Origin of the sequence: Arthrobacter sp. 1088, from assembly GCF_031455315.1 — a bacterium.
Taxonomy (GTDB): Bacteria; Actinomycetota; Actinomycetes; order Actinomycetales; family Micrococcaceae; genus Arthrobacter.
This window is the reverse complement of sequence record NZ_JAVDSM010000002.1, coordinates 1-57,671: the sequence shown is the minus strand read 5'-3', so window position 1 is coordinate 57,671 and position 57,671 is coordinate 1. Positions and strand designations below refer to the sequence as shown.

General features: G+C 61.2%; 48 protein-coding genes and 1 pseudogene (1 of these 49 running past the window's edge). 36 read left to right on the top strand and 13 right to left on the bottom strand.

What is annotated here, in order from left to right; genetic code table 11:
- The 10 genes from J2Y41_RS03215 to J2Y41_RS03170 form a co-directional block, all read left to right on the top strand.
- Positions 1-910 carry the 3' portion of an NAD-dependent epimerase/dehydratase family protein gene (locus J2Y41_RS03215; protein WP_224090340.1) on the top strand. Its footprint begins 110 nt before the window's first position, so 910 of the gene's 1,020 nt are visible here — the last part of the coding sequence; its start codon lies off the left edge, out of view; its stop codon occupies positions 908-910.
- Entirely contained in the window at positions 907-2,073 is a 1,167-nt protein-coding gene (locus J2Y41_RS03210) for a DegT/DnrJ/EryC1/StrS aminotransferase family protein (RefSeq protein ID WP_224090342.1), read from the top strand. The genes J2Y41_RS03215 and J2Y41_RS03210 overlap by 4 nt, the downstream gene beginning before the upstream one ends.
- The gene (locus J2Y41_RS03205; protein ID WP_224090344.1) at positions 2,070-2,732 is read left to right on the top strand and encodes an acetyltransferase; all 663 of its coding nucleotides are present in this window, start codon (positions 2,070-2,072) and stop codon (positions 2,730-2,732) included. Before J2Y41_RS03210 ends, J2Y41_RS03205 begins: the two co-directional genes overlap by 4 nt.
- Positions 2,729-4,192 (top strand): oligosaccharide flippase family protein, encoded by a 1,464-nt coding sequence (locus tag J2Y41_RS03200; RefSeq protein ID WP_224090353.1) that lies wholly within the window; start codon positions 2,729-2,731, stop codon positions 4,190-4,192. Before J2Y41_RS03205 ends, J2Y41_RS03200 begins: the two co-directional genes overlap by 4 nt.
- On the top strand, positions 4,189-5,454 hold the full coding sequence (locus J2Y41_RS03195; protein WP_309926076.1) for a glycosyltransferase family 4 protein: 1,266 nt from the start codon (positions 4,189-4,191) through the stop codon (positions 5,452-5,454). The genes J2Y41_RS03200 and J2Y41_RS03195 overlap by 4 nt, the downstream gene beginning before the upstream one ends.
- Positions 5,454-7,517 carry a glycosyltransferase gene (locus tag J2Y41_RS03190; protein WP_224090360.1) on the top strand — a complete coding sequence of 688 codons (2,064 nt, stop codon included), beginning with the start codon at positions 5,454-5,456 and terminating at the stop codon, positions 7,515-7,517. The genes J2Y41_RS03195 and J2Y41_RS03190 overlap by 1 nt, the downstream gene beginning before the upstream one ends.
- Positions 7,518-7,654: 137 nt before the next feature.
- Positions 7,655-8,245, top strand: coding sequence for a hypothetical protein (locus J2Y41_RS03185; protein ID WP_224090361.1), 591 nt, complete (start codon positions 7,655-7,657; stop codon positions 8,243-8,245).
- A gap of 2 nt (positions 8,246-8,247) precedes the next feature.
- Positions 8,248-8,913, top strand: coding sequence for a hypothetical protein (locus J2Y41_RS03180; protein WP_224090362.1), 666 nt, complete (start codon positions 8,248-8,250; stop codon positions 8,911-8,913).
- A 53-nt stretch (positions 8,914-8,966) separates the two neighbouring features.
- Positions 8,967-10,340, top strand: a complete 1,374-nt coding sequence (locus J2Y41_RS03175) for an O-antigen ligase (protein ID WP_309926072.1) — start codon at positions 8,967-8,969, stop codon at positions 10,338-10,340.
- Entirely contained in the window at positions 10,321-11,481 is a 1,161-nt protein-coding gene (locus tag J2Y41_RS03170) for a glycosyltransferase family 4 protein (protein ID WP_224090366.1), read from the top strand. The genes J2Y41_RS03175 and J2Y41_RS03170 overlap by 20 nt, the downstream gene beginning before the upstream one ends.
- 70 nt (positions 11,482-11,551) lie before the next feature.
- Here J2Y41_RS03170 and J2Y41_RS03165 read toward each other — a convergent pair whose 3' ends face one another.
- Entirely contained in the window at positions 11,552-14,014 is a 2,463-nt protein-coding gene (locus tag J2Y41_RS03165) for a WecB/TagA/CpsF family glycosyltransferase (protein ID WP_309926069.1), read from the bottom strand.
- 593 nt (positions 14,015-14,607) lie between these two features.
- Here J2Y41_RS03165 and J2Y41_RS03160 point away from each other — a divergent pair.
- Positions 14,608-15,468: a glycosyltransferase gene (locus J2Y41_RS03160; RefSeq protein WP_309926067.1), complete on the top strand. Its 861-nt coding sequence runs from the start codon at positions 14,608-14,610 to the stop codon at positions 15,466-15,468.
- On the opposite strand, the gene J2Y41_RS03155 is transcribed toward J2Y41_RS03160, so the two are convergent.
- Both J2Y41_RS03155 and rfbB read right to left on the bottom strand, forming a co-directional pair.
- Positions 15,460-16,869, bottom strand: coding sequence for a bifunctional dTDP-4-dehydrorhamnose 3,5-epimerase family protein/NAD(P)-dependent oxidoreductase (locus J2Y41_RS03155; protein ID WP_309926066.1), 1,410 nt, complete (start codon positions 16,867-16,869; stop codon positions 15,460-15,462). The genes J2Y41_RS03160 and J2Y41_RS03155 overlap by 9 nt on opposite strands.
- 2 nt (positions 16,870-16,871) lie before the next feature.
- Positions 16,872-17,870 carry a dTDP-glucose 4,6-dehydratase gene (gene rfbB / locus J2Y41_RS03150; protein WP_309926064.1) on the bottom strand — a complete coding sequence of 333 codons (999 nt, stop codon included), beginning with the start codon at positions 17,868-17,870 and terminating at the stop codon, positions 16,872-16,874.
- Positions 17,871-17,924: 54 nt separating this feature from the next.
- Between rfbB and rfbA the strand changes: the two genes are divergently transcribed.
- On the top strand, positions 17,925-18,791 hold the full coding sequence (gene rfbA, locus J2Y41_RS03145; RefSeq protein ID WP_224164413.1) for a glucose-1-phosphate thymidylyltransferase RfbA: 867 nt from the start codon (positions 17,925-17,927) through the stop codon (positions 18,789-18,791).
- A 12-nt stretch (positions 18,792-18,803) separates the two neighbouring features.
- Here rfbA and J2Y41_RS03140 read toward each other — a convergent pair whose 3' ends face one another.
- Positions 18,804-19,736 (bottom strand): aldo/keto reductase, encoded by a 933-nt coding sequence (locus J2Y41_RS03140; protein ID WP_309926061.1) that lies wholly within the window; start codon positions 19,734-19,736, stop codon positions 18,804-18,806.
- 51 nt (positions 19,737-19,787) lie between these two features.
- Here J2Y41_RS03140 and J2Y41_RS03135 point away from each other — a divergent pair, with 51 nt between their 5' ends.
- On the top strand, positions 19,788-20,621 hold the full coding sequence (locus tag J2Y41_RS03135) for an undecaprenyl-diphosphate phosphatase (protein ID WP_224090379.1): 834 nt from the start codon (positions 19,788-19,790) through the stop codon (positions 20,619-20,621).
- A 15-nt stretch (positions 20,622-20,636) separates the two neighbouring features.
- Complete coding sequence (mshC, locus tag J2Y41_RS03130; RefSeq protein ID WP_309926059.1) at positions 20,637-21,914, top strand: cysteine--1-D-myo-inosityl 2-amino-2-deoxy-alpha-D-glucopyranoside ligase; 1,278 nt, start codon at positions 20,637-20,639, stop codon at positions 21,912-21,914.
- A gap of 30 nt (positions 21,915-21,944) precedes the next feature.
- On the opposite strand, the gene J2Y41_RS03125 is transcribed toward mshC, so the two are convergent.
- Positions 21,945-22,850 carry a PAC2 family protein gene (locus tag J2Y41_RS03125; RefSeq protein ID WP_223932802.1) on the bottom strand — a complete coding sequence of 302 codons (906 nt, stop codon included), beginning with the start codon at positions 22,848-22,850 and terminating at the stop codon, positions 21,945-21,947.
- A 122-nt stretch (positions 22,851-22,972) separates the two neighbouring features.
- Here J2Y41_RS03125 and J2Y41_RS03120 point away from each other — a divergent pair, with 122 nt between their 5' ends.
- From J2Y41_RS03120 to J2Y41_RS03035, 18 genes are all read left to right on the top strand, one after another.
- Entirely contained in the window at positions 22,973-23,692 is a 720-nt protein-coding gene (locus J2Y41_RS03120) for an HAD family phosphatase (protein WP_224164415.1), read from the top strand.
- Positions 23,693-24,856 (top strand): site-2 protease family protein, encoded by a 1,164-nt coding sequence (locus tag J2Y41_RS03115; RefSeq protein WP_224164416.1) that lies wholly within the window; start codon positions 23,693-23,695, stop codon positions 24,854-24,856. It begins immediately after the preceding gene.
- Positions 24,857-24,975: 119 nt separating this feature from the next.
- Positions 24,976-26,064 (top strand): tRNA (adenine-N1)-methyltransferase, encoded by a 1,089-nt coding sequence (locus tag J2Y41_RS03110; protein ID WP_224164417.1) that lies wholly within the window; start codon positions 24,976-24,978, stop codon positions 26,062-26,064.
- A gap of 96 nt (positions 26,065-26,160) precedes the next feature.
- Entirely contained in the window at positions 26,161-27,972 is a 1,812-nt protein-coding gene (gene arc / locus J2Y41_RS03105) for a proteasome ATPase (protein WP_224164418.1), read from the top strand.
- A 50-nt stretch (positions 27,973-28,022) separates the two neighbouring features.
- Complete coding sequence (gene dop, locus J2Y41_RS03100) at positions 28,023-29,642, top strand: depupylase/deamidase Dop (RefSeq protein ID WP_224167530.1); 1,620 nt, start codon at positions 28,023-28,025, stop codon at positions 29,640-29,642.
- A gap of 117 nt (positions 29,643-29,759) precedes the next feature.
- The gene (locus J2Y41_RS03095) at positions 29,760-29,963 is read left to right on the top strand and encodes a ubiquitin-like protein Pup (RefSeq protein ID WP_216925702.1); all 204 of its coding nucleotides are present in this window, start codon (positions 29,760-29,762) and stop codon (positions 29,961-29,963) included.
- An 80-nt stretch (positions 29,964-30,043) separates the two neighbouring features.
- Positions 30,044-30,853 (top strand): proteasome subunit beta, encoded by an 810-nt coding sequence (gene prcB / locus J2Y41_RS03090; RefSeq protein ID WP_224090384.1) that lies wholly within the window; start codon positions 30,044-30,046, stop codon positions 30,851-30,853.
- 1 nt (position 30,854) lies between these two features.
- Positions 30,855-31,562 (top strand): proteasome subunit alpha, encoded by a 708-nt coding sequence (prcA, locus tag J2Y41_RS03085; RefSeq protein ID WP_224164419.1) that lies wholly within the window; start codon positions 30,855-30,857, stop codon positions 31,560-31,562.
- A 1-nt stretch (position 31,563) separates the two neighbouring features.
- The gene (pafA, locus tag J2Y41_RS03080; RefSeq protein WP_224164420.1) at positions 31,564-32,928 is read left to right on the top strand and encodes a Pup--protein ligase; all 1,365 of its coding nucleotides are present in this window, start codon (positions 31,564-31,566) and stop codon (positions 32,926-32,928) included.
- 129 nt (positions 32,929-33,057) lie between these two features.
- Positions 33,058-33,987 (top strand): FKBP-type peptidyl-prolyl cis-trans isomerase, encoded by a 930-nt coding sequence (locus J2Y41_RS03075; protein ID WP_309926052.1) that lies wholly within the window; start codon positions 33,058-33,060, stop codon positions 33,985-33,987.
- A gap of 70 nt (positions 33,988-34,057) precedes the next feature.
- Positions 34,058-34,453: an FKBP-type peptidyl-prolyl cis-trans isomerase gene (locus J2Y41_RS03070; RefSeq protein WP_216925697.1), complete on the top strand. Its 396-nt coding sequence runs from the start codon at positions 34,058-34,060 to the stop codon at positions 34,451-34,453.
- 97 nt (positions 34,454-34,550) lie between these two features.
- Entirely contained in the window at positions 34,551-36,590 is a 2,040-nt protein-coding gene (locus tag J2Y41_RS03065; RefSeq protein ID WP_309926049.1) for a WYL domain-containing protein, read from the top strand.
- Positions 36,591-36,599: 9 nt separating this feature from the next.
- On the top strand, positions 36,600-36,950 hold the full coding sequence (locus tag J2Y41_RS03060) for a hypothetical protein (RefSeq protein ID WP_224090391.1): 351 nt from the start codon (positions 36,600-36,602) through the stop codon (positions 36,948-36,950).
- A 36-nt stretch (positions 36,951-36,986) separates the two neighbouring features.
- Complete coding sequence (gene tatA, locus J2Y41_RS03055; protein ID WP_224090393.1) at positions 36,987-37,256, top strand: Sec-independent protein translocase subunit TatA; 270 nt, start codon at positions 36,987-36,989, stop codon at positions 37,254-37,256.
- 6 nt (positions 37,257-37,262) lie between these two features.
- Complete coding sequence (gene tatC, locus J2Y41_RS03050; protein ID WP_309926046.1) at positions 37,263-38,099, top strand: twin-arginine translocase subunit TatC; 837 nt, start codon at positions 37,263-37,265, stop codon at positions 38,097-38,099.
- Between the two features lie 24 nt (positions 38,100-38,123).
- Positions 38,124-41,093, top strand: coding sequence for a DEAD/DEAH box helicase (locus J2Y41_RS03045; protein ID WP_309926044.1), 2,970 nt, complete (start codon positions 38,124-38,126; stop codon positions 41,091-41,093).
- A 55-nt stretch (positions 41,094-41,148) separates the two neighbouring features.
- On the top strand, positions 41,149-42,810 hold the full coding sequence (locus J2Y41_RS03040) for an amidohydrolase family protein (protein ID WP_309926042.1): 1,662 nt from the start codon (positions 41,149-41,151) through the stop codon (positions 42,808-42,810).
- A 418-nt stretch (positions 42,811-43,228) separates the two neighbouring features.
- The gene (locus J2Y41_RS03035) at positions 43,229-43,978 is read left to right on the top strand and encodes a polyprenol monophosphomannose synthase (protein ID WP_224164425.1); all 750 of its coding nucleotides are present in this window, start codon (positions 43,229-43,231) and stop codon (positions 43,976-43,978) included.
- 69 nt (positions 43,979-44,047) lie between these two features.
- Here J2Y41_RS03035 and J2Y41_RS03030 read toward each other — a convergent pair whose 3' ends face one another.
- The 4 genes from J2Y41_RS03030 to J2Y41_RS03015 all read right to left on the bottom strand — a co-directional run bounded on the left by J2Y41_RS03030 (position 44,048) and on the right by J2Y41_RS03015 (position 47,139).
- Positions 44,048-44,395 carry an RNA polymerase-binding protein RbpA gene (locus J2Y41_RS03030; protein WP_021470504.1) on the bottom strand — a complete coding sequence of 116 codons (348 nt, stop codon included), beginning with the start codon at positions 44,393-44,395 and terminating at the stop codon, positions 44,048-44,050.
- 255 nt (positions 44,396-44,650) lie between these two features.
- A complete protein-coding gene (locus J2Y41_RS03025; protein ID WP_309926023.1) occupies positions 44,651-45,646 on the bottom strand; it encodes an SPFH domain-containing protein in 996 nt (331 codons plus the stop codon).
- A gap of 93 nt (positions 45,647-45,739) precedes the next feature.
- Positions 45,740-46,201, bottom strand: coding sequence for an NfeD family protein (locus J2Y41_RS03020; protein ID WP_216925837.1), 462 nt, complete (start codon positions 46,199-46,201; stop codon positions 45,740-45,742).
- A gap of 83 nt (positions 46,202-46,284) precedes the next feature.
- The gene (locus J2Y41_RS03015) at positions 46,285-47,139 is read right to left on the bottom strand and encodes a methyltransferase domain-containing protein (protein WP_309926021.1); all 855 of its coding nucleotides are present in this window, start codon (positions 47,137-47,139) and stop codon (positions 46,285-46,287) included.
- A gap of 69 nt (positions 47,140-47,208) precedes the next feature.
- Between J2Y41_RS03015 and J2Y41_RS03010 the strand changes: the two are divergent.
- Positions 47,209-49,139, top strand: a pseudogene (locus tag J2Y41_RS03010) (prolyl oligopeptidase family serine peptidase).
- A 17-nt stretch (positions 49,140-49,156) separates the two neighbouring features.
- On the opposite strand, the gene J2Y41_RS03005 reads toward J2Y41_RS03010, so the two are convergent.
- Positions 49,157-49,834, bottom strand: coding sequence for a peptide deformylase (locus J2Y41_RS03005; protein ID WP_224090404.1), 678 nt, complete (start codon positions 49,832-49,834; stop codon positions 49,157-49,159).
- Positions 49,835-49,934: 100 nt separating this feature from the next.
- On the opposite strand from J2Y41_RS03005, the gene J2Y41_RS03000 reads away from it, so the two are divergent.
- Complete coding sequence (locus J2Y41_RS03000) at positions 49,935-50,354, top strand: nuclear transport factor 2 family protein (RefSeq protein ID WP_309926017.1); 420 nt, start codon at positions 49,935-49,937, stop codon at positions 50,352-50,354.
- 15 nt (positions 50,355-50,369) lie between these two features.
- On the opposite strand, the gene J2Y41_RS02995 is transcribed toward J2Y41_RS03000, so the two are convergent.
- Genes J2Y41_RS02995 through J2Y41_RS02985 form a run of 3 tightly spaced genes read right to left on the bottom strand, consistent with a single transcriptional unit; the run spans position 50,370 to position 53,327 of the window.
- Positions 50,370-51,500 carry an NAD(P)/FAD-dependent oxidoreductase gene (locus J2Y41_RS02995; RefSeq protein ID WP_309926015.1) on the bottom strand — a complete coding sequence of 377 codons (1,131 nt, stop codon included), beginning with the start codon at positions 51,498-51,500 and terminating at the stop codon, positions 50,370-50,372.
- The gene (locus J2Y41_RS02990; protein WP_309926013.1) at positions 51,493-52,194 is read right to left on the bottom strand and encodes a class I SAM-dependent methyltransferase; all 702 of its coding nucleotides are present in this window, start codon (positions 52,192-52,194) and stop codon (positions 51,493-51,495) included. Before J2Y41_RS02990 ends, J2Y41_RS02995 begins: the two co-directional genes overlap by 8 nt.
- Positions 52,191-53,327 carry a type III polyketide synthase gene (locus tag J2Y41_RS02985; protein ID WP_309926011.1) on the bottom strand — a complete coding sequence of 379 codons (1,137 nt, stop codon included), beginning with the start codon at positions 53,325-53,327 and terminating at the stop codon, positions 52,191-52,193. The genes J2Y41_RS02990 and J2Y41_RS02985 overlap by 4 nt, the downstream gene beginning before the upstream one ends.
- 224 nt (positions 53,328-53,551) lie before the next feature.
- Here J2Y41_RS02985 and J2Y41_RS02980 point away from each other — a divergent pair, with 224 nt between their 5' ends.
- Positions 53,552-55,945 carry an excinuclease ABC subunit UvrA gene (locus J2Y41_RS02980; protein ID WP_309926009.1) on the top strand — a complete coding sequence of 798 codons (2,394 nt, stop codon included), beginning with the start codon at positions 53,552-53,554 and terminating at the stop codon, positions 55,943-55,945.
- Between the two features lie 173 nt (positions 55,946-56,118).
- Entirely contained in the window at positions 56,119-57,456 is a 1,338-nt protein-coding gene (locus J2Y41_RS02975; RefSeq protein ID WP_224164431.1) for an HAD family phosphatase, read from the top strand.
- Positions 57,457-57,671: the final 215 nt, after the last annotated feature.

Here is a 57,671-nt window from a genome sequence, read left to right as displayed (position 1 = left end):
GGACAACCTCGTCAGGGGGCGCCGGGCAAACCTCAACGATGCCTTGGCCACCGGACTCGTGCAGTTGGTGGAAGGTGACCTGAGGGACCGGGACCTGGTCCACGACCTCACCAGGGGCAAAGACCTGGTTTTCCATCAGGCTGCGATCCGTATCACCCAATGCGCCGAGGAGCCACGTTTGGCGCTTGAAGTCCTGGTGGATGGAACCTTCAACGTGTTCGAAGCCGCCGTTGGGCACAAGGTGGACAAGGTCATCGCGGCCTCGAGTGCCTCCGTCTACGGAATGGCAGAGGAATTCCCCACCACCGAGAGACACCACCACCACAACAACGACACCTTTTATGGGGCCGCGAAATCCTTCAACGAAGGAATGGCGAGGAGCTTCCGAGCCATGTCCGGCCTGGATTACGTCCTCCTGAGGTACTTCAATGTGTACGGACCCCGCATGGACGTGCACGGACTCTATACAGAGGTACTTGTCCGTTGGATGGAGCGGATAGTCGACGGCCTTCCGCCCCTGATCTTCGGCAACGGCCACCAGACAATGGACTTCATCCACACCGCCGACGTCGCAAGGGCCAACATCCTCGCAGCCGCCAGCCACGTCCGGGAGGGCGTCTACAACGTAGCCAGCGGCACGGAAACCAGCTTGGCAGAACTCGCACAAACACTGCTGCGGGTCATGCAGTCCCCACTGCACCTTGACCACGGACCCGAACGGGCAGTCAACGGAGTTGCCCGCCGGCTCGCAGACGTCACCGCCGCCAAGCGGGACCTCGGTTTTGAAGCCGCCATAGAACTTGAAGACGGACTCCGCTCACTCGTCACCTGGTGGCGTCCCCTCCGCGAAGAAATCGCAGCCTCCCGGCAGCTTGCCCATCCCGAAGCACCCTCAGTGGGTGCACGATGACAACCTCCGAAACCTCCCTGGCACGAATCGACGTCATGAAACCGTGGCTAGGGGAAGAAGAAGCCCAAGCAGTCGCCGAGGTCATCGCTTCCGGCTGGGTGGCCCAAGGCCCCAAAGTCAAGCAGTTCGAGGAAGCCTTCGCCCTGGAGCAACAAGCCGCTTTCGCAGTCGCGGTCTCCAGCTGCACCTCAGCCCTGCACCTGGCACTCGCCGTCGCCGGTATCGGCCCGGGAGACGACGTCGTAGTTCCCTCCTTCTCCTTCATCGCCACCGCAAACGCCCCCAGCTATGTAGGCGCCCGGGCGGTCTTCGCCGACGTCGACGTCCTAACGGGTTGTGTCACCGCCGAAACGATCGCCGCCGCCCTGACGCCGGCCACACGGGCCGTCATAGTCGTGGACCAAGGCGGAGTACCCGTGGATCTCGATCCCATCCGGGCCCTGTGCGACCCCCTCGGGATCACCGTGGTGGAAGACGCAGCCTGCGGCATCGGTTCACGCTACCGCGGCCGGCCGGTAGGAGCCGGCGCCGAACTGGTCGCATGGTCCTTCCACCCCCGCAAAATCCTCACCACCGGCGAAGGCGGGATGCTCTCCACGCCAAGGCGGGACTTCGCAGACCGGTCCCGCCGCCTCCGCGAACACGCAATGAGCGTCTCAGCGGCGGACCGTCATGCCAGCGTCCTGGCCCCCGCCGAGGAGTACCTCGAAGTCGGCTTCAACTACCGCATGACCGACCTCCAGGCCGCCGTCGGGATCGTCCAACTCGGCCGCCTGCACCAGGCAGTACAACGCAGGCGCGAACTGACCGCCAACTACGCACAGGCCTTCGCAGGTATCGAAGGCCTCCGCCTAGTAGACGACCCAGGCTACGGAACCGGAAACTTCCAGTCCTGCTGGCTGGAAGTAGGCACGGCGTTCCCCCTGGGAAGAGACGCCCTGATGAGCCGCCTGGCAGAGGACGGAATATCGGCACGACGCGGCATCATGGCCGCACACCGGCAACCTGCCTACGCCCGGGAAGCCAAGGCCGCGGTTTCACTGGCTGCCACTGAATGGCTGACGGACCACACGCTCATCCTGCCTCTCTACCACCAGCTCGCCCTGGCTGACCAGGTCCGGGTCATCGACTCAGTACTTCGCGCGGCAGGACAGGGACAATGACCGAGCTCCTCCTCATCGCCGCCAGCGGACTCGCCCGCGAAGTCCTGGCCATGGTCCGCAACACCGGACAATACGACGTCATCGGAATCCTGGACGACGACGAAGACAAACTCGGACGCGTGGTGGACGGCGCCCACGTGCTGGGCCCCATCCGCGATGCCCTGACCTTCCCACACGCCATGCTGCTTGTCTGTATTGGATCCGGCCGGGGACGCGAAAGCGTCGTCATGCGCTTACGCACCCTGGGCCTCGCAGAGGACCGCTATGCGACAGCGATCGACTCATCAGTACATCCACCAGAAGGATGCAGAATCGGCCTGGGCAGCATCCTCCTGGCCAACGTCACCATGACAGCCTCCGTCACAGTCGGAAGCCACGTAGTAGCCATGCCCGGCGTCACGCTCACACACGACGACGTCGTCAGCGACTTCGCCACCCTGGCCGCAGGCGTATCCCTCGGCGGGAACGTCCACATCGGCCGCGCAGCCTACATCGGCATGAACGCCAGCGTCCGCGAGCGCCGCACCGTCGGCGCCGGCGCAACCATCGGCATGGGAGCGGCAGTACTAACCGATGTTCCCGACGAAGAAACATGGGCCGGCGTGCCCGCACGCGTCATCCGCCGCGGCTATTCACCCGAACTGGAGGACGCCCTGTGACCCTCCGCAGCCGTGCTGCAAACCCGCGAACGCCCACTCCAACACGGGCGTTCGTCATCAGCGTCCTGAACGCAGTCGTGACACGCCTGGGAACAATCGCAATCGGCATAGCACTCGCGCGGTTACTGGGGCCCGAACAATTCGGAACATACGCAGTGGCCTTTGTGGCGCTGATGGCTGTACTGAGCTTCAACGAACTTGGGGTCAGCCTGGCGATCGTTCGATGGCCAGGGGATCCCAAGGAAATCGCCGCGACCGTGACTACGATCTCAACGGCATGCAGCATTGTTCTCTTCGCAGGCTCCTATGTGATGGCGCCATACTTCACAGCAGCCATGGGAAACGAAGCCGCCACCGACGTCGTCAGGGCGCTCGCCTTCTGCATCGTCCTCAATGGGCTCGTGGCTACGCCTGCGGCCGTTCTGCAGCGGAACTTCCGCCAGGGCCAACGCATGATCATTGACCAGGTCAACGTTTGGCTTGGGGCAGGCGTCTCCCTGGTTCTCGTCATCATGGGCATGGGTGCCATGAGTCTTGCCGTAGGACGTGTGCTGGCCAGCCTTGTTTCCGCTGTCCTTTTCCTGATCTACTCTCCGTTGCCCTATCGCTTTGGGTTCTCCAGGAAGCTGGCGAAACAGCTGCTGGGGTTCGGTTTGCCCTTGGCGGGTGCGAGCATGGTGGTCTTTGGTGTGGGTTACGTTGACCAACTGGTTGCTGGAAAGATGCTCGGTCCGGTGGTGTTGGGGTTTTATGTGATGGCCACGAATATGGCAGGTTGGCCAGCCAGCTTGTTGTCGCAGCCTCTGCGCAGCGTGGCACCTGCGACATTTGCCAGGCTGCAGGATGCTCCCGCGGAGATGCGTGCCGCCATGCTGTCAATTGTTGCCGTGGTTGCATCAGCCATGCTGCCGGTTTCGGCCGTCCTGACTGCCTGCGCTGTTCCGGTCGTGACGCTGTTGTATGGGGAGGCGTGGGCGCCGGCTGCCGTGGCCCTGGCCTGGCTGGCACCGGTTGCCGTCTTCAGGGTTTTCCACGAACTCGTTTATGACTACCTGGTGGTGATAAAGCAGTCGGTTCCCATTCTGAGGGTCCAGCTCTTGTCCCTCCTGGCCTTGATTCCGGCTCTTGTTTTGGGCGCACAACTGGGCGGCCTCCAAGGCTTGGCGGCAGTTCCGCTATTCATTGCAGTGGCGGTAACTTCGCCGCTCTATTTAGGCGCACTCTCCCGGGCAGGCGTTCCCTTAAGGAGCCTTGCGGTCAGCGTCAGCGCGTCCACCGGTATCTCGGTAGCTGCCGGAGTGGCCTGTTTCGTGCTGTCCTCTTCGATTCCTTCGCCCTTCGTGGCAGTGGGTGCGAGCCTGCTGGTTGGTCTGCTGGCCATTACGGTCTCGGTGTTCCTCCGACTGGGAGACATTCAGCAGTTGCGTCGAATGGGTTGGGAAAAAGAGGTTGTCCGGTGAAGATTCTTATCTATCCGCATGACCTTCGAATTGGTGGCAGCCAGGTCAACGCCATTGAGCTGGGAGCCGCTGTCCGGGACCTGGGCCATAGCGTGGTTATTTTTGGGCAGCCCGGAACCCTTACCCGCAAGGTGCGGGAGCTTGATCTGGAGTTCATTCAGGCACCGGCTCCCCGGAAGCGGCCGTCCCCATCAGTGTGCGCGGCGTTGGGCAAGCTCGCCCGGGGACGCATGCTTGACGTACTCCATGGTTATGAATGGCCACCGGCCCTTGAGTGCTTGATTGCTTCAAGATTGGTACCCGGCTGCAGCAGCATGGCGACTGTCATGTCGATGGCAGTCGCTCCGTTTATCCCCAGGACGATGCCCCTTCTTGTAGGAACTGAACAGATTCTTAAGGCCGAGTCGGATTTTGGTCGCGAGCGCGTGGGGCTTCTGGAGCCCCCCGTAGATGTCGTCGCGAACAGTCTGACGGCCGTTGCAGGGCAGGACAAGTTCCGGGAACGGTTTGGACTGATCGACCAGGCCCACGTAGTTGTTTGCGTTTCACGGCTTGCCCGGGAGTTGAAGCTTGAGGGCATCTTGTCCGCTATGGACGCCGTCGCTGAATTGGCACGGCTGAGAGACGTCCGACTGGTGATCGTTGGCGACGGTCCGGGCATGAGCGACGCGATGGCCAAGGCTTCCGTTATCAATGATGGGCTGGGACGACGCGTGGTCCTGCTAACGGGGGAACTTGAGGACCCCAGGCCAGCGTACGCGGCTGCCGATGTTGTCCTGGGAATGGGCGGCTCGGCCTTGCGGGGTCTTTCCTTTGGGAAGCCGCTGGTGGTTCAAGGGGAGCGGGGCTTCTGGGAATTGTTGACCCCCGAAACCCTTGACCGTTTCCTCTGGCAGGGATGGTACGGCGTAGGCCGCGGTACGGAGGCGGGGCGCGAAAACTTGATGTCCGTCCTTGGATTCCTGCTGGACAACGAGCAGGAACGAGCCCGGCTGGGCTCCTTTGGACGCGAAATTGTTCAGGAGAGGTTTTCGCTCACCAACGCAGCCCGGGTACAGGTGCAGTTCTACCGGCGTTCAATGGAACAAAGCACAGGAACTTTCTCTTCCTTGAGGGCCGAGGCGGCAGCTGGTGCCCAATATGCCGCCTACGTGGGGCGTCGGCGCTTTCAGCGCTATTTCGGACACAACGCAACTGATGACTTCAATGCCAAACCGGTAGCCTCGATGCCTTCGTTGGCCGTGCGCGGACGGGACATCTGATGGAAACGATCGTCTACATGTCCGGGACCCGCTGGGACAGCCTTTCGGGTACGGACAAGATGCTGGCCACCTCGTTGGCCAGGACACACCACATCCTGTGGGTTGATCACCCGGTTCCGCTGACCAGCTACCAGGATGTCCGACGCCACCTCATCCGGAGCCTTCGTGGTGTTGGCGAAGATGTGGGCACGAATATCAGCCGCCTCCGGATTCCGGCGTTGCCCGGCGTGAGCAAACCAATGGTGCGTCGCTCTACGGATGTTCTTGTTCGCCGATGTGTGAATGCAGCCCTGGATCGGGCTGCCGGGTGTGTTGCCGGCATCGTCAATTCATCACCGATCATGTTGTTTCCGTCCCGCCGGCCGGAAGGGACACGGCTCCTGCACGTGACCGATGACTGGTTGGCGGGGACGAACCTCATGGGCTTCACTTCGTCCCATTTGATCCGCGTGCTGGAAGAGAACATACGATGTGCCGACGCTCTTAGCGCCGTCTCTGAGGAACTGGCAGCCAAGATCTCCAGATTTTCCGGCCGGCCGGTCGAAGTCTTGCCCAATGGCTGCACTCCCGCGAGCACTCCACCAGGTGCGAGCCGCAGTCCCGTCGTGGCCCTGGTTGGTCAGCTCAACAACCGGTTGGATCTGGACGCCCTGGAAGCCGTGGCTGCAACGGAAGTCGCGCTGCTCATCATTGGGCCCCGGGCGGAGGGCGATCCAGTTGTCCGCTCCAGGTTGGATGCCCTGTTGTCCAGGCCAAACGTGGATTGGAGGGGACTGGTGGGCCAGGACGACGTTGCCCGGTTGCTGCAAACCGCGTCAGTCGGTATCACTCCTTATGCAGACACAGAGTTCAACCGATCAAGCTTTCCTTTGAAGACCCTTGAATACCTTGCTGCAGGGCTTCGGGTAGTAGCCACGGACCTGCCGTCCACCCGATGGATCGACTCGCCCGCCATTGCGGCAGCCAGGACACCGACCGAATTCTCGCAACTCGTTCTCAAGGCCCTGCGTGAGCCGATGACACAGGAACTCCGCAAAGATATGGACGCAACCGCCAGATCACATAGCTGGGACTCACGGGCCGCTAAAATCCGGGGACTCCTGGCCACGGGAAAGCAGGTCCGGAATGGCCATGCGGGGCAGCCACTACAACTGTCAGGTCCTGCCACGCAAGGGCTGCAGCATGACGGGCAGCCAACGGTAGACCACGCGCTCCTGACCAGGTTCAACCTTCCGTCGAAGGGCTTCGAGAGCCTTGTCAGGGCCAAAGACGGGTGGCTTCACAACCGCGTTGAACTCTTCGAGAGATATTGTCTTCCCTCGGTTCGTGCCCAAACACGCAAAGGTTTTCATTGGATTGTCTACTTCGATCCCGAGTCTCCTGAGTGGTTGTTGGAGAGGATTCAGGACCTGAGCGCCGACGGTCTGTTCACGCCGATTTTCCGGGCGGAAGTTTCTGCCGACGAGCTCCTCTCGGACATCCAGGAAGTCACGGGGCGGCGGACCCAAAATCTGCTGACCACCAACGTGGATAACGACGACGGTCTGGCAGCTGACTTTGTGGCCCAGGTACAGGACGTCCAGTGCTCGCAGCTGCCTTCGGCTATTTATCTCTCCGCCGGCCTGGTCAAAGGCGGTGCCTCGGTCTACTTGAGGCACGATGACCGGAACGCGTTTTGCTCGGTGCGGTCCACGTGGAGTGCTCCGGTGACATGCTGGTCGGCCTGGCATAACCAGCTGGGCGAAATCATGGCCACCGAGGAGGTCGGTGGGCCGCCGGCTTGGCTGCAGGTTGTGCACGGGGCAAATGTCAGTAACAGAATCCGCGGACGACTTGTGGCGGCTGATCCATTCGCAGACAGGTTCCCCGGGTTGCTCGACGACGTGGCGGCCGTCCAAACGCTGGCGTTGGTGCGCGACGCCTTGGTTGAGGGGCCAGTGCGCCTGCTCCGCGATGGCTTTCGCAGCGCCATCAAAACGGCAACGATCAGGCTCCTCGGCAGAAGTGGAATCGACAGGGTGAAAGTTTTTCTGGGACAGAACAGGCGGGAGATCGGATCATGAAAATTCGAACGATTCTAAGGAGCCTCGGACGAAGGTGGTACTTCCTCGTCCTCGGCCTGATCATGACGCTTGTGTTGTGCTTTCAGGTCCAACAGAACACTCCCGAGAAATTCAAAGCGCAAGCAAGCCTCGTGTTGATGCCATCCGCACACAGTGTTGGCGCAGACGGTAATCCGTACCTGAACCTGGGCGGGATGGGTGAGGCGCTGGACATCCTCACGCGCCGGCTCTCGGCTGAGGACATCCGCCACAAGATCGCGGAGGACTTTTCAAACGCAACATATACGGCTGAAACGGATCGAGGCACCAGCGGAGCCATCCTCCTCGTCACAGCCACGGCACCGAACCCGGAAGAATCCTTGGGCACCATGCGGGCCGTCATGGACCAAGCCCCGCTGTTGCTGGAAAACATGCAGGGCGCTTTGAACGTTCCGGAGGAGTCGCGGATCTCAACCATGACCCTTCTGGTCGACACCCGGGCCACACCGGAATCAAAGGCAAGGACCCAGATCCTCCTCGTGGCAGCAGCCGGGGGAGTAGGGCTGACCTTGGTGCTTACCGTCCTGTTGGACAGCCTGCTGAAATCACGCAAGGCCCGTCGCCACAGGGAAAAGGATTCCCGGATCCCGGAGGAGACCAAGCATAGTGTGCCGGCTACAGCGCCAGCACTCGAACCAGCGCACGACGACGTCCCGGTCACCTTGCCAGTCTCACACAGGCCCTCGTAGCCATGACGCCCAAGACACTGCTCCAGGTCCTGCGAAGGAGGTGGTACGCCGCCGTCGCTGTTCTACTGATTGGCTTCGCAGGGCTGGGGGCGATCCGGTCCCTGGATCCTGTCTATTGGACGCAGGCAGAGGTCTCGTTCGTTGCACCCACGGGCGAACCTGCCTACTGGGTTCCAGGAGGCGATGTGGCGGCGCTCGTGCCTTTTGCCGCTTTGGTGGAGAAACGCGTCAACGACGACTCCGGTTCAGTGAATTTGGTCCTGTCCCGGGGGACCCTCTACGGAGCAGGTGTGAAGCAAGGATATTCCGTAACGTTGCCCAATACCGGAGGCCAGTGGACCAAGAGCTTTTCCAGGCCGGTGCTGGCGGTTCAGGTGGTGGACTCGAGCGCGGAGCGGGTGAACGAAGTACTGTCCGTGGTCATTAAGAGGATCCAGGAGGAATCCACGTCGCTGCAGAAGGAAACCGACGTTCACGGCGCAGTGATAACCACGGTGACCACGCCGTCAAGTCCGGAGATCATCTTCGGCGGAGGTACGCCCACGGACCGCCTCAAGGGTGCCAGCGCCTGGCTCGCCCTCGCTTGCGCGGCCGCCATGGCCGCGGCCGCCACTGTTGAACGCCAGATTGCCCGGCGCCATGGGGTACGTCGAGGGGCAGGTCAGTAGATATGCGGAACACACCAGATAGTTGGGACCCGCGTGAAGTAAGCGTGGCCCGGATGGGGACGCAGCGCGAGCGCTCGGATGTCGCCACATTCGTCACCATATATCTGGTGGTCACGTGCGCCGTTCCTTCCAACCTGACGATATCGGCCTTGGGAACCGTAGGACGGTTGACTACCTTGTGGGCCCTTTTGGCACTCGTATGGTGGGTGCTCTACCAGGTGCACAGGACCAGGCCGGAGGCTGTGGGGCGCCGCCCCGTCCGTCTCGCCCTGGCCCTCTTTTTAGCTATTGCGGTAGCCAGTTACGCGGTGGCGATGCTCCACGGCCTGCCCGAAAAGGAATCCAGTCCTGCAGATGGTGGACTCATTCGTTTGCTTGCCTGGGCCGGGATTCTCCTCCTGATCCACGATGGCCTCAAGGATCGACGTGGACTGGTTACCATCATGCGAAGTGTCGTCATGATGGGAACATTCACCGCAGTCCTTGGACTTCTCCAGTTTGCTACCGGAGCGTCCCTCATCGACTGGATCACCATCCCGGGTATGTCATCGAGTCCGGACTTCTCCAACATTGACGTCAGGGGCGGATTTGTCCGGGCCGCCGCCATGGCGTCCCACCCGCTTGAGTACGGAGTTGTACTTTCGACCTCATTTCCCATCGCTTTGACCTTGGCACTGACACAGACCACCAGGAACTGGCTGCTGCGGTGGCTACCGGTCATCGCTATCGCCGTTGCTTCCGTGTTGTCCGTCTCCCGTTCCGCATTGATCGCGGTCGCCATCGCCTTCGTTATCCTCATCCCTGCATGGTCCAAGTCCATGCGGCGTCGGGCCTATCTGGCATCAATATGCCTCGTGGGGGCCATCTATGTCGTCACTCCTGGACTGCTTGGCACGCTTCGAGGACTGTTCACGGTCGGGGGCGACGACACAAGCATTACGTCCAGGACCAATGGGTACTCCACGGCCTTGGGCATGTTGGAAAACAATCCCCTTATTGGGCGGGCGTTCGGAACGTTCCTGCCCGAGTACATCATCGTCGACAACCAGTATTTGGGACTGCTTGTGGAACTGGGAGTTCTTGGACTGGCCATGTTCCTGGCCCTCATCGTCAGTGGGCTAACGTGCGCTTGGCGCGCGCGGCACCTGGCAGTGGACAACGACATGCGTCAACTGAGCCAGGCAGTCCTTGCGTCACTGGCAGCCGTAGCTGTCACTTTTGCTTTCTTCGACGGGCTCTCTTTTCCCATGGCTGCCGCGATGTTGTTCCTCATGCTTGGACTCGCAGGAGCCTTGTGGCGCATCGTGCAGGACGAACGGGGTGGCCTGCTTGCGGGAAGGCTGCATGCGCTGCCCGCCGGAAAGACTGCTGTATTTGGATTACTGCGCCTGCATCGAGACGGAGTTGATGATGGTTCGAACAGATGAGGTCTTCCACGGAGATGCGCCGAGAATCCTCCTCGTTAAGACCAGGGGACGCTCGACCGTGGAGCGGGCTGAACGGCAGCGTCTGGAGTCCTCCGGCGCAGAGCCGCGCAGTCTCCTGTTTGAAAAAACCCTGAACTGCGACGTCCTCGATGAAAACACCATTCAACACACAGCGGGCCTCCGGGCACACATCTACAAGCGCCTACCGGCCTTTGCCGCCCAAGCCTTCGAAGCCGCACGGCTCAGCAGCTCCTACGATGTCATTATTACGTGGTCTGAACGACATTCAGTTGCCATTGCGGCACTGTTCGCCATCCTCCGGATCAGGACTCCGCATTTAGCCATGATGTTCTGGCTTTCAAAACCCGCAGTTCGATGGCCTCTCAGGCTTTTCCGGACCGGTATAGACAGAATCGTGACATGGAGCTCCATCCAGCAGACCGTGGCGGTTGAAAAGATCGGGTTTAAGCCCGATGACGTAGTCCTCGTTCGCCATCCCGTGGACTTGGAATTCTTCAAACCAGTCGATTCCGAGCGTGGGATCATCTTCTCGGCGGGCTCCACCCAACGGGACTTTCCAACCTTCGCAGACGCAGTCCGGGGATTGGACGTGCCCGTTCATATAGCCGCATCCCTGGTGGTTGCCCTTGACGGATACAAAATCATCACCCGGGACGTTCGTGATGAACCGGGCTGGCCGGAGAACTGCCAGGTCCGGCCACTCACGTCCGTTGAACTGCGGGACGCGTATGCCGCCGCCAAGGTGGTGGTTGTTCCGCTGTTACCCACCGACATTGACGCAGGCGTGAACGTCATCCTGGAGGGCATGGCCATGGGAAGACCTGTCATTGTCTCTGAAACCCAAGGCCAGGTGGACGTTATCCGTGACGGCGACACCGGAGTATTCGTGCCAGCAAAAGATTCCCAGGCCCTCAGGAGCCGCATAGAGTCTTTCCTGGCCGACCCGGACGCTGCGGAGGAAATGGGGCGTCGTGGTCGCGCCTACGTGGAGCAAAATCACCGTTTGGAAGACTTCATAGATCATGTCAGAAGCAATGTGCTCGAGTTGTCGGCACGGCCAAGCAGAAGAAGCTTTTGGTCCCGGAGGAGCGGCGTACCGCTAGGGTCCGCCCAGCACTAGCTGGCTATAGCTTTGTCAACGCCCCGGATGCAAGACAATCCCACCCGCCTGGACCCCGCCCACAGGGGTTCTACTGCCTGCTGCTCTCATCGCGTTCCCAGGAGGCGCCAGCTCTCCCCGTAAAGAATGCTCCACACCGGCCAATAACAGCGAAAGCTGCATATACGAGTGCATCGAAGGCACTGACCGGCCCGCGTACTGAAACGGCCAGCTCCTGCAAAGTCCGCGCCGTCGAGGAGGCTGCGCCGGATGACATCGACAGAGGGCCCCGTGAGGGTGTTTGTTGGTGGTTACCGCGGTAGGTACGCCGAAGAATCGCAAGCAATGCCCTCGATGAGCGGGGCGTCCTCACGACAACCGGGTCTGTCGCCAGAACCGCCTTTTCGCCGGGCTGGAACAAGCAGTCCACGTAGTAGTCGTCGCCGGTCAGAGCTGGAAATTCTCCGAGCCGTTCATGTCCTTTCGCGTTCATTGCGTAGACTCCGGCCCCCCACAGTCCCTGCGCGTTTCCAGGAATCCGGTTCCGGGCCCTGTAATAAGCCCTGACCAATGCGGAGGCTCCGCTCGTGTCGTAGCGGAAGGCCGGCCGGGCAGCCAGAAGGGGGCCGGCCTCAAGGGCCTTGAAAACGGCGTGCAGGGCCTCGGAGTTGAGCTCCACATCGGCATCCAGGTACAGGCGCGGCCACAGTTCCGTAGCACCGTCCGCGGCGTTCAGTGCTGCTGTCTTGGACGCTTCGTTAACGTGCAGGACCTTAATGCCCCGATATTGCGAGGCAATGGATTCCGTCTCATCGGTGCAGCCATTGCACGCCACGATGACGTCTACAGTTCCGGCACTTATGACTTCCTTCAAAGAATCCAGTGTCCGGCCAATCACTTTCCCCTCATTGTGCGCCGGGATGATGACGGCGCCGGTTGGAAGGCCCTTCGAAAAATCAGGGAATCGGGTGGCATGAGGCAACGTCTGCCATAGCCGTTTCCTCAAAAGGGCCCGCGCTGCTTCCCGGTGGCCAGGTTTGTTTATGCGTGCCATCTCAGCGGCGCAAACAGCGGCCCGGAAGAGCGCCGCCCTGCTCCGCCCGAGATGTTTGGCTGCATAGCGAACACGATTCACGGACAGAAGCGCCGTCAGCTGTGGCGACGTACCCGAACCGCCGCCTTCATGAAACATCCTTGCTGTCGGCTCGAACCAGATCGATTTCCCTGCTTCACGGATTCGGTGGCAATAATCTGTCTCTTCCGAGTACAGGAAGAATTGCTCGTCCCATTCACCAACGGCCTGGGCTGCGTCATCGCTTATCAGCAGAGCCGCGCCTGTGGCCCATTCGATGCGGTGAGCGTATTGGTAGCCCTCCACGTCGAAGTCCATTTCCGAGAGCCAGGCCGGCCGACGGCGCAGATGGCTGCCCAGTGCGGCATCGCCCAGGGCCCGCATCACGCTCGGCTCCCGGCGCAACGAGGGGTAAACACTGCCATCGCTTTCCAGCAGGACCGGCACAACCGCCCCAGCGTGGGACTGCCTCATTCTTTTGCGCAATGCTGCTACTGCGCCCGGCTCCACCCGCAGATCCGGATTCAAGATGAGGTAGGCGTCGGCGGGGCCCGCCACGCGCATCGCCGCGTTGATGCCACCGGCGTAGCCGAGATTTCCGCCCGTCCGCAAAGAGATGACATCCGAATGCTTCGTCAGCTCTGTCATGGTGCGGTCATCAGGAGAATTGTCGGCCACCACTACTTTCATGGTTTGCTCGCCCGTCATGGCCCTCAGGCTCGACACCAGGGGCCCGACGTCGTCGGCGTTGTTATAGGTAACAACTATGGCGGCCACCTCCGCCCTCGCCTCAGCCGGGAGGAAGGGCTGCGGGGCTTGGACGCTGATCGGGGCAGGGGAGATTATCGGATCCTCCGGCTTCCGGCCCACGGGCAGTGCGGTGGGAGGGACGTCCACAGCGCTGACCTGACGCAATTTCAGGTAGGCCTCGGGTCCATCTATCAGGTACCGGCGGGCAAGCCTGCGCGGCTCCAGCATGAGTCGCCAAGCCCACTCAAACCCGTGGGAACTGATCCAGGATGGGGCGCGCCGGATTCGACCAGCCAGGAAATCGACAACAGCACCGAACGCCAGCAGAATCTTGGCTCCCGTGAGGCGACCATACTTGCTGACCCACAATTCCTGGCGAGGCTTGCCCATGCCCACCACCAGGATGTCCGGAGCCGTGTCCGCTATCTGCGCGGCGAGTTCCAACGAAGCCTGCTCATCGCTGATCACGGACCTGTCCGGGGCCCACCAGCCTGCGATCGCCAAATCCGGACGCTCCGCTGCGAACCTGCTGCGGATAAGCCCCTGGGCCTGCTCCGTGCCACCGAGGAATCCCACGCTCAGGCCGCGGCGTTCGGCTTCGTCCAGCAAGGGCTCCACAAGATCGCTTCCTGCCAGCCGCGGCCACGGCTGATCCGTGAGACGACGGGCTTCGGCAACCAGCGGGGCTCCATCCAACAGCGTCAACCACTCCACGGACGCGTGCTCAGCCATGGCGCCCATCCACCGGCTTCCGGCCCCAAAGTGCAGGATATGGTCCAGGTTCGCAGAACAAACGCCAAGAGGTGACGCGCCAACCGACGTTGCCCGGTCCATAATTTCACGCAGAGCGCCATCAAACTCCAAGAGCTTGACAGGAACTCCGCCCAGGCTCACCCACAGGCCCTGCCCGGCTGGGGAAACGGTTGGTGGTCGGGTACCGTGCCCTCTGGCTTCCCCCGGCCGGAGTCGCATGGAACTGTGGCGGGTGGCGACCCGGGAGGGCGCAGTCTCTTGGTGCAGCATTCTCGGCTCCAGGCTCGATGATCCAACTCACGGCACAAAAATGTGCCGGCGATCCAAGTCGCTGCACTTCCCGGATCGCCGATGCCGGACGGCGGGTGCCGCCCGAACTTACTTCCTTGAGTTGTCTCCCGGCCCTACTGTTTCGAGGCTGCCGTAGGGCTACTTTAGGACGATTTGCCTGCGTGCACCAGAGCGCGCATCTTGCGTTGTGCGGCATCAGGGTATTGCCTGCCGGCCTCTGTCGGGAGAGGATGCGTTGTGTCGACACCAAGGGACCAACCCTGACCACGTAGAGGACGGACATGGGCAGCGAGATCACAGACTGTTTGGGGGGCCTGGCAACGCATTTTGTTCTCACACGCTTCAATGTCCGCAGCTTTTATCACAAGGCAGAGCCCACGGACGCATGGCTTCGCGAGCGCCTTCAACTATTTGAAATGTACTGCATCCCGTGCTTCCGAAATCAAACGGAAACCCGGTTTACCTGGCTGGTTTTCCTTGACTCCCTGTCGCCATTATGGTTGCGGCAGGAGATTGACAAATTATCCCAAGGCGTCTTTCGGGCTGTTTACGTTGAGGGTGCTTTCTCGCAGGAATTCCTGAGCCGGACAATAGGCCAACTTAGTGCCACGCCCTACGTCATTACCACACGGGTAGACAACGACGACGCAGTAGCAAACGACTTTATTGAGACAATTCAAAGTTGTTTCAGGGAACAGGACAAAACGTTCGTAAATCTGGTGAATGGTGCGCAGTATGCCGGGCGGAAAGTTTACGTCCGCCCGTACACTATGAATCCATTTTCGAGCTTGATAGAGCGGGTTGCGAACCACCCTCCGGCCACGGTGTTCGTTGAACATCATTACCGGATCGATGCCTATGCCCCCGTCCTGAATGCGCGGACTGCACACCCGATGTGGTTGCAGGTGATCCACGGCGGCAACGTCCTCAACGAGGTTGTGGGCCTGCGGACGAGTGCCCGACGCATTGCCCCGCACTTTTCTGTTTCCCTCGATGTGGATGATCGCTTCGTCAGCCGCAGCGTGGACAGGATCCTGGGCGCTTGGAGAATTCTCCTGCGGCTGCTCCGAAAGCCATCGCGGCTTAGGGACCTGGCCAAGACCCTCGTAGCGCGGAAAGCGGGAGGCTTCGTCTCAAAGTAGCGTTCCGGACCGAAGATATGCTTCCAACCGGGAATGCGACATGGACGGACTGAAGCCCGTTCCCTTTATTTTGGAAAGGTCCAGGACGCTATTGCCTGGACGCGGCGCCATCCCGGGTTTTGCGTATTCGGACGTGCTGATGGTGGTAATTTTCCCAGGATCCACGCCGCAGAGGCGATAGACCTCCTGTGCAATTTGAGCCCAAGATTGCGGCTCGCCGTCGCTGGTGAGGTTGTACGTTCCGTAAGGTGCCTCTTGCGTGATCAGGTGCCTGATGCCTGCGGCAATATCAGAAGCAAACGTCAGCCGCCCCCATTGGTCACCCACCACTGCGGGTGCTACGCCTTTTGCGGCCAGCCCAGCCATGGTGCGGACGAAGTTGCGGCCCTCGCCCACTACCCAACTGCTCCGCACAATGTAGTGCCGCGGCACCGCAGCAACGGCAGCGTCTCCGGCCGCTTTACTTTGCCCATAGACACCCAGGGGAGTGGGTGCCTCGTCCTCCCGGTGCACAGCGGCGGTACCGTCGAACACATAGTCGCTGGATACATGGACGAGCGTCAGTGAATGTTCGACGGCGGTCCTGGCCAGGCGGGACACTGCGGTTGCGTTGATGCTCCAGGCGGCAGTGCGGCCTTCCGCTGTCTCCGCGGCATCGACTCCCGTGAAAGCTGCGGCGTTGATGATGGTGGAATACTTGCGCCAATCGGTGGCGAGATAGGAATTCTCTGCCGAGATATCGAACTCGGCCCGCCCTGCGAAGTCCACCGTCGGGTCGCCGTCGAACTCCTCTCTGAGCGCCTTCCCCAATTGGCCGTCCGCACCAAGTACCAACGTCCGCCTGGATTGCATGGGAGCTACGTCGCCCAATCGTGGATGGGTCCGGTCCTGGTCAGACACCACGGCCTCCTCCAGCGGGATGGGCCATGGTAAACCGACGTCTTCGTCGGCAAGGTTGAGGAACGTGTAGTCGGCCTGCGCTGCGGCACTCCAATGATCGTTGACCAGGTAGGTGTAGGCGGTGTTGTCCTCGAGTGTCTGGAAGGCGTTGCCCACGCCCCGGGGAACAAAAATGGCTTCCATGGGGGACATCTCTGCGTGGAAAACCCTGCCAAAAGTCGGGCCCTGACGCAGGTCCACCCACGCACCAAAGATCCGCCCTGAGGCGAGCGAGATGAACTTGTCCCACGGTTCGGCGTGGATACCCCGGGTAGTCCCGCGTTTGGCATTGAAGGAGATGTTGTTCTGCACCGGCCCAAAGTCGGGGAGGCCCAAAGCCATCATCTTGCGACGGTGCCAGTTCTCTTTGAACCATCCCCGGTGGTCCCCGTGGACCGGCAGCCCGAAAAGCACCAGCCCGGGGATCGGTGTACTACGGGATGTCAATTCAGCGGGTCCCATGGTTAGTGGCCTTGGCCTGCGTATTTGGTCTCGGTCGCAGCTTTTTGCGGCCGCCACCAAGCTTCGTTGTCCTGGTACCAGCGGACGGTGTCAGCCAGGCCGGCGTCGAAATCTGCAAACCGGGGGACCCAGCCAAGTTCCTTTCGAAGCTTGCTGGAATCGATCGCGTATCGAAGATCGTGACCGGGCCTGTCAGTCACCAGATCGTAGGCTTCTGAAGGCTGTCCCATTTGCCGAAGCAGCTTCTCCACGACGTCCCGGTTGGACTGCTCACCATCAGCGCCGATCAGGTACGTTTCTCCAATCCGCCCACGCTCCAGGATTGCCGCCACGGCCGCGGAGTGGTCCTCCACATGGATCCAGTCCCGTACATTGTGGCCGTTGCCGTAGAGGCGGGGACGGTTGCCATCCAGGATGTTGGTGATCTGTCGCGGAATGAATTTCTCCACGTGCTGATAGGGCCCATAGTTGTTGGAGCAGTTGCTGATGGTCGCCTTGAGGCCGAAGGAACGGACCCATGCCCTGACCAGCAGGTCTGAACCGGCTTTGGTTGCCGAGTAGGGGCTCGTGGGCCGATAGACCGAGGACTCGGTGAAACGCTCCGGATCTTCCAGGGCCAAATCCCCATACACCTCATCTGTGGATATGTGGTGGAAGCGGGTATTGTGCTTCCGCGCCGCTTCGATGAGCGTGAATGTACCTACGAGGTTCGTGTCCACGAACGGCCGGGGGTCCTGCAGTGAATTGTCGTTGTGTGATTCGGCAGCAAAATGGACCACGGCGTCAACGGCTGCCGTCATGCGGTCTACCAGCGGGGCATCGCAGATATCGCCCTGGACGAATTCGAAGCGTTCAGGAGGCAGCCCCGCGAGGGACTCGATGTTCCCCGCATAGGTGAGTTTGTCCAGGGCCGTGACATGGAGGCGTGAGTGCTCCATGATGTAGTGGATAAAGTTGCATCCAATGAATCCGGCCCCGCCGGTGACAAGGATTCTCTGCATGGCCATAGCGTAGCCGCCAATTGCGGCTATGTGCAGCGGGAAGGGACAGCTAATATGCGCGGCATCGTTCTTGCAGGCGGCACGGGCTCCCGGCTACACCCAATAACGCTTGGAATCAGCAAGCAATTAGTCCCCGTATTCGACAAACCCATGATTTATTATCCGCTGTGCACGCTGATGCTTGCCGGCATTCGGGACATTCTGGTGATTACTACGCCCACGGATGCGCCACAGTTCGAGAACTTACTGGGCGACGGTTCCCAATTCGGCATAAACCTCACATATGCACAACAACCCACCCCTGATGGATTGGCCCAGGCATTCATCCTGGGGGAGCGGCACATTGGCAGCGGCAAAGTAGCGCTCATCCTGGGGGACAACATCTTCAACGGTCCCGGGATGGGTAACCAATTCCGCAAGTACGCGGACGTTGAAGGAGGCGCGATTTTCGGTTACTGGGTCAAGGATCCGAGTGCTTACGGCGTGGTGGAATTCGACGACGACGGGCTGGCCGTTTCCATCGAAGAAAAGCCAACGTCCCCAAAGAGCAACTACGCGGTCCCGGGCCTGTACTTCTACGACAACGACGTCGTCGCCATGGCAAAGGACCTCAAACCCTCGCCTCGAGGGGAACTGGAGATCACGGATATCAACCGGCAATACATGGAGCTCGGCAGGCTCCACGTGCAAAAATTTCCGCGCGGGACTGCCTGGCTGGATACGGGAACCTTCAGCGACCTCAACGATGCGTCAAACTATGTCCGCACTACGGAGAACCGGCAGGGCCTGAAGATTGGAGCGCCGGAGGAGGTGGCCTGGCGGATGGGATACCTGAACGACGACGAACTCCGCCAGCAGGCTTCCAAGCTCGCCAAGAGCGGCTACGGCAGTTACCTGCTGGATATCCTCGACCGCCAATAACGACCTTGAGGGCTATACAGCCGAGACGTCTTCCAAAGCGCGCGAGATCTCGGCCGGGAGAACCGTCAACTGGGCATCCAGCAATTCCTTGAGCTGGACTGCGTTCCGGGCTCCGACGATAGCCGTGGCAACGCCGGGACGCGAAAGCAACCAACTCAGGGATACGTCCAGGGGTGATCGTCCCAAACCCCGCGCGGCCATGGCGACGGCCTCCACCACCCGTGATGCCTTCGGTTCAAGGTAGGTCTCAACGTACGCAGCAAGCCTGCTCTGCGCAGCCCGGGAATCAGCAGGAATCTGGCCCCGGTACTTTCCGCTCAAGACACCACGGCCCAAGGGAGCCCAGGCCATCAGGCCGAGCCCGGCATCCTCCACGGCAGGAATGAGCTCTTCCTCCGGCTTTCGCTGCACCAGGGAATATTCGGATTGGTTGGCTACCAGCGTGAAACCAGCGACTGCCGCCGCTTTGGCTGTCTGCCACCCGTTGTAGTTGGAAATTCCCACGTAGCGGGCACGTCCCGTCCTCTGCGCGAGCTCCAACGCTGACAGAGTCTCGTCCAAGGGAACATTTGGGTCCCACTCATGAACGAACCAGATATCGAGGTAATCGGTTCCAAGCCTTGCCAGGCTGGCGTCCAACGCCGACAACAGGGCACCCCGCGATGCATTGATGCTGCGCCTGGATTCCGACGACGAGACGCCGGCTTTGGTGGATATCACGACTTCGGAACGAGCCACGACATCGCCCAACATGGAGCCCAACATCGCCTCAGCCTGGCCTTGTGCATACGATGCAGCGGTGTCGATGACGGTGCCGCCTGCGTCCACGAAGGCGTGGAGCAACTCGGCAGCGTCCTGCTCATCCGTCTCCTGCGCCCAGGACATTGTTCCGAGGGACAAAGAGGAGACACGGAACCCGCTGTTCCCGACATAACGCTGCTGCATGCTGATAGCTTACGGGGAGTTCCCAGTCTTCATGACGTAGTGTCTATTCACGTGAACTGGATAGAAGCAGCCTTGCTGGGCCTGGTGCAGGGCCTCACCGAATTCCTCCCGATCTCCTCAAGCGCACACCTGCGGATCGTGGGCTCATTCCTTCCGAATGCGGCCGATCCCGGAGCCGCCTTCACGGCCATCACCCAACTGGGTACGGAGACGGCAGTCATCGTCTATTTCTGGCGCGACATCGTGCGGATCATTGGGGCCTGGTTCAGGTCCCTGAGCGGAAAAGTCCCACGGAATGATCCGGACGCCCGAATGGGATGGCTGGTGATCCTGGGCAGCCTTCCCATCATCGTGCTCGGGTTGTTGTTCCAGGACCAGATCGAGTCTGTCCTGCGGAGCATGTGGATAGTCGCCACCATGCTCATTGTCTTTGGCATGATCCTGGCGGTTGCCGACGCCGTCGGCCGCCAGGAACGGGATCTCACGGAGCTCAGCTACAAGCACGGCATCCTGTACGGTTTTGCCCAGGCAATGGCCCTTATTCCCGGCGTATCGCGGTCCGGCGGAACCATCACTGCCGGTTTGCTGATGGGGTACACGCGTGAAGCTGCGGCCCGCTACTCGTTCCTCCTCGCCATTCCAGCGGTTTTCGGCAGCGGCCTGTACCAGCTCTACAAAACAGTTTCCAAGGAGGGCCTGGCCGGTCCCTACGGCCTCCCGGAAACGGCGCTGGCCACAGTCATCGCTTTCGTAGTGGGCTACGTGATCATTGGTTGGTTCCTTAAGTTCGTCTCCACACGCAGTTACAGGCTCTTTGTCTGGTACCGCATTCTTTTGGGCCTGGCCTTGTATGTCCTGCTCGGTTTCAATGTGATCAGCGCCTAGCACTAAGGTTGAGTCGTGAAATCGTGGACTTCCCGCCCTGTTCCTGAGCTGCCCGGCAGTATGCCCCAACTACGCCTCTTCGACACCGCCCTCGGCCGCGTCGTGGAGATTGAGCCGCAGCCGGAACAATCGATGTACGTCTGCGGTATTACGCCCTACGACGCCACCCATATGGGACACGCCGCAAGCTACGTGGCCTTCGACCTCCTCAACCGGGCCTGGCGCGATGCCGGGATCCCGGTGGCCTACGTTCAGAACGTTACGGACATCGATGACCCGCTGCTTGAGCGCGCCACCGCCACCGGCGTGGACTGGCGTGAACTGGCGCAGAGCCAGATTGAACTGTTCCACACGGATATGGACGCCCTCAACGTCCTTGCTCCAAACCACTACATCGGCGCGGTCGAAGCCATTCCGGATATTGTGCCCGCCATCGAGCGGCTTATTGCCGACGGCGTCGCCTACCGCGTACAAGGCACAGACGGCGAACCCGACGGCGATGTCTACTACGACGTCGAAATGGCCGGCAAACGATCCGACGCCACGGATGCATGGACCCTGGGCGATGTTTCAGGCCTCGGCGAAGCGGAAATGCTTTCCCTCTTTGCAGAGCGTGGGGGCGATCCGGACAGGGCAGGCAAACGCCAGGCGCTCGATCCCTTGCTCTGGCGCGTAGCACGTGAAGGCGAACCCAGCTGGCCGGGGGCCACCCTGGGCGACGGCCGTCCCGGATGGCACATCGAGTGTACGGTTATCGCGCAGAAATACCTGCCCGCACCATTCACAGTGCAGGGTGGCGGCTCGGATCTCATCTTCCCCCACCACGAAATGGGAGCCGGACACGCGTACTCGCTGGCAGGCGTTCCGCTCGCCAAGCATTATGCCCACGCCGGCATGGTGGGCCTTGACGGGGAAAAGATGAGCAAGTCCAAGGGCAACCTGGTGCTTGTCTCCAAGCTCCGCGCCGCTGGAGAAGAACCAGCCGCAATCCGCCTTGCAATCCTCGCCCACCACTACCGCTCGGACTGGTCGTGGACTGAGGCGGACTTTGCGGCAGCAAAGGATCGGCTGGCCCGATGGCGCAATGCCCGTGACGTTGCCCCCGCCGGTTCGGCCGCAACACTCGTTGAGGCCATGCGCCTGGAATTGGCCAATGACCTCAACGCTCCCGGAGCCATTGCCGCCGTCGATCGCTGGGCTGACGAAGCATTGCGGCAGAACGCACCAATGTCCGGGATTGACGCCGCCCTTATGGGCGATGCCGTAGACGCCCTGCTCGGGGTGGAGCTTTAAGGCTGGTCCTGCGTTAGGGCCGGTCCTGCGCTAGGGCCGGTCCTTTCCGCGTCGCTTGAGGTAACGCTCGAATTCGCGTGCAATAGATTCGCCCGATGCTTCCGGGAGGTCCGCGGTGTCCTTGGCTTCCTCCAGCTGCCGCACGTAGGCGGCAATCTCAGGATCTTCAGTGGCGAGCTCATCGACGCCCCGTTCCCAAGCCTCTGACTCTTCTGCCAGTGCCTGGCTGTCCAAGGGAACCTGGAGCAGGTCTTCGATCTTGTGAAGGATGGCCAGCTGGGCTTTGGGCGATGGCGGCTGTGCGACGTAGTGGGGGACGGCTGCCCACAGGGAAACGGTTGGCAGCCCGGCCAGCATGGCGAACTCGGCCAGGACGCCAACAATTCCCACGGGTCCCTCGTATTGGGAGGCTTCCAGATTCAGCCGTTCCCGTAGCGAACTGTCTTCCGTGGTGGTGCTTACCGGAATTGGCCGGCTGTGGGGAACATCGGCCAGCAGCGCACCGACAAGAATGACCGAGTCCACCTTCAGTGCTTCCGCATGGACCAGGAGTTCTGTGGTGTATGCCCGCCAACGGTACGAAGGTTCGGTGCCAAGAACAAAAACCACGTCCACATTGCTGTCCGGAACCGACGCTTTGTAGATCCGCGTTGAGGGCCACTTGACCTTCCGCGCACCCGAGGACGTGCGGCGCACGGTGGGCCGGGTGAACTGGAAGTCGTAGTACTCCTCGGCGTCTACCGTGGCAACCTTCTTGCCGTCCCAGACTTTGTTCAAGTAGTGCAGCGCATCGCTGGCGGCCTCACCGGCGTCGTTCCAGCCTTCAAACGCGGCGATCATTACGGTGACGCGTTGGCCTTCCGCGGGTTCCTTAAGGAAACGCTCGGGCTCCGCGGTGATGTCCTGTCCTTCGGGGGTCCCGTCCACACTGTTCATCCACTCACCCTACGTCCAAGACCCTTGTGGATGCATGGCATTTCACGCCGGAGCGTGTCCTGTATTCGCCCACAGCGCAAGCCCGGCCGGAAGCGCCCCGCGTTCCACGTAGACTTGAAACCATGCCTTCGTCATCCGGTCAGCCCCTCCTCAAAGCCGTACTCTGGGATATGGATGGCACCCTTGTGGACACTGAGCCTTACTGGATCGCCGCCGAGCGCGCACTCGTGGAGGCGCACGGTGGGACATGGTCGCACCAGCAGGCCATGCAGTTGGTGGGTCAGTCCCTGCTTCACTCCGCCGCAGTGCTGCAAGCTGCTGGAGTCCGCCTTGAAGCCCGCGAAATCGTGGATACCCTCAGCGCACAGGTGATCATGCACGTCCGCAATGAAGTTCCCTGGCGCCCGGGAGCACGCGAACTGCTGGACGAATTGCACCAGGCAGGCGTCCGTTGCGCTTTGGTCACCATGTCCGAGGGCCCACTGGCCGGCGTTATCGTCGAAAGCCTTGCCAAGCCCTACTTCGAATTCCTGGTAACGGGAGACACCGTCACCAACGGCAAACCCCATCCGGAGGCCTACCTCACGGCTGTAGAACGGCTCCGCCTCGATGACCCGTCGCTGACCATCGATCACTGTGTTGCGTTGGAAGATTCCATTCCGGGCGCTACGGCTGCCCTGGCATCGGGCGTACTGACAGTGGGCATTCCCCACCAGGTTCCGTTGCCCGAGTATCCGGGCATGGTCATGTGGGAGACCCTGGTGGGCCGGACCGCAGCGGACGTCAGCCAGCTGATTGCCGACCGCGTCGCACAGGGAAACCTGTTTGAAGGGGCAAACTAGGTGAGCAGCTCCTCCACGCCCCATCATGCTGCCATCAAAAAGGACGGCATTCCATTGGGGAAAATCGCGGGAATCCGCGTATATCTCGCTTACTCGTGGTTCGTTATCGCCGGCTTCACGATCATCGTCTATGGGCCCGCCCTGCTGGTGCGCATGCCCAACCTGGGCATTTGGGCCTACTTTGTTGCCCTCGGTTATGCCTTGCTGCTCGCGCTCTCCGTCCTGGTCCACGAGCTTGCCCATGCGCTCAGTGCCAAAGCGTTCAACTGGCCAACGGAAAAGATTGTCCTGAACCTGTGGGGCGGGCACACCCAGTTCGAGAGCTTCACCGCATCCCCTGGACGCTCTGTCATCGTCGCCCTTGCCGGACCGGTGTCGAACTTTATCCTGGCCGGCGGCATGTGGGCTGTCCTAAGTTCAGGCGTCCTCGGTGGCGTCGCGGAAATCCTGGCAAACATCCTGATGTGGGCCAACCTGCTTATTGGCATCTTCAACGTTCTTCCCGGTTTGCCATTGGACGGCGGCCGGTTGGTGGAGTCGGCGGTATGGAAGGCCACGGGCAGCCAGGACAAGGGGACCATAGCCGCAGGATGGTCAGGCCGCGTCATCGTCGCCGCACTTGTCATCTGGTTCATCGGGGTGCCGCTCCTCAGCGGAGCACCCCTGGACATCAGCCTCATGCTTATAACCGTCCTCGTCTGTGGCTTCCTGTGGATGGGCGCATCGAGCTCAATCAACCACGCAAAGCTCCGCAGCCGCCTTTACCTCGTGAGCGCGGCCGGGCTCGCGGAGCCGGCAGTGGGCCTGCCGAACGCGGCCAGTGTGGCAGACGTCCTGGCGGTATCCCCGGCAGGGAGTCCCGCCGTCGTGATTTGCGGACCCGACGGAAAACCGCAGGGAGTGGTGGATCCGGGGGCAACTGCCGCGGTCCCTCCCGAGGCGGTAGCGACGACGCCGGTCACCGCCGTAGCGCACGCCCTCGCTGCCGGCGCCTACGTCCCGGAATGGTCCAAGGGCCAGGAGCTGATCCAGTATCTGGCGCGGCTGGAAGGCGGCGAATACGCTGTGGTGGACCACAACGGAACCGTGACCGGGCTGCTCCGCCAGCAGGCAGTAGTGACAGCGATAACAGGTAAAGAAGCCCGGGGCAGCGGGCGCGCCTAACACCCTTGCCGGTAGAGTTACGAGCCGGTCCATAAAACAAACAAAACAAACCATCCTTTTCGGCGCCCATACGGCAGCAACACACGGCGGCGCAACCGCCCAGGAGCGAGGAACACCACATGAGCAGCGAAACCGCCGCGGCTGAGACAAGCGCAGGCACTGTCACGGGCGCGGACACAGGCATCAACAAGCCAGCCACTGACTCTGCCACGCAACCAACCGGGGCAGCCCGCCGCCGTGGGCCGTTCCGCGTGGGCGAGCGGGTGCAGCTCACCGATGAGCGTGGCCGGATGAACACCATCACGCTTGAAGTGGGGGGAGCTTTTCATACCCACCGCGGTTTCCTGAACCACGATGAAATCATTGGCAAGGTTGATGGTTCGGTAGTCAGCAACAATATCGGGCAGCAGTACCAAACGCTGCGTCCCTTGCTTTCGGACTTCGTCCTGTCCATGCCTCGTGGCGCTGCGGTCGTCTATCCGAAGGACGCGGGCCAGATTGTCACGATGGCCGATATCTTCCCGGGTGCCCGGGTTGTTGAAGCCGGCGTGGGCTCCGGCGCGCTTTCCATTTCCCTGCTCCGTGCAGTCGGTGACGGCGGCTATCTCCATTCCTTTGAGCGCCGCGAAGAATTCGCCGATATCGCCCGGGGGAACGTCGAGACGATTTTCGGTGGCCCGCACCCCGCTTGGCAGATCTCCCTTGGTGACTTCCAGGAAGAAGTGGTCCGTGCCGAGGCGCCCGGCTCCGTAGATCGCGTAGTGCTGGACATGCTTGCTCCCTGGGAGTGCCTTGACGCCGTGGCAACGGTCCTGGCCCCAGGTGGCGTCTGGATCAATTACGTCGCAACGGTGACGCAGCTTTCCCGCACCGCCGAGGCCATCAGGGCTGACGGACGTTTCACTGAACCGGATGCCTGGGAATCCATGGTGCGCGGCTGGCACCTTGAAGGACTCGCAGTACGCCCGGACCACCGCATGGTGGCCCATACGGGATTCCTTCTGGTCACCAGGCGGCTCGCCGACGGCGTCACTGGAATCTCCGTCAAGCGGCGCCCGTCCAAGACCGAATTCAGCGAGGAAGACCTGAACGCATGGACTCCGGGAGCGGTAGGGGAGCGTGCCGTTTCGGACAAGAAACTCCGCCGTGCCGCACGTGACGCCATCGCCGGAACCAATGTCCAGGACGACCCCCCGGTCACAAACTGAAAAGGTCACAATAGGGTCCGCATTCCGGATGTCACCAAGCACCCTGAGCTTTTCGGGACTAAGGTCTTGTTAAGCGCAGGAAGGGGCTGATGAATCGTGGATACGTCGAACAACAACGACATTGGACGGCCGACGCCGGAGGAAGCTAACGCCGCTGCTGAAGAGGCAGCAAACCGGAGGCTTGCCGCCATCCAGCCGCCCGACCCATCCAGTGAATTGACCGTGGCCGAACGCCAGATCAATATCCTTCGGGACAAGCTTCGCCACATCGACCGCCAGCTTGCCGCCGCCACCCAAAACAACAGCAAGCTTGTCAGCATGCTTGAAACGGCGAAGGGCGAGATCCTTCGTTTGAAGGGTGCTTTGGAGCAGGAAGGGCAGCCGCCCTACAGCTTCGGAACGGTGGTACAGATCAACCCCCGCAGGCAGCCGGGCCCGGGTTCTTCCGGGCAGGCGGCCACGGAGGAATCCGTGGACATTTTCAATGCAGGCCGCAAGATGCGTGTTGGCATCAGCCCGCTGGTAAATGTCAACCAACTCGCAGTTGGCCAGGAAGTCCTTTTGAATGAGGCCCTGCTGGTGGTTGCCGGGCTCGGCTACGAACGGGCGGGTGAACTCGTTACGCTCAAGGAGATGCTGGGCAAGGACCGTGCGTTGGTAGTTGGCCGCGCCGACGAGGAACGCGTAGTCCGCCTCTCAGGAGCGTTGCAAAGCGTGCACCTGAAGGTAGGAGACGCGCTGTCGCTGGATTCGCGCACCGGCTATGCGCTGGAAAAAGTCCCGCGCGCTGAGGTGGAGAACCTTGTCCTGGAAGAAGTTCCGGACATCACCTATCAGGACATCGGCGGCCTTGGTCCCCAGATCGAACAGATCCGCGATGCTGTTGAACTCCCGTTCCTGCATCCGGACCTGTACAGGGAACACGGGCTCAAGGCGCCCAAGGGAATCCTTCTCTACGGTCCGCCGGGTTGCGGCAAGACCCTCATCGCCAAGGCCGTGGCCAATTCCCTGGCTGCCCGTGCCGCTGAGCGCGCAGGCAACACGGACCTCAAGAGCTACTTCCTCAACATTAAGGGACCTGAGCTCCTGGATAAGTACGTTGGCGAGACCGAACGGCACATCCGGCTGATCTTCTCCCGTGCCCGCGAAAAAGCGTCCGATGGCAGCCCCGTGGTGGTTTTCTTCGACGAAATGGATTCGCTGTTCCGTACGCGTGGAACCGGCGTGTCTTCCGACGTCGAAACCACCATCGTCCCGCAGCTGCTCAGCGAGATTGATGGCGTGGAGCGTTTGGACAATGTGATCGTCATTGGTGCCTCAAACCGCGAGGACATGATCGATCCCGCGATCCTCCGGCCGGGCCGCCTTGACGTAAAGGTCAAGATCCAGCGACCCGATGCCGAAGCTGCTGCGGACATCTTTGGCAAGTACATCACCACTGACCTTCCCTTCCATGCACAGGATCTGGCGGAGTATGGCGGAGATGTCCAAGCTACTGTCGACGCCATGATCCAGCGCACCGTGGAGGCAATGTATTCCACCGAGAAGTCGAACGAATACCTTGAAGTCACGTACGCCAACGGTGATACGGAAATGCTCTACTTCAAGGATTTCAACTCAGGCGCCGTGGTTCAGAACGTCGTGGACAGGGCTAAGAAGTACGCGATCAAGGATCTGCTGACCAACCATCAGAAGGGTCTGAGGATCGATCACCTGCTGCGTGCAGTGGTGGACGAATTCCGGGAACACGAGGACATGCCGAACACCACGAACCCTGACGACTGGGCAAGAATCTCAGGGAAGAAGGGCGAACGGATCACGTACATCCGTACGATCGTGCAAGGCAAGGCAGGCCAGGAACCTGGCAAGTCGATCGAGACTACAGCCAACACGGGTCAGTACCTGTGACGGCCAAAACCGAGGGTGTACCCGCGGAAAGGTTGCCTGTAGGCGGCGCCATGCGCGTCATGGGTTCCGAAACCGAGTACGGAATCCATGCGCCATCGGCGCCCGGGGCCAACGCCACCATGATGTCCGCCCGGATCATCCAGGCCTATGCGACGGTCACCCGCCAACGTGCCGCCGGGGGAGCGGAAACGCGGTGGGACTATACGGACGAAGAACCCTTGCACGATGCCCGCGGCTGGACGGTTGACCGGGCAAGTGCCGATCCCAGCCAGCTGACTGACCAGCCGCCAGTGCTCGACGCCGAGGCAGTCGCGTTGGCGTATGGCCGCCAGGAATTGGAACTGGATGGCCAGGACGAATCCGGTTCGCTCCTCATGAACATGGTCCTCGGGAACGGCGCCCGCCTTTACGTGGACCATGCACACCCGGAGTACTCAAGCCCTGAAGTCACCAACCCGCGGGATGCGGTGGCCTGGGACGCTGCCGGCGATCTCGTAGCACTTGCCACGGTGAGGAAAGTAGCGGCAGACACCAGCCTTCCGCCGATCAATCTCTACAAGAACAACACGGACAACAAATCGGTGTCCTACGGCTCGCACGAGAACTACCTCATGCCCCGTTCAGTTCCTTTTGGCGACATCATCCGGGGACTCACACCATTCTTCGTGTCCCGGCAGGTGATTTGTGGGGCCGGGCGTGTGGGGATCGGACAGGACAGTTCCACGGCCGGCTACCAGATCAGCCAACGGGCAGACTTCTTCGAGGCTGAGGTGGGCCTGGAGACCACTATCCGACGCCCCATCATCAACACCCGGGACGAGCCTCACGCGACCGCGGATAAGTACCGGCGGCTTCACGTCATTATCGGCGATGCGAACCTCAGCCAGGTTTCCAACTATCTGAAGTTCGGCACCACGGCCATGGTTCTCAGCCTCATTGAAGCCGGCCAGGCGCCCCGCATCGAAGTCCATGAACCCGTTCAGGCACTGCAGGCCATCAGTCATGACACAACTTTGGCCACTACCGTAAGACTGCTGGATGGACGGCGGGTGACCGCCCTGGATATCCAGTGGATGTACTACGAAGCTGCCGCAAAGCTGGCGCAGGAGACCGGAGTTGCCGATTCCGTCACTGGCGACGGGCACACGCATGGCGTACTTGAACGCTGGGAATCGACCCTGTCACTGCTGGGCAGCGATCCCGCTGCTGCGGCGTCATCCGTGGAATGGATAGCCAAGAAGTCCCTCCTTGAGGGGTATCGGAACCGCGACGGCCTTGGTTGGGACGATGCCCGGCTCGGGTTGGTCGATCTCCAATGGTCCGATATCCGGCCGGAGAAGGGCCTTTACTACCGGATGCTGTCCAGGGACAGGATGATCCGGATCGTCGACGACGCCGACATCGCCAGGGCGGTGGGTGAACCGCCGTCGGACACACGGGCGTATTTCCGCGGACGGTGCGTTTCAAGCTTCGGCAAGGACGTCGTTGGCGCCAGTTGGGACTCGGTCATCTTCGATGTTCCGGGACTTGGGAAACTGCAGCGTGTTCCCACCCGCGAACCACTTCGGGGGACCCGGGCGCTCACAGGAGCCCTGTTTGACCGGCATCAGGAGGCGGGCTCGTTCCTGGCCGAATTGCTGGGCCAAAAACCGCCGCCGCCCAAGGACTGAGGCATTCAGCCACGGGCAAAAATGGTGCCTTGGCAAAGCCGGGCGCAGCAGCCCACGGCGTGGCAATATGGCAGTAGGAAGTCCCCACAACCGGGGGCTGACAGTAGGGAGATGGAAATGGCAGCTCAGGAGCAGCAGCAACCGCAGTCACGGGATACTGAGACTGAAGTAGACGTCCCGGAGGCACCACCGGCAGCACCCGAAGCCCAGGCCTCGGATGCCACCCAGGGTGTGGACGACCTCCTTGACGAAATCGATGGCGTCCTGGAATCCAACGCTGAAGAGTTCGTCAGGGCCTTCGTCCAAAAGGGCGGCCAGTAAGCGGACCCGGACAAACCATGTACTGCCCGGCTGGCGCGAGGCCACCGGGCATCGGAATGCAGAGTCGAAGGAGTGCAGCAATGCAGGACCCATCAACCGGCCCCCTGGCCACCCAGGCAACGTCTTCATTCACGGAGCACCTTCAACGCTCGCGTCCCGAACTCCTTCCGTTCAACCAAACGTTGCCGGCCGGTACCGTTCCGTCCTCGCCGCACGCGACCACCATCGTCGCCTTGACGTATGCCGGCGGCGTGCTGATGGCGGGGGACCGGCGGGCAACCATGGGAAACGTGATCGCCAGCCGGCACATTGAGAAGGTCTTTCCCGCGGACCAGTATTCGGTACTGGGTATTGCCGGTACGGCGGGCCTGGCAATCGATATCACGCGGCTCTTCCAGGTGGAACTGGAACACTACGAGAAAATTGAGGGCACGCTTCTTAGCCTCGTGGGCAAGGCGAACCGTTTGGGTGCGATGATCCGCGGCAACTTGCCCATGGCAATGCAGGGAATGGCGGTGATTCCCTTGTTTGCCGGTTTCGACCACGTATCGGGCACCGGACGGCTTTTCTCCTACGACGTCACCGGTGGGCGCTATGAAGAACAGGAACACCACTCCGTGGGTTCCGGTTCAGTTTTTGCACGTGGAGCCCTGAAGAAACTTTGGAAGCCGAACCTTTCGGAAGAACAGGCTGTGGCCGTCGCGGTTGAGGCGCTCTACGACGCCGCGGACGACGACTCCGCAACGGGCGGCCCGGACCCCGTCCGCCAGCTGTGGCCAGTGGTTTATACGGTCAACCGTGCCGGTAATCGCCGGGTACCTGAACGGGACCTGGCGGCGATAGCCGGTGCCATCGTCGAATCCCGTGCCATCGCCGGACGGGAGGCCTGACATGACGCAGCAGTTCTATGTTTCGCCCGAACAGCTGATGAAGGACCGTGCGGATTTCGCACGGAAAGGCATTGCCCGCGGCCGCTCCGTAGTGGTGATCAGTTGTGCTGACGGCATCGCGTTGATCGCTGAGAACCCGTCACCTTCACTGCATAAAATCGGCGAGATCTACGACAAAATCGCTTTCGCGGCAGTGGGCAAGTACAACGAGTTCGAAAGCCTCAGACAGGCCGGTGTGCGGTACGCGGATGTCCGTGGCTACTCGTACGACCGCGAAGACGTGACCGCCCGGGGATTGGCAAGCGTCTACGCGCAGAGCCTCGGCGCAGTGTTCACCGCCGAACAAAAGCCGTTCGAAGTGGAACTGGCCGTGGCTGAAGTCGGCCTGGCGCAGGAGCAGGACCACCTGTACCGGCTCACCTTTGATGGCTCGATTGCCGATGAGAACGGCTTCGTGGTGATGGGTGGACTTGCCGACCAGATTTCCGACGTCGTAAGCGGGGCTTGGGAGCCCGAGCTTGGTTTTGCCGGAGCCATGAGATTGGCTTTGCGCGCCTTGGCGACGGACAAGGAAGCCGACGCCCTCCCGGCGACCGCCGTCGAAGCTGCCGTTCTGGACCGCGCTTCGGAGAGTCACCGGGGTTCCCGCCGGGCTTTCCGGCGTCTGCTCCCCGAGGACATGACACAGCTGCTCACAGAGGAGGCTTGAGATGGACAAACGCATATTCGGCATCGAGACGGAGTTTGGGATTTCCTATTCCAGCCCCGACTCACGTCCTTTGGCCCCCGAAGAAGTGGCCCGCTATTTGTTCCGCAAGGTGGTGAGCTGGGGCAGGTCTTCCAACGTCTTCCTGACCAACGGTTCACGCCTGTACCTGGACGTTGGTTCGCACCCGGAATACGCCACCGCGGAATGCGACGACCTCGCGCAACTCATCGCGCACGACCGCGCCGGAGAGCTCATCCTGGACGACCTCGTTGATGAGGCCCAGGCCCGGCTCGCAGCGGAGGGTTTCAATGGCACGGTGTACCTCTTCAAGAACAACACCGACTCCGCCGGAAACTCCTACGGAAGCCACGAAAATTACCTCATACCGCGTCGGGGAGAGTTCTCAAGGTTGGCCGAGATCCTCATCCCGTTCCTGGTGACCCGTCAACTCATCGCGGGAGCAGGCAAAGTCCTGAAGACACCCCATGGTGCAACTTTCGCCTTCTCACAGCGGGCAGACCACATCTGGGAAGGTGTGTCTTCTGCCACCACCAGGTCACGCCCCATTATCAACACCCGTGACGAGCCGCATGCCGATGCCGAGTTCTATCGTCGGCTCCATGTGATCGTGGGTGATTCCAACATGTCCGAAACCTCCGCACTCCTCAAAGTGGGCACGGTTGACTTGATCCTGCGCATGATCGAGGCAGGGGTGATCATGCGGGACATGCGAATGGAGAACCCCATCCGGAGCATCCGGGAAATTTCGCATGACCTCACGGGCAGCGCTTTGGTCCGCCTGGCAAACGGCAGGCAGCTCTCGGCGCTCGATATCCAGCGCGAGTACCTTGCAAAGGTCACAGAGTTCGTGGCCGCGAACGGCGCACATAATGCCCACGTGCCGCTTATTCTCGACTTGTGGGAGCGGACCCTGGACGCCATCGAAAGTGGCGATACCAGCACTATCGACACCGAAGTGGACTGGGCCATCAAGAAGAAGCTGATGGACGGTTACATGCGCCGGCACGACCTCAGCCTGGACTCGCCCCGCATTGCTCAACTGGATCTCACCTACCACGACATTTCACGCCAGCGCGGCCTCTTCTTCCTGCTGCAATCACGGGATGCCGCGCGGCGTTTGGTTCCCGAAACCGAAGTGAAGGACGCTGTTGACACTCCTCCACAGACAACCCGGGCCAAGCTGCGGGGAGACTTCGTCCGGAGGGCGCAGGAGCTCGGACGCGACTACACGGTGGACTGGGTGCACTTGAAGCTCAACGACCGCGCACACCAGACAATCCTCTGCAAGGACCCCTTCCGCAGCGTGGACGACCGCGTTGATGCGCTCCTGGACTCCATGGGCTAACAGCCTTTCTGAGCGTACTCCCAGCTTCACGGGCTATTCTGGACCGTGGCCTCTTTCCAAGAGGCCATTGCCTTGGATCTGCCATGCGCCTTTCCGAGTGTCCTTTGCCCCGACGAAAGTGTCTTTTTTGTGCGCCGACTCCTAGCAATTCTTCTTCCTGCCCTGCTGCTCATCACTGCGTGTGGGGGCGGGGGCACGCCAGCCGCCGAGCCCACCAGCCAGTCATCAGGCGATGTCTCCAAACTCGATTCCGTCAAGGTGACCGACAACGGAGATGACAAGGCCCCTGGCCTGGACTTCACCAAGCCGCTCACCGTCGCTGAACCTACCATCAAGGTAGTCAGCGAAGGCAACGGCGACCGTATCAAGGCCGGCCAGGTTGCCGAGCTCGCATACATCGCTGTGGATGGCAATGACGGCAAGACCGTTGAAGACGTCTACAAGAACGGCCCCCAGCCCATTGAGCTGAATGACGAGCTCAAGAAGGGCAACGAGCTGATCTACAACGCCATTGTTGGCGCCAAGATCGGTTCCCACATCGCGTTCGCCGCGCCGGGTTCGGCAGCCCAGGGCGCTGCCGCCGGCTCTACGCAGTTGGTGGTTTTCAAGCTGCTTTCCGCCAAGGAAGCCGCTCCGGTCCTGTCGAAGCCGGAAGGCGAGACAGTCACTCCTCCGGCTGGGCTCCCCACCGTGAAGGAAGACGACAAGGGCATCCCGCAGATCTCGGTTGAAGGCGCAGCCGCTCCGAAGGAACTCATCGCACAGGACCTCATCAAGGGCTCCGGCGCTGCTGTTAAGTCTACTGACACCCTCACAGTGAATTACGTTGGCGTCAATCTTGTGGGCGGCCAGAAGTTCGATTCGAGCTTTGACCGGGGACAGACAGCAAGCTTCGCGCTTTCCGGTGTCATCAAGGGCTGGACCCAAGGCCTGGAAGGCAAGACCGTCGGCTCCCGCGTCCTTCTGGTCATCCCGCAGGACCTTGCTTATGGCGCTGCTGGACAGGGTGAAGCCAAGGGCGATCTCGTCTTCGTCGTTGACATCCTCGGCGTCAAGTAGGCAGCCACCTGATCCGGGACTGGCTAAGCTGGTTCCTGACACCATTCGTCCCTCACACCAAGGAGCAACCATGTCATTTGGTCAGCGTGACTTCGACCGCACCAAGCCCGAAATCGACTTCCCGGAAGGCGACGTTCCCACCGAGCTCGTCATCACGGACCTCATTGAGGGTTCCGGCGCCGAGGCCAAAGCCGGCGACACCGTTTCCACCCACTACGTTGGCGTCGCCTGGTCCACGGGCGAAGAGTTCGACGCTTCCTGGGGCCGTGGCGCTCCGCTGGACTTCCGTGTTGGTGTGGGCCAGGTCATCCAGGGCTGGGACCAGGGCCTGCTGGGTATGAAGGTTGGCGGCCGTCGCCGCCTTGAGATCCCTTCAGAACTGGCGTACGGATCCCGTGGCGCCGGCGGAGCAATCAAGCCCAACGAGGCCTTGATCTTCGTCGTTGACCTCGTAGCTGTCCGCTAGGGCGCAAGCTTCCTGCCAAGGCGCGTTGCCACCCGGCTTTGCCGGGCCGGTGACGCGCCTTGCTGCTTTCGCCCAGGACTTTAGTAACGTAGCAACCGTGTCCGCATCCCGCACTGAACGACTCCTGAATCTCCTGCTTGCCTTGCTCAATACCAGGGTGGGCCTTCCGCGCTCTGTCCTGCGGGAGAAGGTCTATCACGACACCGCCGAAAACGACGTCGCGTTCGGACGGATGTTCGAGCGCGACAAAGTGGATCTGAAACAGTTCGGCTTTGAGATCGAGACCCTCACGGACCCCCGCAATTTCGGGTCCGAGGACCCCGCATCAACCCGCTACCGCATCGGCAAGGACTCCAACAGGCTTCCTGATGTCAGCCTGACTCCCGCTGAATCCACTGTCCTCCTCCTTGCCGCCCAGTTGTGGGAACGTGCTGCCCTCGGCAACGCCGCAGTCAATGCCGTCCGTAAGCTGCAGGCGGCAGGTGGGTTCACCGACGTCGACCTGCCTGCCGGCGTCCAGCCGCGGATCAAGCCAGCCGGACAAGCATTCGACGACGTCGTTGCAGCCATGCACGGCCGGCATGCGGTCCGCTTCGGCTACCTCGCCGGAAGCACCGGCCGTGAGGAAGTACGCGAGGTGGAGCCGTGGGGCCTGGGGAGCCGGTTCGGGCAGTGGTACCTCGTGGGTTTCGACCGGGGGAGGGCCGCCAAGAGGATTTTCAGGTTGTCACGCATGACCACCGCCGTCTCCGTCATACCGGGCAGTTCCTTCGAGCCGCCAGCCGGTTTCAACGCCCGGGCGGAGCTGGATTCCCTCAACGAACTTCCCCTGCAGCAGGCTGTCCTGGACGTAGACGAGGGACGCCTGCTCGCCCTGCGCAAACGTGCTGTTTCCACCGGCCCCGGGGAGGAAGGGGCTGGGAAGGGAACAGACGGCAGGGACAGGCTGGTTGTGGACTTCCGGGACCCCGGGCAGTTCGCCGAGGAACTGGCCTCGTATGGGCCCCACGTCAAAGTGCTTGAACCTGCCGAGCTGCGTGCCGCCGTCGTACGCCGGCTCAAAAGCGCTGCGGACTTCAATGCGTCCCCGGTTATCCCCGTGGAATTTCCCGAGGCTGCGCGCGCGCAGCGATCAAGGAAGCGAACGTCCGAGGACCAACTCACGCGCATGCTGCAGTTGGTGCCGTTCCTCGTCCACCATCAGGGCCTGCACGTGCAGGAGGTAGCGGACCGCTTTGGAATCAGCCGCAAAGCCCTCATTGACGACCTCAAGATACTGATCTGTTCCGGGCTGCCCGGGGGCTACCCGGACGACCTCCTGGACATCCAATGGGAAAACGACCATGTGTACATCACGGAGCATCTGGACCTTAACCGTCCTGTGCGCTTCAGCGAGGACGAAGCCGCCGCGCTGCTGACTGGATTGTCGATGCTCGGCGATCTACCTGCACTGGCAGGTTTGGCCGAGGACGAACCGGGCAGCGCCCTGGAGTCTGTGACCATCAAATTGACGGGCGCTGCAGGACAGGCCGGACGCCTGGCCGGGGCAGTTGCGGGCCAGTCGGTGGCACCCGAGCAATCCGGGGCGTTCGCAACCATTACCCACGCCATCAGGGACGGCCAGCAACTGCGCCTGAGCTACCTTTCCCCGCAGCGGGACGAAGTAACCGAGCGCGACGTGGACCCCCTGCGGCTGTACTCCCTGGACAACACCTGGTACTTCGAGGCCTACTGCCATAGCAAGTCGGGACTCCGGAATTTCCGGCTGGACCGCGTGCAATCCCTGGAACCCAATGGCCGTCCCGTCTCCGGAACAGCAACTGCTGATGCAGACTTTCCGGCAAGGCTCTTCACTCCCAGTGACGACGACGTCCTGGTGGTGCTTGAATTGACCCGGCAGGGCGCTGGCCTGGCTGATGACTACTACGCCGAACGCACGGCTGAATTGCCCGACGGCGGGCTGCTTGCCGAGGTGCGCTTTGGAAATGTGGAGTGGTTACCGATGTTTGTGTCCCAACATGGAGGGACGGTGCGGGTGCTGGACCCTGCGCAGTTGCGCCAGGAAGTCCAGGGTTGGCTCACGGCGGCGCTTGACCAATACGGTGCCGTTTCCTCTTCGGACATCGTGGCTGGCTAGACTACTCAGATGCCTTGGTGGTTTTGGATCCTGCTGTGGATCGCGCTCATAGCCCTGTCGTTGCTCCTCCATGTGACCCTGGGTTATCGGCTGTTCAGGAAATTCATGGCCACTGTTCATGAATTAGGGGACGCCGGCAAACGTTTCAGCCATCTTTCTCCTGCCGCAGAAACCTCCGATGTTGAGGCTCCGGAACGCCACCCGGAGCCGGGATCTGCAATTTTTGCCTCGCCGGAGCAGATGCGTCATGATTACCTGACGGCCAAAGCCTTCCGCCAGGAAGTTCGTCGCCAGAAGCGCGTTCAGCGCAAAGCAGAGCGGGGTCAGCCCCAATCCCTGCACGACATTGAATTCAGATAGACGTAGGATGTATCCAAAAGGAAAGGACCTCCCCACATGAGGCTCGAAGGCTGGCATCTCATCATCATCATCGTTTTGGCTCTGGTGCTTTTCGCCGCACCGAAGCTGCCGTCCATGGCGCGCAGCATTGGACAGTCGATGCGTATCTTCAAGTCTGAAGTCCGGGAAATGAAAAAGGACGGTTCCTCCGAAAAGAAGGAAACGCAGGAACCCTCTGACGCCGTCGAAGGCAGGGTTGTAGACCACCCGGACGTAAAGGCCAAGAACAACGGCGAGACCGACGTTCCGCCCTCCAACCGCGTCTAAGAAGAAGTGGTAGAGACGAAGGGGCGCAAGGCCAACCCCGAAGCCCGGATGGCGCTCCTTGACCATCTTAAGGAGCTCAAGAACCGGCTCTTCAAGGCTGCCATCGGCGTTATTCTTGGGACGGTGCTGGGCTTCATCGTCTACCAACCCCTCTTGGAAGCCCTGATCAAGCCGATCAAAGACCTCAATGAAAAAGAAGGCCGCGCTGCCAGCCTGAACTTTGATGGCGTAGCCAGCTCATTCGACCTCATGGTCCAGGTCTCTGTATTCCTTGGCTTGATCCTTTCCAGTCCTGTCTGGATCTACCAGCTGTGGGCATTCATAGTCCCGGGCCTGCACAAGAAAGAGCGCAGGTTGGCTCTGTCGTTTGTAGCAGCTGCCGTTCCGCTGTTTATCGGCGGCGTCCTGCTGGCATGGCTTGTGTTGCCCAACGCCGTGCGTGTCCTCACGGACTTCACACCGACCGGCGCTTCAAACTTCATTAGTGCCGAAATCTACCTTGCGTTTGTCCTCAGGCTTCTTCTGGCTTTTGGAATCGCCTTCCTGGTGCCGGTGGTGCTGGTTGGGCTGAACCTGGCCGGAATCATCAAGGGCAAGCAACTGGTCAAAAGCTGGCGGATCACCATCTTCCTGGTCTGCCTGTTTGCGGCCATGGCTGCCCCGGGTGCCGACGCCATGAGCATGTTCTACTTGGCGGCGCCCATGCTTCTTCTGTTCTTTGCTGCCATCGGTGTGTGTCTCTGGAATGACCGCCGGCGGGAACGTCGTGCCATCAAGCGGGCTGCTGAGACCGAAGCCACGGCAGATATTGCCACCCCGGCCTCGGATCTGGAGAATCTCTAGACCTCAGGCCATTAGGCTTGGTGCATGTCCTCCATTTCCGGGTCCCAATCACCATCAGACCGCTACCAGGCGGCCGCTCACCGGGCAGCTGAGGCCAAGACATATCTTGGTGCCTTTGCCCGTTCCCTGGACTTCGAATTGGACGACTTCCAACGTGAGGCGTGCCGCTCATTGCAGGAGGGCAGAGGCGTCCTCGTCGCGGCGCCTACCGGTGCCGGTAAGACGATCGTTGGCGAATTTGCCATCTACCTGGCTCTGGAACGTGGCCTCAAAGCGTTCTACACGACACCCATCAAGGCGCTGAGCAACCAGAAATTCTCCGAGCTCGCCGCCAAGTATGGCTCTGCCAACGTTGGCCTGCTGACGGGCGATACAACCATCAACGGTGAGGCGCCCGTTGTGGTGATGACCACCGAAGTCCTGCGCAATATGCTCTATGCCGACTCGGAGACACTCGGCGACCTCGGCTTCGTCGTGATGGACGAGGTCCATTACCTCGCAGACCGCTTCCGCGGAGCCGTCTGGGAGGAAGTCATTATTCACTTGCCCAGTGAAGTGCAGGTTGCTTCGCTGAGCGCCACTGTGTCCAATGCTGAAGAGTTTGGTGCGTGGCTGGATACCGTTCGGGGCGATACTGACGTCATCGTGTCCGAGCACCGGCCCGTGCCACTGTGGCAGCACGTCATGGTGGGCAGGGAGATCGTTGACCTCTTTGCCGGCGATACCACTTTCGATGAAATCGCCCCACAGATACCGGACACCGAGGTACCGGATCTCAGCGATGTTGAGGATGCCGTTGACGAGGCCGTCCTTCCGGCAGAAAGCCGAAAGATCGCAGCCAAGAGTCTTGTGACCTCCACGGCCCGGCAGGCAGTTACCGGCCCTGAGTTCGAAGTGAACCCGGATCTGTTGGCAATGGCCCGATCCGAGAGCCGGATGAACTTCAACGGCCGCTTCGGCCATGGTGGCCGGAGCCGCCGTCGGCAGGACCGCTACCGGGATGAGCGGCAGAGCCCGGAGCAGCGCAGCCCGGTTCGGAAAGCAAGCCGTCCGCAGGTCATTGAGAGCCTTAACCGCCAGGGCCTGTTGCCTGCCATCACGTTCATCTTCTCCCGGGCAGGTTGTGATGCTGCGGTGGCCCAGTGCGCGGCGTCCGGCCTGTGGCTCACCACTGAGCGCGAACAGCAGATCATCGCCCAGCGCGTGGACGAAGCAAGCCACGAAATTCCTGCAGACGACCTTGATGTCCTGGGTTTCTGGGGCTGGCGCGACGGCCTCATCCGGGGCTTTGCGGCTCATCACGCGGGCATGCTGCCCACCTTCAAGGAGGTAGTGGAGAAACTGTTTGCAGATGGCCTGGTCAAGGCGGTGTTCGCTACTGAAACCTTGGCACTCGGAGTCAACATGCCTGCGCGCTGCGTGGTGCTGGAAAAGCTCGAAAAATTCAATGGGGAAGCCCACGTCAACATCACGGCGGGGGAGTACACGCAGCTGACCGGTCGGGCCGGACGCCGCGGCATCGACGTCGAGGGCCACGCCGTGGTCCTGTGGCAACCCGGAACAGACCCCGCGGCAGTGGCTGGCTTGGCGTCACGCCGCACGTATCCGCTGAACTCCAGCTTCACGCCCACCTACAACATGAGCATCAACCTGATTGCCCAATTCGGCCGGGTGCGGGCGCGCGAGATCCTTGAGTCGTCCTTCGCGCAGTTCCAAGCGGACCGTTCCGTGGTGGGCCTCGCCAGGCAAGTCCGTGGACGCGAAGAATCATTGGCCGGCTACGCCAAGTCCATGGAATGCCACCTCGGCGACTTCACGGAGTATGCCCGGCTCCGCCGCGAACTCAGCGACGCTGAGCAGTTCGCGGCGCGCGACCACCAGCGCGCCCGGAAGTCCAGAGTGGCTGATTCCTTAACCCGGCTCATACCCGGGGACGTCATTACCGTCTCCAGTGGCAGGTTGGCCGGACACGCCGTCGTGCTTGATGTCGATCCCAATGCCCGCGAACCGCGGCCGTCTGTCCTCACCTCGGACAACCAGCTGCGTCGTATCGGCGTCCATGACCTCGACGGCCCCATTTCCCCGGTGACCCGCATTCGGATTCCCAAGTCGTTCAACGCCAAGGTGCCCAAGTCCCGCCGTGATCTTGCAGCCTCCATGCGGAACGCGATCAGCGATGAAGCACCCCGCGCCAGGCGGAACAGCAGGCACGAGGACTTCGGTCTGGGCTCGCGTGCCCAGGACCAGGAACAGAAGATCACTGAACTACGCAGGGCGCTCAGGGCGCATCCCTGCCATGGCTGCAGTGAGCGCGAGGACCACGCCCGCTGGGGGGAGCGTTGGTGGAAACTTCGCAAGGAGACAGACGGCCTGGTCCGCCAGATCCAAAGCAGGACCAACACGATTGCCAAGACGTTCGATCGCGTATGCGACGTCCTCTCCGCCTATGGCTACCTCGAAACCGACGACGCCGGGAAGGTCACCATCAGCACGGATGGGCAGCGGCTGCGCCGCATCTACGGTGAGAAGGACCTGCTTATTTCACAGTCCATCAGGCGTGGTGCCATCAACGATCTCGATGCTGCCGAGCTGGCCTCCTTGGCCAGCACCCTGGTGTACCAGGCAAAGCGCGAAGACCGGGGCCTTCGCCCGAGGATGCCCTCGGTTGCACTGGAAACGGCGGTCGACATCGTCGTTCGGGAATGGTCGCAACTTGAGGACATTGAGGAACAGAACAGGCTTCCGCTGACCGGCGAACCGGAGCTGGGCCTCATGTGGCCCATGTATAAGTGGGCCAAAGGCCGCCATCTTCAGGACGTGCTCAGCGGCACTGACCTTGCTGCGGGCGACTTCGTCCGTTGGGCAAAGCAAGTGGTTGACCTCCTGGACCAACTCGCCAAAATTCCACAACTGGATCCCCGCTTGGCGCGGATCTGCCGTGAATCCATCGACCTGGTCCGCCGGGGTGTCGTGGCTTACTCAACCGTCGCCTGACCCGGAACCGTTTTCGAGACCCAGACCTTCTTCAAACGCTCGAGGAGCACACCGCATGAACCAGCCAGGCCTGTCCGCCGGCGACCGTCCCGACGAAAACGTCCGTAAGGTCACCCTTTACCGGAACGGTTCGATCTATACCGCTGCCGATCCGTTCGCTACCGCCATGGTGGTGGATGGTGACACGGTCGCCTGGGTGGGATCCGAACAGGCAGCGACGTCCATCGAGGATTCCACAATGGACGTCATTGATCTTCGGGGCGCCCTCGTGGCACCGGGCTTTGTCGACTCCCATGCGCACTTGACGGAGACAGGCCTCGCTTTGGCGGGATTGTCCTTGACGGGTGTGCGGTCCGGCCGGGAACTGCTCGACGCCGTTGCTGCCGCCAGCGGTTCAGGAACTGTCATTGGCCACGGTTGGGATGAAACAACGTGGCAGGATGCCACCCTTCCAACGCTGGAAGAGCTGGAGCAGGCCTCCGGCGGCAGGCAGGTTTACCTTTCCCGCATTGACGTTCACTCCGCCCTGGTTTCATCCTCCCTGGCGGCCTCGGCAGGCCTTGCCGGCATGGACGGCTTCTCCGGGGATAGTGGTCGCGTAGTCAGGACAGCCCACACCGCCGCCCGTCTCGCGGCGCGGAGCTTCAGTGACGCCGAACGGAGTGGATATCAGGAACGCGCCCTGCATTATGCGGCTTCCAACGGCTACGTTGCCTTGGCTGAAATGTCGGCCCCACACATTTGCGGCCCGGAAGATCTTCGCATGGCCATGTCCTGGAACAGGCAGACCGGAAAACCGCAGGTTCTGCCGTATTGGGGCGAGCTGGCGTCATCGGAGGATCACGCCCGCACGATCCTGGACGGCCTGGGCCCCGGGGTCCTGGGCCTGGCGGGTGACCTGAACATCGACGGTTCCATCGGGTCACGGACAGCTGCCTTGAGACAGGATTATTCCGATGCGCCGGGCCAACGCGGCACTTTGTATCTTTCAGCGGATGAGGCCGCCAAGCACCTTGCTGCGTGCTCACTCCTGGGCGTCCAGGCCGGTTTCCACATCATTGGCGATGCCGGCCTTGATGTTGCGCTTGACGCATTGGACGCCGCAGCCGCCGAGGTGGGGGAGCAGCGGATCCGCGCAGCAGGCCACCGCTTTGAACATGTTGAGCTTGCCGATCAGGCTGCAGTCGAGAAGCTGGCCAAATACTCGGTGACAGTCAGCATGCAACCGGCATTCGATGCTATGTGGGGAGGGTCCGGAGGTCTCTACGAGCAACGGCTTGGCGGACGCAGCAAGGCCATGAACACCTTGGCTGCGTTCTACGCCAGCGGAGTTCCAATCACCTTTGGCAGCGATAGCCCCGTGACACCACTCAGCCCTTGGTCAAGCATCCGGGCCTGCCTGGAACACAGCAACCTGGACCAGCGCATTTCAGCCCGTGCGGCGTTCCTTGGCCACACACGGGCAGGCTGGCGGGCCACCAAGCACAGAAACCCTCTGATGGGCCAACTCGTGCCCGGTGCGCCGGCCAGCTTCGCGGTTTGGGAAGTTGAGGAACTCATGGTCCAGGTAGCGGATAGCCGTGTGCAGTCCTGGAGCACCGATCCCCGTGCCCGCACTCCCTTGCTCCCTGCCCTGGATACCGGCAGTGATCCTGTATGCCTGCAGACGGTGAGGGAAGGCCAGGAGCTCTTCGCTCACGAATCCCTCCGGGTCTGAGGGCACTATTTCCTTGCCTTCGAATGCTCCGCCTGAACTGGGACGATGCACGAACGCGCAGGTCAACCGCGGGTTGACAGCTTTTGTAAAGTCCGTAGCATTGAGGCTCAACGGATCGTTAAAGCTTGGGGTGATCCCGGGAGTAATGGTCTGGTCGCGGCCAGGACGTAGCCTGGTGGCGGTACGCGAGTGGGCAGGCCCATAGGGCCCCAGAAAACAGTTCGTCCGGAAATTTACCTGTCCGGACAACACTGGTCCTGGGTCTATGGACCTGCCCGCAGCGCTTAAGTTTGTGTGGCCGGGGCCACAGCTGCCCTTAGCAGTGCACAGGATCGTCCTATAATGGAGAGTTGCGCCAGAACGCCAGCCTTGAGGCTGGTCCGGCACACTGACCGCTCCATCAAGGAAAGGCCTCTTCTTGCGTGTCCTGACGATCATCCCTACCTACAACGAGCTGGAATCGCTCCCCAAGACATTGGGTCGGCTGCGGACCGCAGTGCCTGAGTCGGATGTCCTGGTGGTTGATGACAACAGCCCGGACGGCACGGGACAACTTGCTGACGGCATAGCCGCCGAGGACAAGCAAGTGCACGTACTGCACCGCAAAGGCAAGGAAGGCCTTGGCGCGGCCTACATAGCCGGCTTCAAGTGGGGCCTTGCCGCCGGGTATGACGTTCTCGTGGAGATGGACGCCGATGGTTCCCACAAGCCCGAGCAACTGCCCCTCCTCCTTGATGCGGTGAAAGAAGGCGCCGACCTCGCCATGGGCTCGCGCTGGGTACCGGGAGGCAGCGTTGTGAACTGGCCGCTCTACCGCCAGGCAATCTCGCGCATCGGCAGCACTTATGCCCGCATCATGCTTGGCTTGAAAATCAAGGACGTCACCGGCGGCTACCGTGCTTTCCGCCGCAGCACACTTGAAGCCCTCAAATTGGACGAAGTGGATTCAGTGGGTTACGGCTTCCAGGTTGACCTTGCGTGGCGTGTTGCCAAGCTCGGCCTGCGCATTGAGGAGCGCCCCATCACCTTCGTTGAGCGGGAACTCGGCGCATCGAAGATGAGCGGCAACATCGTGGTGGAAGCCATGATCAACGTCACTAAATGGGGCCTGGCAGCACGCTGGGCCAAGCTCACCGGCAAACAGCCGGCCCTCGCAAAGCAGAAGTAGCTTCCAGAAAGAAAAGGCCGGACCGGTTCCGCAAGGAACCGATCCGGCCTTTCCATTTGAGTCCGAAGACTAAGCTGAGCGGCGCTCTCCGCGGCGCTCACGCAGGATGTTCAAACGATCCTCAAGGATCTGCTCCAGCTCCGGAAGGCTGCGGCGTTCCAGGAGCATGTCCCAGTGGGTACGGACGGCCTTCTCGTTGGCGTCCACGGGACGCTCGCCGTCTACGAGCAAGGCTTCCTTGCCAGTCTTGGAAACCCAAACAGGGGGGATCTCGGCTTCAGCAGAGAAGGTGACGAAGACCTGCTCGCCATCCTCGCAGCGGTATTCAACCCGCTGGCGCGGTGCCGGTTCAACGCCGGACTCGGTTTCCATGCTTTGGGCGCCAAGACGCATACCCCGCAGGCTGCGATCGCTCATGATTACTCCCTCTGTCTGTTCGCGGAGCCTGAACTCCGCGCTAGCCGTAAGCCGTTTTCGCGGTCCCTACGGACTACTTCTGCACACCTTGCATCACTAATTGCAACGCCTGGCCAAGCTTTAATGTTCCATCCACACTGAACCAGCCGGACAAATATCCCATTATACGCGGATCGATGGTCAGTACCCAAAAGCAATGCACAACGCGATGAGCGGCCAGCCGTTTGGCTGACCGCTCACCTGCCTCACACAGAGTTACTCTGTGGGCCTTGACTGTGATGCCGTAGTGGATTCCACGGGAGTTACTGGCTCCGAAGCAGCAACTTTGTTGCTGCCGCCAAAGAAGCCGGCAGCATCGGAGTCACCATTGGCGCCCCCGAGCGCACTGCCAATGCCCTTCAGGGCCTCACCAACTTCACTGGGGATGATCCAGAGCTTATTGGAACTGCCCTCAGCAAGCTTGGGTAGCGTCTGCAGGTACTGGTAAGCCAAGAGCTTCTGGTCCGGGTTGCCCTTGTGGATGGCGTCAAAGACTTTCTGGATGGCCTGGGCTTCACCGTCTGCCCGAAGGATTGCGGCCTTGGCATCACCTTCAGCTGCAAGGATGGCAGCTTGGCGCTGGCCTTCTGCTGTAAGGATTTGTGACTGCTTGGTTCCCTCAGCCGTCAGGATGGCTGCTCGACGGTCGCGCTCTGCACGCATCTGCTTTTCCATCGAGTCCTGGATGGAGTGGGGCGGATCAATAGCCTTCAGTTCCACACGCGAGACGCGGATGCCCCAGCGGCCTGTTGCTTCATCCAACACTCCACGCAGCTGGCCATTGATCTGGTCGCGGGAGGTCAGTGCCTCTTCGAGGTTGAGGCCACCTACAACGTTACGAAGCGTGGTAGTGGTCAGCTGCTCAACCGCCTGGATGTAATTGGCGATTTCGTACGTGGCTGCCCGTGGGTCCGTCACCTGGAAGTAGACCACGGTGTCGATCGAAACCACGAGGTTGTCCTCGGTGATGACTGGTTGCGGCGGGAAGGACACCACCTGCTCACGGAGGTCGAGCAACGGCAGGAGCCGATCGACGAATGGAATCAGGATGGTAAGGCCCGGGTTGAGTGTGCGCTGGTACTTGCCGAGGCGTTCAACGACGCCGGCACGCGCCTGCGGGATGATCCTTACCGAGCGGACCAACACGATGATGACAAAAATGACGAGAACAATCAGCACAACTGCTGCCGCTGTTCCTCCTAAACCGTCCATGCGTCTCCTTGATTCCCCAATTGCGTGGCTTGCTTTGGCCTTTTGCGGGCAGGCTGCCAACCTGTCCGCAGAATTCTGGTTTTCCGGTTCGAATCAGCGCGGGCTGTTTTCGGCAGGCGAGGCAACTACCGCCGTCGCCCCGTCAATCCTGGTGACCTGAACGGTAGCGCCGGCGTCCAGGACTCCGGCGGTGCTGCGCGCGCTCCAGACGTCGCCGCCGATCTTGACCAGGCCGCTGGTGCCCGTGACCGCTTCAATGACCAGGGCGGGCTGACCGATGAGCCGGTCGATATTCGTCCGCTGTTCTGCTGGTCCTTTATGCAGGTGTTTCAGGGCAACCGGCCGGACGAAGGCGATCATCAAGAGGGAGACCACGCTGAAGATGACGATCTGGAGCCAGAAATCGGCCCCGGCGAAGTCGGCTATGAGCCCTGCCAGTGCGCCGCCGCCGAGCATGATGAAGAAGAGGTCGAGGGTTAGCATCTCCACCACCGCGAACGCGAGGAAGACCGTGAGCCAGAGGGCCCACCAATTCTCGCCGAGCCATTCAAACATCATTTCCCCCTTGGTCCCGGACCCCGCCGTGGACGGGGTCACAGTCGCTGTTCCTCCATCCTAGCCCGACGCTGAGTTCCTCGTCAGGAAGCCGAAGCACCCACGGTGAAGAGGCTGATACGGAACTTCGCCGTCGTTGCTACGGGTCCATCCGCAGCGGCCAGCTGTGCGAGTTCTTCGGGCTTGATGTGGTGACCGGCCGGCCCCATGTAGGCGATGTCGGCCAACTCGGAGCCCTTGAGGGTGAGGGGCATGTCCAGGTTGTACGCTGAATTCGCGCGGAAATAGCCGCCCAGGGATTCAGCCAGGCGCTCGGCCTTGCCTTCCTCAATACTGAGCATTCCAGTGCGGGCAGCGATTTCAGCCAAATGTCCTGGCTGCGGCGTCACCACAATCAGCTGTCCACCAGGCCGCAGCACCCGGGCGAACTCTGCCGGGTTCCTCGGAGCGAACACCACAAGGACCACATCCACGGCGTCGTCGGCGACAGGCAACCGGCGCCAAATGTCCCAGACGAGGTTGGCAGCATCCCCGTTGAGTCGTGCGGCCCGCCGTAGTGCGAATTTGGAAATGTCCAGCCCGATGGCAGAAGCCGGGGTCGTTTCCAGAACGCGGTGGAGGTAGTGCCCGGTGCCGGTTCCGGCGTCGAGAACCACGGCCCCGGGCCGCTGCAGCGATGCGGCTGCCAGACCCGCGACGCGATCAGACAAAGCAGCATAGTGTCCGCTGTCCAGGAATCGCCGCCGGGCGCCCACCATTTCCGCCGAATCAGCTTCGAAGACTGTGCCCTTACCTGTGAGCAGGTTGAAGTAACCCTGTTTCGCGGCATCGAAGACATGCCCGGAATCGCAAACAAGCCTCCGCTGTGGATCCACGGCCAGCTGGAACCGCCCTTCGCAAACGGGACAGCGGAGGGCGGCAACGGCATCGGACAACATGGATTCAATCCTACGTTGGGCCGGAGTGTCTGGTGCCTGCGCCAGGGCTGCGGGGCTAGGCTCACCAAGGTGAAACCCGAGCAACTGCCTTTGTTGAACTCCGTCTCCGCCCCGGCCATCCATCCGGACGGTACCAAAGCCGTGGTATCCGTCGTCAGGCCTGATTTCGACGCCGATGCCTACGTCGGTCAATTGTGGAATGTACCGCTGGACACCAGCAAGCGCCCGCGACGTATCACCCGTGGGTTCAGGGACACTTCACCGGCTTTCTCCCCTGACGGCCTGGTTTTGGCCTTCCTGCGGAGCGACTTTGAGGGAAAAGCACAATTGTTCGTTGTGGAGTCGGCAGGGGGCGAACCACAGCAGGTCACGGATCAGCACGGCGGGGTCAACGGGTTTGCGTGGTCTCCCGATTCCCATCGCGTGGTGTTCACCAGCCGTGTTGCGGAACCGGGCCGATATGGAACGGTCGACGGCGTTGCTTCCGGAAGCGAAGACGCCCGGCTTATCGCCGTGAGCCTGTTGTCATTCCCCGTGGCAGAGCGGCCCACGAACAGCCTGGCGCCAAGGTAACCGGAGTCCCCACTGCAATGCAGATGACGTTCGGCGAATCGGACCACGAGGCGCCGTGCTTCTCGGCTGACGGCAGCTTCATATATTTCGTAGCGGCTCTCCATGACGGGCATGATGACGACCTCGTAACGTCCGTGTACCGGATTAAGGCAACAGGCGGCGAGCCAGAGCCCATCAAACCCAACAATCCAAAACTGCAGACCGTCACGGCCGTGCGGGCGTCCGCCGATGGCCGATCGCTCTTCTTCACCGCGCAGGACCTGGGCGATACAGGTCGGGATTTTGTGGCGCGCAACGGCGTTCTCTACTCAATGCCTGTCAGCGGGGGAGATGCGGTTGCCCTCACCGACGTCGAGCATTTGGACGTCTCAGGTCCGCTGGAACCGAGCGGACCTGACAGCGTCCTTGTACTGAACACGGCGCTGGGCAGCGTGGAGCTCCTCGATATCACCGCGGCAGGCAGCATTACTCCTCTGGTCCATGGAGCCCGGGTAGTCAATGGAGCCACCGTAGCCGCCAACGGCGAAATAGCCGTGAGCTTCCAGGACGCTTCCACCGCTGGCGACGTCGCCTCCCTGGAGCGAGGCGAACTGCGCCTGCTGACGGACTTCTCGGCGGAACTGCGGAATAGTTCCCGCGTCAGTGAGCCCATGGAATTCCAGGCGGATGCCAAGGACGGGTACCCGGTGCATGGTTGGTTGCTGCTGCCTGACGGACCAGGGCCACACCCTGTCCTGCTCACTATCCACGGGGGTCCGTTCTCCCAATACACGGGAGCCTTCTTCGACGAAGCGCAAGTCTATGCAGCTGCAGGATACGCAGTAGCCATGTGCAACCCGCGGGGATCGTCAGGCTATGGACAATCCCATGGGCGCGCCATCAAGGAGCGCATGGGGACCCTGGACATGCAGGACGTGCTCGCCTTCCTAGACGCTGCCTTGTCCACGCATACAACTTTGGATGCAGATCGTATGGGCATCATGGGCGGATCATATGGCGGCTATCTCACGGCCTGGACCATTGCACACGACCACCGTTTCAAAGGGGCAATTGTCGAACGCGGGTTCCTGGACCCGGTCAGCTTCGCGGGGACGTCCGACATCGGCTGGTTTTTTGGTGGCGAGTACGCCGGGGCGACGCCTGGGCAGCTGGTGGCACAGAGCCCTTTGGCCGTAGCAGCCTCGGTGGAGACACCGACTTTGGTAATCCACAGCGAAAACGATCTTCGGTGTCCTCTGGAACAGGGGCAGCGTTACTTCGCCGTGCTGAAGGAGAGAGGGGTTGAGACCTCGTTGCTGGTCTTTCCGGGGGAGGACCATGAATTGTCCCGCTCCGGTACGCCGCATCACCGCAAGCAACGGTTCGAGCACATCCTTGCATGGTGGGCCGCGCACCTCCCTACGGCATCAAACCGCCTGCCGGACTGAGGCAGGCTACGCACCGGCTAGCTGTGCAGGAAACCCAGGGTCCGCCGCGCATCTCCAATGTCCGGATTGGACCACCGCAGGGAGTGTTCCGCGTTGCTGGAAAGCGAGCGCAGCTCCGCCTTGTCCAGATAGAGAATTCCCTGTAAGTGGTCCGTTTCGTGTTGCACTATGCGTGCCTGCCACCCTGAGAACCATTCCTCCACTGGGCGCCCCTCTGGAGTCAGATAGCTCAATTCCACATTGCGGTATCTGGTGACCACCGCTTGGTAGCCGCTAACGGACAGGCACCCCTCATAGAATGACGCTGTCTCGTTTCCCAGAGGCCGATATTGAGGGTTCAGGACAGCCATGAACTCCAGTGGCTCCCTGTGACGGACCGTTGCCGACTCGGGATCCACCTCGTACTTGTCTTCAAGTACCGCCAACTGCAGCGGAATGCCCAACTGCGGAGCCGCCAGCCCAACCCCCGGCGCGGCAAGCATGACCTCACGCATCCGCTCGATGAACGCCGCCAATTCAGTGCCATCAAGCTGCCCGTCATATGGCGCCGCCTGTTGCCGGAGGACGGGGTGCCCGGCTTGAACGATCGGCGGAAGCTCCTCTGTTTCAAGTAACCGCAGGACTGCGTCCCTGATCTGGAGGGGATTAAAGTCAGTAGCCGGGCTGGGCGCCTCGGAGTGAGGTTGCTGCGTCATGACTTGAGCCTAACGCCAAGGCTGCTCTTCGTGCCTGTGTCCTGCACTCGGGGTGCGCCCTTGCCGGGCCTGGATCTCCACGTTCAGCTAGGCTCGTCGGATGAGTATCAGCACCCCTCTGGACCATGTACTCGGGTTTATCAGGACGGTTGAATCCGGCGGCGGCGCCGCCGAGATCAGCCCGTACCTTGCCCACGACTTCACCCTTACGGAATGGCCGCACGCACTATCCAGGACCGGGTCCACCAGGACCCTTCAGGAGACTCTCACAGGCGCGGACCACAGTAAGAACATCGTGGCGAACCAGAGCTTTGAGGTGGTCCGTACCACCTGCGAAGGCAACCGGGTAGTCCTTGAGATGAACTGGTCAGCCACATTGCTCCTGGACCTCCCGCACTGGGATGCGGGTGAGACCATACGTGCGCGGAGCACCGCTGTCTTTGAGCTGCGGGACGGTCTAATCGTCAGCCAAGACACCTACGACTGTTACTACACCCTTCCTGAACAGGCACCGTCATGAATGAACACGCGCCACCTAGCGCATGGTGAAGCGCCGTTCGACCAGGGCGGAGACACCCGGCAGTTCCAAGGCATGGGCAAAAAACGCGTTTCGGGATGCCATGATTGCCGGATGCAGGGGCCTGCCAAGGGCCATGTTCAACCCGGCCTGCTGCGAAGCCCGGGCTGCCGCCCGGCGTCGTTCCTTCTCGAACTGCTGAAGCTGGCGACCGACGTCATGTCCCCTGAGGGAGGCATCAACGAGAGGTGCCAAGGCAGCGGCGTCAAGCCATCCAAGGTTCATTCCCTGGCCTCCGATAGGGCTGATCTCGTGGGCGGCATCGCCCAACAAAACCGTCCTGCCATGGACCATTCTCTTCACGAGCCGTGATTGGACCTCGAAAGCGCTGAGCATGGTGTTGCTGCCGGGGTCCACGCCAACTCCCGTCCGGGCTTCCACCAACGCAGCCAGGCCTGCCGCCGTCGGGCTTCTTGCGGGGGCTCCAAGCCGTACCACCCACCGGCGAACATCCCCAGGCAAGGGGAACGACTCCACGATCCCCTCGGGCTCAAGGTAAAGAACTGCGTCATCTCCGTGCCCTGTGGTGTCGATGAAGTCTCCCATCAGGTAGCAGTCCGGATAGGTGCGTACGGAAAGGCCCGGGAAAAGGCTCTGGCGAATCATGGAGTGGGCTCCGTCGGCTGCCACCAGCAGGCGGCTTGTGTAGGCGAGGCCACCGGACGGCGAGTCGGCCAGGACGCTGACCGTGCCGCCGTCGTCGACAAATTCCGTGACAGTGGCGCCGCGGATGATCGCGTCCGGATCCAAAGCCATGACCGCCTGTTCAAGCACCCGTTCCGTTTTGCGTTGTGGGACGGCAAGAATGAACGGAAAGTCCGGGTCCCCGTTGAAGGGCAACCCGGCCACCCTGGCGCCTTTGCTGTACGCAACGCCCCGCTCGATGCGGACGCCGGATGCCACCAAAGTCGCCGCGAGACCGGCATGGTCCAGTTCCTTTAGAGCCGGAGGGTGAATCCCAATTGCCCGTGAACGGTGGCTCCGGTTCGATCGGCGTTCCAGTATGCGTACACGGTGCCCATGTTGGAGCAGCAGAACGCCCATGAACAACCCAACAGGCCCGGCCCCGACGATGACGACGTCAAGCATGTTGGTAGACGAGCAGGTTGTGCCATGGGCCGTTCCGTTCCACGCTCCAACCCACCGGAGCCGCCCGTTGGAGCTCTGCGGCGGTAAAGCTTCGCTTGATGGAAACCAAGCCGTCTCCGCAAATATAGGAGCCGACACCCAACGGCCAGAAGCCGGCGGCGAAAAGGAGGTAAGCGGCGTTGCTGCGTTTGAGGTCGTTGTGGAGCACCAGACGCTTGGCCAGAGCCTCGGAGTCCCGCACGACGGCGGTGAATTGATCGGCGTCGAGGTGGTGGAGGATGTGGTTGGACAGCACAATATCGAACGCGCTGCCTTCCGCGACAAGTTCGGCACTATGGGCCTGCCGGAAACGGACACCCTCAACGGCTGGGGAGCGGCTGGCAAAGTCGTAGGCGCGCTGGTCCGGATCGATGGCCGTGACCAGCAAAGAGAACCCGTCCCTCGCGGCCCATCCGGCCAGGCTTCGGGCAACGTCCCCACCACCGCAACCGATGTCCAGCACCGACGCCGTACCGGTAGAGGCCAGAATCGGCCGAAAGCGGTCACGGTAAATGCGGTGCCATCCCGAAAGGAGGCCGTTGACCACCGGGAAGCGGGCATAACTACGGTTGAGGCGCTGGAGATCGCAGTCAGACCGGTCCATGTCCTCGATGGCATCCACGTCCCTGTCTTTCAGGGACCCCCACGGGCTCACAGAGTGGGAGAGACCAACGTAAAGAGGCCAGTCTCCACCGTGAGTCCGGGGCCAAAAGCCATGGAACAGATTGGTTCCTCGCGCTGGCTTGGCGTTTGTCCGAGCATGTATTTCAGGACAAAGAGCACCGTGGCGCTGCTCATGTTGCCGTATTCCCTCAGTGTTTCCCTGGCTGGGACCAGTTGCTCCTCGGTTAGTTCGAGCTTGGATTCGACCTTGTCCAAAATGCTTCGTCCGCCAGGATGGATGGCCCAGTGCGTTATTTCGCGGTAGGGGAGTCCCGCCAGTTGTGGCTCTTTGGCGAGCAACGGCTCCAACGCGCCAGTTATGTGTTCCTCGATGATGTGGGGCACGTAGGAACCCAGCACCATTTCGAATCCTTCGTCGCCGATGTTCCAGGCCATGGCTTCTTCGCCCACGGGCGTGAGGACCGTTTCAAAGTGGTCCAGCCGGATCACGGGTTCGGGCCCTTGGGGTTCTTTGGCCGTTACGATGGCCGCCGCCGCGCCGTCGCCGAATATCGCTGAACCCATGATGGTGTCCGGGTCGTTGGAGGTCCGCACGTGCAGTGAACAAAGCTCCACACAGATAACCAGAACGACGGCGGCTGGATCAGCCAGGCAGAACTGCTTGGCTGCCTTCAGGGCTGGAAAAGCCGCATAACAGCCCATGAAGCCCAGGTGGTATCGCTGCACGGCGGGGTTGAGTCCAAGTGCCCGGACTACCTTGTAGTCGGGACCGGGGTTGAAGAATCCCGTGCAGGAAACGGTGATGACGTGGGTGATGTCATCGAGGTCAATGTCAGGGACCCGCGCCACCGCAGCCTTGCCGGCCTCGATGAAGAGTTTGGTGGCTTCCGTAGCAAAGATCTCGTTCCGGACTTTGGTGCTGGGGCTGAGCACTTGATTGCTCGAGAGGTCAAAGAACCGTGGATTTTCCGGATGTGCGTCGAGACTCAGCTCTTCCACCGCCGTATACCGGGTATCTATCGCTGCTGAGTCGAAGCACGTGGAGACCAACCGCGACCCGAGCCGCGTCAGTCCTGGTTGAGCTGCAAAGACGTCCCGTGCCTGCGACTGCACGAGGATGGTTGGCGGAACTGCGGTTTCAAGGGACCTCATGTATACCGGCATGCTTCATTCTTAGCGAGTCGGCGGCTGATGACAATGGTTGGAGCGGCTCAGGCTTCGCGTCCTCCCCGAGGCCCGTGACGCTGGCCGCTAGTGTGGACACTGACCGTTGCCGCATTCGCGACGACGAACGAGAATTTTACGTACTGACCTCAGGCTGGTCAGACCTGGCCAGGCGACGCCGACGGGGGACTGTTGGGTGGCGCCGCCTAACAGATGGAGCGATCATGAGCATTGCCACGAGCACCGACACCCAGTCTCCTGCGTCGCATGTAGCGGACACCCACGACCTCATACGGGTGCAGGGTGCGCGCGAGAACAACCTCAAGGACATCAGTGTCGAGATCCCCAAACGTCGCCTGACGGTGTTCACGGGTGTCTCCGGCTCGGGCAAGAGTTCGCTGGTCTTTGGGACCATCGCGGCCGAGTCCCAGCGCATGATCAATGAGACCTACAGCGCTTTTGTCCAGGGCTTCATGCCTTCATTGTCGCGGCCGGACGTGGACATGTTGGAAGGCCTGACGACGGCCATCATCGTTGACCAGGAGAGGATGGGATCGAACCCGCGCTCAACCGTGGGCACTGCGACAGACGCCAATGCCATGCTCCGTATTCTCTTCAGCCGGCTCGGGCAGCCCCACATCGGATCGCCGAACGCGTACTCGTTCAATGTGCCTACCGTCAAGGCCAGCGGGGCCATCACAGTGGACCGCGGTGAGGGCAAAACGAAGACGGAAAAGGCCAGCTTCAATCGCCTCGGCGGTATGTGCTCACGCTGCGAGGGAATGGGCTCGGTCAACGATTTCGATCTCACTGCACTGTACGACGACAGCAAGTCCTTGAACGAAGGCGCCCTCAGCATTCCCGGATACACGATGGATGGTTGGTATGGCCGGATCTTCAGCGGATCGGGCTTCTTCAACATGGACAAGCCAATCGCGAAGTTCACCAAGAAGGAGCTCCACGACCTCCTGTACCGGGAACCGACCAAAATCAAGGTTGAAGGCATCAATCTCACCTATGAAGGCGTCATCCCCAAAATCCAGAAATCGATGCTCTCCAAGGACGTCGACGCACTTCAACCCCACATCCGCGCCTTCGTAGAGCGGGCCATCACTTTTACAACCTGTCCGGAATGTGAGGGCACCAGGTTGAGCCCGGAGGCACGTTCTTCCAAGATCAAAGACAAGAGCATTGCCGATGTCTGCAAGATGCAGATCAGCGACCTTGCCGTTTGGATCCGGGAAATCGATGAGCCCTCAGTGGCTCCGCTTCTCAAAGGACTGCAGCACCTCCTGGACTCCTTCGCCGAGATAGGTCTCGGATACCTGTCCCTCGATCGGCCTGCCGGAACCTTGTCCGGGGGAGAGGCGCAGCGAACCAAGATGATCCGGCATCTGGGCTCATCGCTGACTGACGTCACCTACGTCTTCGACGAGCCAACCATCGGCCTGCATCCACATGACATCGAGCGCATGAACCAGTTGCTGCTGCAGTTGCGGGATAAGGGCAATACTGTGCTGGTAGTCGAGCACAAGCCTGAAACGATTGCGATCGCTGACCACGTGGTGGATCTCGGACCTGGCGCAGGCACCGGCGGCGGAACAGTCTGCTTCGAAGGCGATCTGGATGGACTGCGGGGGAGTGACACCATCACTGGACGCCACCTGGACGATCGCGCATCCATCAAAGAGCAGGTACGGACGGCTTCCGGCACTCTTGAGGTACGTGGAGCTTCCACCAACAATCTTCAAAACGTGGACGTGGATATTCCACTGGGCGTGCTCTGTGTACTCACGGGTGTGGCCGGATCAGGCAAGAGCTCGCTCATTCACGGCTCGGTGGCCAAACGTGACGGGGTCCTCGTGATCGACCAAGGTGCCATCCGGGGTTCCCGCCGGAGCAATCCTGCAACTTACACAGGGCTGCTTGAGCCCATACGCAAGGCGTTCGCCAAGGCCAATAATGTGAAACCGGCTCTCTTCAGTTCCAATTCGGAGGGCGCGTGCCCCACCTGCAATGGCGCTGGAGTGATTTACACGGATCTTGGCGTCATGGCGACGGTGGAATCAACGTGTGAGGAATGCGAAGGCAAACGCTTCCAGGCCTCCGTATTGGAGTACAGGCTTGGCGGGCGCAATATTGCAGAAGTGCTTGCAATGTCTGTCGACGAGGCTGAGACGTTCTTCAGCGAAGGTGAAGCACGCACACCTGCCGCCCACAAGATCCTGGACCGCCTCGCCGACGTCGGACTCGGTTACCTGACGCTCGGACAGCCGCTCACCACACTTTCCGGCGGGGAACGCCAGCGGCTCAAGCTGGCTACGCAAATGTCCGAAAAGGGCGATATTTACGTCCTGGACGAACCAACTACAGGCCTGCACCTGGCCGACGTCCAAAACCTACTGGGAATGCTGGACCGCTTGGTCCAGTCGGGAAAGTCAGTCATTGTGATCGAACATCACCAGGCCGTCATGGCACATGCCGACTGGATTATCGACCTCGGACCAGGTGCCGGACACGACGGCGGCAAGATCGTTTTCTCCGGTACGCCCGCTGACCTTGTGGCTGACCGCCCGACGCTGACCGGCAAGCACCTGGCCGCTTACGTCGGCGCTTGATATTTGACTGGCTTGAAAAAATGCCAATACGCCTTGTTTTAGAGTGGCCAGCCCAAGCTTCCTAGTAGAAGTTTCCGCCTTATCTCTTGACTATCCCTTGTGACATGACACACACTTACTCAGGACTTTGGACTATTTACAGACCATTAAGGATCTTGAGAATCGGGGGAAGCATGTCCACATTTTCGTCAGCGTCAGTCAAGGATGACAAGAGCCACAGGAAGGAAACCCTCAGGAAGAACTATTTCCGGTTTGCGACCACCGCAGCCGTAGTGGCTGCCCTTATGTCAGCCACGTCGTGCGCAACACCTCCTGCCACCAACGCTCGTCCGGCAGCCGAATGCCGCCAACTCGACGCCCAACTGCCATGGCCAGGGGAGGTCCGTGAACAATTGCAAAAGACCATTGACGCCCACAGCAGCTGCACCGGAACAGCCCGCGGAGATAAAGCTCCAGTCGCAATCTTCGACTGGGACAACACCGTGGTTAAGAACGACATCGGCTACGGCACGAACTTTTGGATGCTGCGGAACGACAAAGTGCTGCAACCAGCCAATAAGGATTGGAAGAGCACAAACCGCTACCTGACCGATGCGGCAGCGAAGGCACTGGCGGTGGCATGCGGTACCGACACGCCCGCAGGCCAACCCCTGAAGACCAGCAGCAACACGGAGTGTGCCGATGAAATCCTCGCCATCCTTGAGGACAAGACGCGTTCCGGCGAACCGGCCTTTGAGGGCTTCAATGCCCGCCACCTCATAGGCGCCTACGCCTGGGGTACGGCCCTCTCTGCCGGATATACGGAGGAGCAACTTGGCGGGTTCGCACTCGCAATGAAGCAGGAGAACCTGTTAGCACCAGAAGGCAGCATGCAGACCGTTGGAAGCCAGCAGGTGGACGGCTATATCCGGATATACCCTCAAATGAAGGACCTCATTGGTGTCCTTCAGGCACACGGCATCGAAACCTGGGTGGTTTCCGCATCGCCGGAGCCGGTGGTCAAGGCGTGGGCCGGCGAGGTTGGCATCGACGCCGGACATGTCGTAGGCGTCCGAAGCGTATACGAGGACGGCATCCAAACCTCACATCTGAAAGGCTGCGGCGGCATACCCGACGGCGAAGATTCCGTCATGACCTACATCGAGGGAAAACGATGCTGGGCCAATCAGGTGATCTTCGGCGTCGAGGGTCCATCAGCCTTTGAGCAACTGCCTGCCGAACGCCGCCAGATCCTGGCCGCCGGCGACTCCGGCACGGACGTAACCTTCGTTGCCGACGCCACCGAAGCCAGACTGGTGGTGAACCGGAACAACGCGGAAATCATGTGCCGCGCGTACGACAACGAGGACGGCAAGTGGCTAATCACGTCAATGTTCATCGACCCCAAACCACAGCGCAGCGAGCCGTATCCATGCAGCACCAAGGGGTACACCAACCCGGACAGCAGCAAGGGTCCCGTGCTGCGCGAGGACGGCAGCCTTATCCCGGATCAGACAGACCGCGTCCACTGAGTCAGACCGGGTCAGGCACCCCTTCTACTCCCGTGACTTAACTGGCATGCACGGGTATTCATGGGACGGGAGTAGCCGCCTCCGTGATTTGCCGACGGTGAACGGCACTCATACTGCTCCGTGGCGGGGCCGGTGTTAGCTCATGACAGAAAGCTCCTCCGGCTGTAGGCTCCGAATATGCCTGAGGGTCGGAAGCGCCTTGAGCCGCGTATGAC

Coding starts and splice junctions, on each gene's coding strand:
- J2Y41_RS03210 (WP_224090342.1), top strand. CDS start 907: ATGACAACCTCCGAAACCTCCCTGGCACGAATCGACGTCATGAAACCG.
- J2Y41_RS03205 (WP_224090344.1), top strand. CDS start 2,070: ATGACCGAGCTCCTCCTCATCGCCGCCAGCGGACTCGCCCGCGAAGTC.
- J2Y41_RS03190 (WP_224090360.1), top strand. CDS start 5,454: ATGGAAACGATCGTCTACATGTCCGGGACCCGCTGGGACAGCCTTTCG.
- J2Y41_RS03185 (WP_224090361.1), top strand. CDS start 7,655: ATGCCATCCGCACACAGTGTTGGCGCAGACGGTAATCCGTACCTGAAC.
- J2Y41_RS03180 (WP_224090362.1), top strand. CDS start 8,248: ATGACGCCCAAGACACTGCTCCAGGTCCTGCGAAGGAGGTGGTACGCC.
- J2Y41_RS03175 (WP_309926072.1), top strand. CDS start 8,967: ATGGGGACGCAGCGCGAGCGCTCGGATGTCGCCACATTCGTCACCATA.
- J2Y41_RS03170 (WP_224090366.1), top strand. CDS start 10,321: ATGATGGTTCGAACAGATGAGGTCTTCCACGGAGATGCGCCGAGAATC.
- J2Y41_RS03165 (WP_309926069.1), bottom strand. CDS start 14,014: ATGGCTGAGCACGCGTCCGTGGAGTGGTTGACGCTGTTGGATGGAGCC.
- J2Y41_RS03160 (WP_309926067.1), top strand. CDS start 14,608: ATGGGCAGCGAGATCACAGACTGTTTGGGGGGCCTGGCAACGCATTTT.
- J2Y41_RS03155 (WP_309926066.1), bottom strand. CDS start 16,869: ATGGGACCCGCTGAATTGACATCCCGTAGTACACCGATCCCCGGGCTG.
- rfbB (WP_309926064.1), bottom strand. CDS start 17,870: ATGCAGAGAATCCTTGTCACCGGCGGGGCCGGATTCATTGGATGCAAC.
- rfbA (WP_224164413.1), top strand. CDS start 17,925: ATGCGCGGCATCGTTCTTGCAGGCGGCACGGGCTCCCGGCTACACCCA.
- J2Y41_RS03140 (WP_309926061.1), bottom strand. CDS start 19,736: ATGCAGCAGCGTTATGTCGGGAACAGCGGGTTCCGTGTCTCCTCTTTG.
- J2Y41_RS03125 (WP_223932802.1), bottom strand. CDS start 22,850: ATGAACAGTGTGGACGGGACCCCCGAAGGACAGGACATCACCGCGGAG.
- J2Y41_RS03120 (WP_224164415.1), top strand. CDS start 22,973: ATGCCTTCGTCATCCGGTCAGCCCCTCCTCAAAGCCGTACTCTGGGAT.
- J2Y41_RS03110 (WP_224164417.1), top strand. CDS start 24,976: ATGAGCAGCGAAACCGCCGCGGCTGAGACAAGCGCAGGCACTGTCACG.
- dop (WP_224167530.1), top strand. CDS start 28,023: ATGCGCGTCATGGGTTCCGAAACCGAGTACGGAATCCATGCGCCATCG.
- J2Y41_RS03095 (WP_216925702.1), top strand. CDS start 29,760: ATGGCAGCTCAGGAGCAGCAGCAACCGCAGTCACGGGATACTGAGACT.
- prcB (WP_224090384.1), top strand. CDS start 30,044: ATGCAGGACCCATCAACCGGCCCCCTGGCCACCCAGGCAACGTCTTCA.
- prcA (WP_224164419.1), top strand. CDS start 30,855: ATGACGCAGCAGTTCTATGTTTCGCCCGAACAGCTGATGAAGGACCGT.
- pafA (WP_224164420.1), top strand. CDS start 31,564: ATGGACAAACGCATATTCGGCATCGAGACGGAGTTTGGGATTTCCTAT.
- J2Y41_RS03070 (WP_216925697.1), top strand. CDS start 34,058: ATGTCATTTGGTCAGCGTGACTTCGACCGCACCAAGCCCGAAATCGAC.
- J2Y41_RS03060 (WP_224090391.1), top strand. CDS start 36,600: ATGCCTTGGTGGTTTTGGATCCTGCTGTGGATCGCGCTCATAGCCCTG.
- tatA (WP_224090393.1), top strand. CDS start 36,987: ATGAGGCTCGAAGGCTGGCATCTCATCATCATCATCGTTTTGGCTCTG.
- J2Y41_RS03045 (WP_309926044.1), top strand. CDS start 38,124: ATGTCCTCCATTTCCGGGTCCCAATCACCATCAGACCGCTACCAGGCG.
- J2Y41_RS03040 (WP_309926042.1), top strand. CDS start 41,149: ATGAACCAGCCAGGCCTGTCCGCCGGCGACCGTCCCGACGAAAACGTC.
- J2Y41_RS03030 (WP_021470504.1), bottom strand. CDS start 44,395: ATGAGCGATCGCAGCCTGCGGGGTATGCGTCTTGGCGCCCAAAGCATG.
- J2Y41_RS03025 (WP_309926023.1), bottom strand. CDS start 45,646: ATGGACGGTTTAGGAGGAACAGCGGCAGCAGTTGTGCTGATTGTTCTC.
- J2Y41_RS03020 (WP_216925837.1), bottom strand. CDS start 46,201: ATGTTTGAATGGCTCGGCGAGAATTGGTGGGCCCTCTGGCTCACGGTC.
- J2Y41_RS03015 (WP_309926021.1), bottom strand. CDS start 47,139: ATGTTGTCCGATGCCGTTGCCGCCCTCCGCTGTCCCGTTTGCGAAGGG.
- J2Y41_RS03005 (WP_224090404.1), bottom strand. CDS start 49,834: ATGACGCAGCAACCTCACTCCGAGGCGCCCAGCCCGGCTACTGACTTT.
- J2Y41_RS03000 (WP_309926017.1), top strand. CDS start 49,935: ATGAGTATCAGCACCCCTCTGGACCATGTACTCGGGTTTATCAGGACG.
- J2Y41_RS02995 (WP_309926015.1), bottom strand. CDS start 51,500: ATGCTTGACGTCGTCATCGTCGGGGCCGGGCCTGTTGGGTTGTTCATG.
- J2Y41_RS02985 (WP_309926011.1), bottom strand. CDS start 53,327: ATGCCGGTATACATGAGGTCCCTTGAAACCGCAGTTCCGCCAACCATC.
- J2Y41_RS02980 (WP_309926009.1), top strand. CDS start 53,552: ATGAGCATTGCCACGAGCACCGACACCCAGTCTCCTGCGTCGCATGTA.
- J2Y41_RS02975 (WP_224164431.1), top strand. CDS start 56,119: ATGTCCACATTTTCGTCAGCGTCAGTCAAGGATGACAAGAGCCACAGG.